Origin of the sequence: Alistipes sp. Marseille-P5061 (assembly GCF_900290115.1) — a bacterium.
GTDB lineage: Bacteria > Bacteroidota > Bacteroidia > Bacteroidales > Rikenellaceae > Alistipes > Alistipes excrementigallinarum.
In genome coordinates this window covers 252915-310585 of the sequence record NZ_LT985749.1, presented here as the reverse complement: position 1 = coordinate 310585, position 57671 = coordinate 252915, and the positions used below count along the sequence as shown (strand labels likewise).

Sequence of the window (57671 nt, the reverse complement as noted above, 5' to 3'; positions counted from 1 at the left end):
AGGCCTTCGAGGCGGCGGCCGAGCAGGCCGGCGAGAGCCGCTATCCGATTCACATCAAGCTCGACACGGGGATGCACCGTCTGGGCTTTGTCGAGGAGGAGCTCCCGCACCTTGCCGAGCGGCTCCGTGCGACGACGCAGGTGCAGGTGGCCACCATCTTCTCGCACCTCAACTGCGCCGACATGCCCGAGGAGGACGAGTACACGCGGGCCCAGATTGCCCGCTTTGCGCGGATGAGCTCGCAGCTGGCCGAGGCGCTGCCCTACGGCGTCATCCGCCATACGGCCAATTCGGCCGCCATCGAGCGCTTTCCCGAGGCGCAGTTCGACATGTGCCGGCTGGGCATCGGGCTCTACGGCTTCGGCTGGCGCCACAATCCGGCGCTGCGCCCCGTGGCGACGCTCAAGACCCGCATCGTGCAGCTCAAGCACCTCCGCGCAGGCGATACGGTGGGCTACGGCCGTGCCGGGAAGCTCGACCGCGATACGGTGACGGCGACCATCCCCGTGGGCTATGCCGACGGTCTGGACCGCCATTTGAGCTGCGGCCGCTGGTCGATGCGCGTCAAGGGGATGCCGGCCCCCATCGTGGGGCGCATCTGCATGGACAGCTGCATGATTGACGTGACGGACATCCCCGGCGTTGCGGGGGGCGACGAGGCGGTGATTTTCTCGGCCGAGCCGGGCAACGACCCCGAGACGATGGCCCAGGTACTCGGCACCATCTCCTACGAGGTGCTCACCTCCGTGTCGGGCCGCGTCAAGCGCATCTATCTCAAGGAGTAACATCTAAAAAGGACCGACCATGACATCGCAACCCGTGCGGAAGGGCACGCTCTACCTGATTCCCTGTCCCATCTCGGACGAAACGGCACCCTGGGAGGTGCTTCCCGCGGCCAACCGGGCCGTGATGGATGCGCTCGACTACTTCATCGTCGAGAACGTCCGCACGGCGCGGCGCTTCCTCTCGAAGGCAGGCGTCGCCCGCCCCATCGCCGAGCTGGAGTTCCGCGAACTGAACGAACATACGGCTGCCGGCCGCGAGGTCGAGGAGCTGGTGCGGCCGCTCGAGCAGGGGCGCTCGGCCGGCGTGATTTCCGAGGCTGGTGTGCCGGGCGTGGCCGACCCCGGAGCGCTGGTGGTCGAGGCGTGCCACCGCCGCGGCATCCGCGTGGTGCCGCTCGTGGGCCCCTCGTCGATTATCCTTGCGGTGATGGCCTCGGGTCTCAACGGACAGTCGTTCGCCTTCAACGGCTATCTGCCCGTCAAGGCGCCCGAACGGCAGCGCGCCATCCGCGCGCTCGAGCGGCGGGCCCGCACGGAGCATCAGTCGCAGCTCTTCATCGAGGCGCCCTACCGCAACGTGAAGCTGCTGGAGGAGCTGCTCACGGTCTGCGCCCCGGAGACGCGCCTGACGGTGGCGGCCGACCTCACGGCGCCGGGCGAGCTGGTCGAGACCCGTACGGTGGGGGAGTGGCGCGCGCATCCGCGTCCCGAGCTGAACCGGCGGCCTGCCATTTTCATCCTTGGATAACGCATTCGGCCGCTTGGTATGCATTTTGTGCCATAGATGTCGGAAAATATGAAAAAACACAGATATATGGAACAGGAAAAAGTTTATAACGAGGAGGTTAAGGACCGCGAGGGCTCCAAGGGAGCGAGCGGTGAACCTGCCGGCGAAGAGTCCGCACGTGCCAATATGGCAGACGGCGGTGAGGCCGCGCATGACACGATGTCAGAGGCGGATGCAGCCGACAAGAAGGCTTCCGACAAGGAGTCGGCCGAGGCCGCGAAGGAGGAGCAGAAGCCCGACCTCGAGGCCGAAATCGCCGAGTGGCGCGACAAGTACCTGCGTCTGCAGGCCGAATTCGACAACTACCGCAAGCGTACGCTGCGCGAGAAGATGGAGCTGGTGCAGACCGGCGGTCGCGACGTGCTGCTGGCGCTGCTGCCGGTGCGCGACGACGTGCAGCGCGCCGTCGAGGCGATGGAGAAGAGCGACGACATTGCGGCGCTGCGGGCGGGCGTCAACCTCATTGCCCAGAAGTTTACCGAGGCGCTGCGTCAGCGCGGCGTGACGGAGATTGAGGCCAAGGGCAACGAATTCGACGCCGATTTGCACGAGGCCGTGGCCAAGTTCGCGGCCGGCGAAGAGAACAAGGGTCGCGTCATCGATGTGGTCCAGACGGGTTACATGCTGGGCGACAAGGTGCTGCGATTCGCTAAAGTTGTTGTAGGAGAGTAGAACCATGGCAGAGAAAAGGGATTATTACGAGGTCCTGGGCGTTGCCAGGAACGCTAACGCAGACGAAATAAAGAAGGCCTACCGCAAGGCGGCCATCAAGTACCACCCGGACAAGAACCCCGGCGACAAGGAGGCCGAGGAGAAGTTCAAGGAGGCGGCCGAGGCATACGACGTGCTCTCGAATCCCGACAAGCGTGCGCGCTACGACCAGTACGGCCATGCCGGCATGAGCGGCGCGGCGGGCGGCGGAGCCGGCGGTTTCGGCGGCTTCAGCGGCGGCGGCTTCTCGATGGAGGATATCTTCTCGCAGTTCGGCGACATCTTCGGCGGCCACTTCGGCGGCGGAGGGTTCCGCTCGTCGTCGACGGGCGGCGGCCGGCGCGTGAATCGCGGTTCGGACATCCGTATCAAGGTCAAGCTGACGCTCGAGGAGATTGCCAACGGCGTGACCAAGAAGCTCAAAATCAACAAGACCGTAGCGTGCGACAAGTGCGGCGGCACGGGTGCCAAGGATGCCAACTCCTATGCAACCTGCTCGAAGTGCGGCGGTACGGGCTATGTGACGCGCGTCGAGAACACCTTCTTCGGCCGCATGCAGACGCAGGGTGTCTGCCCCACGTGCGGCGGTACGGGCAAGGTCATCACGGCCGCGTGCGACCAGTGCAAGGGCGAAGGGACGCTGCGCGGTCAGGAGGTGGTCGAAATCAAGATTCCGGCCGGCGTGGGCGAGGGCATGGTCCTCACCGTCTCGGGCAAGGGCAATGCGGCACGCCAGGGCGGCGTGAACGGCGATTTGCAGGTGCTCATCGAGGAGGAGCCGGACCCCGAACTGACGCGTGACGGCAACGACCTGATTCACAACCTGAACATCACGGTGACGACGGCCCTGCTGGGCGGTACGGTCGAAGTGCCGACCGTGGGCGGCCGCGCCAAAATCAAGATTGCGCCGGGAACCCATGCGGGCAAGGTGCTGCGTCTGGCGGGCAAGGGTCTGCCCGACGTGAACGGCTACGGCCGCGGCGACGAGCTGGTGGTGGTCGACATCACCATCCCCTCGAAGCTCACCTCCGAGGAGAAGCGCCTGGTCGAGCAGCTGGCCCAGCAGCCTTCGTTCCAGAAGGCCGAATCGGTCAAAAATCAGAATATCTTCGAGCGGATGAAGAGTTTCTTCCGTTAGCGGATAATAAATGGCGGGAAAAATTCGTACCTTTACCGGGTAAAGGGGCGGATTTTTCCCTTTTTTGTGCAACCACCAAACACTTGAAGCTATGTCCGGTTTCGGTCCCTACAAGAAGCATCCGAACAAATTCAACTACATACCGCGCTACTACGACCCCGAAAAGGAGGCCCGCGAGCAGCGCCGTGCCGAACTGCTCGGCAAACGGTCGGAGGACGAGGAGCGCGAGTACCGCCCCGGCCAGCTGATTCGCACGCAGCGCGAGGCACGTGCCGCACGCCGTTCCGAGGAGGAGCGGTCGGGCCGCCGCCAGATTTGGAAGATGATGCTCGGCGTGGTCGTCATGCTGCTCATCATCGTGCTGCTCTTCCCGCGTCTGGCCCGCCTCTTCTTGTGGGTGCAGGGCTCGGCCCGCGAGCGTCAGGAGCAGGTTGTCGAGCAGCGCCGGCCGGCCAATGAGCTGGACCAGCGCGGTGTGAGCGACGTGGAGTGGCAGGCGCAGCCCATCACGGTGGTGCCGAACGATTATCAGGGGGAGGAGTAGACGGATGGCAGACAAAATCAGACTTCTGCCCGAGGTTGTCGCCAACCAGATTGCGGCCGGCGAGGTGGTCAACCGCCCCGCTTCGGTGGTGAAGGAGATGATGGAGAATGCCATCGATGCCGGAGCCACGGAGGTGAAGGTCAACTTCCGCGACGGCGGCCGCGACCTGATTCAGATTGTCGACAACGGCTGCGGCATGTCGCCCGTCGATGCCCGCATGGCCTTCGACCGCCATGCGACGAGTAAAATCCGTTCGGTCGAGGATATCTATGCGCTGCACACCTTCGGATTTCGCGGCGAGGCGCTCGCCTCGATTGCGGCCGTCTCGCAGGTCGAGCTGCGCACGCGCCAGGAGGGCGACGAGGTGGGTACGCGCACCGAAATCAACGGCGGCGTCTTCGTCTCGCAGGAGCCCGTGGCCTGCCCCGTGGGGTCGCAGTTCTTCGTGCGTAACCTCTTCTACAACGTGCCGGCGCGGCGCCGCTTCCTGGAGAAGAGCACCACGTCGTCGAACCAAATCAAGGCCGAATTCCAGCGCGTGGCGCTCTGCAATCCGCAGGTCGCCTTCGAGCTCTACTCCAACGACGCCCCGCTCTACCGGTTGAGGGCGGCGACGCTCGCCACGCGCATTGTCGACGTCATCGGGCGCCACATCAAGCAGAATCTGCTGGAGGTCTCGGCCGACACCTCAATCGCCTCGGTCGAGGGCTTCATCGGCCAGCCGGCTGCCGCCAAGAAGCGCAATACGGAGCAGTTCCTCTTCGTCAACGGCCGCTACTTCAAGAGCAGCTACCTCTACAGCGCCATCATGAAGGCCTACGAGAAGCTCATCCCCGGCAACTGCGCGCCCTCCTATTTCCTCTACCTGACGGTTGACCCGGCGCGCATCGACGTGAACGTCCATCCGCAGAAGACCGAGGTGAAGTTCGCCGACGAGGAGGCCGTATGGCAGATTATCAACGCTGCCGTGCGCGAGACGCTCGCCAAGACGGGCGCCGTGCCGATGATGGACTTCGACAGCGACCGTACGGTCGAGATTCCGGTGCTGCGCCGCGGCGCGCTCTACAGCGAACCCCCCGCGCAGTCGAACCTCGACTACAACCCCTTCCGCGAATCCTACATCGACCCGACGGCTCCCGACCCCAACGAGGAGTTCACGGGCTTCGATGTCCCCTATACGGTGCCCGACGCCTCGACGGAGGTGGCCGACAGCGCCGCCTCCTTCGCGCCGCGCGCCGGAGCCCGGCAGCCGGGCGGTGCCGGCATTCCGGCATTCCGTCCTTCCGATGCCGGCCCGGCTGGGGAGCCGGACGAGGCCGATGCGGCCCCCTGGCGGAGCCTTTCGCCGGGTGCCACCGCTTTTGACGCATTCGACGGCGGAGCCTCGGCCGAGGAGTTCGACGACATCGTCTCGCCGAGTGAGCAGGGCACCGCAGGGGAGGAGGAGAGCGAGCTGGAGTTCGTCTCCTCGTCGGTGGGCGAGCAGCAGCAGCTTCAGCTCGACGGCGGGGCGCCCGCCTTTGCCGGGGCCATTCCGCTGGCGGGCGGATACGCCGCCGCCTCGTACGGCGGACGGCTGGTGGCAGTCGACCTGCGGCGTGCCCGCGAGCGGGTGCTCTACGAATACTATCTGGCGACGCTGAGCTCGGGTGCGGCGCCCAGCCAGCAGCTGCTCTTCCCCGAGCATCTGCTCCTCTCGGAGGAGGAGTATGCGCTGCTCGAGGAGCATTCGGTCGAGGTGGCGGCGCTGGGCTTCGACCTTGACTTCGGGGTCGGCGGCTCCATCGACGTCAAGGGGCTCCCGGCCGAGATTTCGGCCGAAGGGGTCGACATGCTGCTCTACGAGCTGCTGCAGCAGTTCGACACGCCGGTGGGGGCGGCTGACGCCCGGCGCGAAAAGGTGGCCGCCGTCATGGCCCGCAGCGCAACGCGCGGGGCGAAGGCCTCCTTTGCCCGGGAGGAGGTGCAGGCGCTGCTCGACCGCCTTGCGGCGTGCGGCAACCCCAGCTTTACCCCCTCGGGCAAGCGCATCATGGCCGAGTTCACGGCCGAAGATATTCGCGCGCGGCTCGGGTGACTTCGCCGATAATTTGTTACCTTTGCATGCCGGCCCGGCACGGCGTTGATGCGCTTCCCGAGGCTGGACAACGTTAGAGAAGTAAAAGAGATTTTCCGTTATGAACCGCACTTTCCAGACACCCCCCGTGGTGCTCAATCTGATAATCATCAACGTGCTGGTCTACATGGCCACGGCGCTGCTGCCGCTGGGGAAGTGGATTTTCGGCTTCGGCTCGCTCTTCTGGGTGGGCAACCCGCTCTTCCACACCTACCAGTTCGTCACCTACATGTTCCTGCATGCCAACTTCGAGCATGTCTTCTTCAACATGTTTGCGCTGTGGATGTTCGGCCGCACACTCGAGTACGAGCTCGGCTCGCGCCGCTTCCTGGTCTACTACATGGCCTGCGGCATCGGCGCGGCGCTCATCCAGATGCTCGCCGCATGGGCCTCGGGCGAATACTACATCCAGCTGGTCGGCGCCTCGGGTGCCGTCATGGGGCTGCTGCTCGCCTTCGGCGTGATGCATCCCAACGCGATGATTGTGCTGCTCATCCCGCCCATCCCGATGAAGGCCAAGTGGTTCGTCATCATCTACGGCGTCATCGAGCTCTTCCTGGGCTGGACCGGCTACGGCGGCAACGTGGCCCATTTCGCCCACGTGGGAGGCATGTTGTGGGGATTCCTGCTGCTCCACTACTGGAAGCGGCGCGGAAACATCTACTTCTGATTTCTGATGTTCAACCCTGCGTAGTATGTCCGAATATTACGATGAATACCGGAGCGGCAACGGCCGCAAGCGGAGCCGCCGCGGTGCGGTGATGCTGCTGCTCGATGTCGTGATGACGGTGCTGGCCTATCTGGCCGTCGTGGCGATGGTGCTGACGCTGTGCGCGCCCTACGTCCACCCGGCGGGCTCGCGGTTTTTCCCGATTCTGGGGCTGGGTGCGCCGCTGACCTACGTCGCCACCGTGCTGCTGGCCCTCTACTGGGTCATCCGCTGGCGGTGGGGACGCGCCGGAATGTTGCTCGTCTGCGTCGTGGCGGGGCTCTTCCGGCTGGGGCTCTACTACAAGCCCGAGTTCCGCCGCGCCTACGAGACCGAGGAGTACGGCCGCGATGCCTTCAAGGTGCTCTCCTACAACATCCGGGGCTTCTACTATCCCAAAGTGGGGTGGCAGGAGGGGCCTATCGCCGGCCTTCTGGGCGAGCAGGAGCCCGACATCATCTGCCTGCAGGAGTTCGACCACCGGAAGGCGGCCGAGAGCGAGGCCTTCTCGCAGCTGGCCGGCCGCTACCGCATGACGCTCGGCAACCGCACCGAGGAGCAGAACCGCGCGGAGCGGGGCAGCCAGCAGGCCATCCTGAGCCGCTACCGGATTCTGCGCTCGGGGACCATCATCCCCCGCACCTCCATCTGGGCCGACCTGCTGGTGGGCGAGGATACCGTCCGGGTCTTCAACAACCACCTCCATTCGACCGAAATCACGGTGTACGACGCCAAATACCTCACCACGCACCGCTACGTTTCGGATACGGCGCGCGAGGAGAAAATCCGCAGCATCCTCTCCCGCCTGTGCCGCAACAGCGTGCTGCGGGCCGAGCAGGTCGATACGATTCGCAGCGTGATGGCGGCGACGCCCTACCGGATGATTGTCTGCGGCGACTTCAACGACACCCCCATGTCGTACGTCTACCGCCGCATGGCGCGCGGGCTGACCGACGCCTTCCGCAGCTGCGGCCGCGGCTACTCCTATACCTTCCAGGGCTTCTTCAACACGCTGCGCATCGACTACGTGCTCACGTCCGACGGACTTGAGCCCCTCTCCTACGAGGTGCCCCAGGTCGATTATTCGGACCACCTGCCGGTGGTCGTGCGCCTCAGGCGAAACTATGAAAACGACTAAAACCAAACCGATATGATTCTCGACACACTGCAGAACAGCGCCCTCTACAACGCGCTTTCGCCCCGCATGGCCCGGGCCTTCGAACACATTGCCCGCATCGACTGGACGACCATCGAACCGGGTACCCACGAACTCGACGGCCGCGATATCTACGTCAACGTGATGGACGTCGAGCTGAAGCGTCCCGCGGATGCCAAGCTCGAGGTGCACAACGCCTACATCGACATCCAGGTGCTCATCCGCGGCGAGCGTGAGGCCTTCGGCTGGAGCCCCCGCGCCGACGTGCGCAAACCGCTGGGCGAGTTCGACACCGAGAAGGACATCCGCTTCTACGACGACGAGCCGCAGTGCTACTATACGCTGCGTCCGGGGCAGTTCACGATTCTGCTGCCCGAGGATGCCCACGCTCCGATGGTGGGCGAGGGGTCGATTCGCAAGATTATCGTCAAGGTCCGCAAGTAGCGCCCTCGGTGGCCGTTGACCCTCCACGTCCGCGATGAACGCGATGAAGATTTTGTCCGGAATCCTGCTTGCCGCCCTCGTGCTGGGGTGCGGCGGCTGTGCCGGGGCTCCCGAAGAGCCCGTGAGCACGCTCCTCTTCGCCCCCGGTGACGGAGGCTCGAAGTATTACCGCATTCCGGCGCTGGTGACGGCCGACGACGGCTCGCTGGTGGCCGTGGCCGACCGCCGGCTCGAGTCGATGGGCGACCTGCCCAACAAAATCGACCTCGTGGCGCGGCGCAGCACCGACGGGGGCCGTACCTGGTCCTCCGTCATTCCGATTGCCGAACACCGCGGCGACTGCGGCTACGGCGATGCGGCGCTGGTGAGCGATGCCCGCTCGGGCGAGCTGCTCTGCATCTTCGCCTCGGGGCGCGGGCTGTGGGAGTCGACGCCCGAGGCGCCGATTGACATCAACGTCTGCCGGAGCGGCGATTTTGGGCAGACGTGGTCCGCGCCCGAATGCATCACGCCCCAACTGTGGGGCGCGGCCTGCGCAAATCCCCTCTCGCGGGGGTGGTACGGCGCCTTTGCCGCCTCGGGGCGTGCGCTGCAGCTGCGCGACGGGACGCTGCTCTTCGTCGTGGCGGCCCGTACGGGACGCGAGGCCCCGCCGCTGGTCAACTATGTCTGCATGTCGGAGGATGGCGGCCGCAGCTGGCGCCTGCTGCCCACGCCGGTCGATATGAACGGCGACGAGGCGAAGCTCGTCGAGCGGGCCGACGGCAGCTGGCTGATGAGCATCCGCAATCCGGCCAAGGGGCGGCGCAAGTATGCCCTTTCTGCGGACCGCGGCGCGACGTGGAGCGAGCCGCAGCGGTGGGAGGATATGCCTTCGCCCGCCTGCAACGGCGATATCGTGCGCTATACGCTGCGCGTCGAGGGTGCCCGGCGCAATCGGATGCTGCACTCGATTCCGCTCGATTCGGTCGAGCGGCGCAACGTCTCGGTGCTGCTCAGCTACGACGAGGGGTGTACGTGGCCCGTGCGGCGGAGCGTCTGGAGCGGTGATGCCGGCTATTCGTCGCTCACGGTGCTGCCCGACGGCGATATCGGCCTTCTGACCGAGGTGGGCAACTGGGAGCGCGGCTTCGAAATCTACTTCACGCGTCTGACCCCCGAGTGGCTCACCCGCGGGGAGGATGACGGGCGGTAGCACGCAAGGCTCCGGGAGCCGTCTATCCGTAATATGCAAAAAAAGAGCGTGGGCAAGACCAACAGGTCTTGCCCACGCTCTTTATGTGTTCCGGGTCTCTTCCGGCTTCGGTCCGGCAGTTTCCGGTCCGGCAGCCCTTCCGCTTCCTGCCTCCTGCCTTCCGCCCGGCACCATGTTCGCGCCGGGTCGCCGGCACGGGGCCGGCTATTTGCCGATTGCGTAGTAGCGGAACCCCTCGGCGATGACCTCCTGCTTGTCGAAGATGTTGCGCCCGTCGACCAGGATGTTGTCGCGCATCGCCTCGTGCAGCCGCGACCAGGTCGGCATGCGGAACTGCTTCCATTCGGTCATCAGCGCCACGGCGTCGGCCCCTTCGGCCGCCTCGTATATCGAGCGGGTGTAGATGACCTGCTCGCCGATGCGGCGTCGGCACTCGTCCATCGCCACCGGGTCGTAGACCCGCACGGTTGCTCCCGCCTTGAGCAGACGGTCGATAACCACCAGCGCCGGAGCCTCGCGCATATCGTCCGTCTCGGGCTTGAAGGCGAGTCCCCACAGCGCCACGGTACGCCCCTTCAGCTCGCCGCCCAGCGCCTTGCAGAGCTTCTCGTAGACAATCGACTTCTGCCGTTCGTTGACCCGCTCGACCGCCTCGATGACCTCCATCGTGTAGCCGTATTCGCGCCCCGTGTGGGCAAGCGCCTTGACATCCTTCGGGAAGCAGGAGCCTCCGTAGCCGCAGCCCGGATAGAGGAACTTGGTGCCGATGCGTGCGTCGGCGCCGATGCCCTTGCGGACCATCTCCACGTCGGCGCCCACGTGGTCGCAGAGGTTGGCGATGTCGTTCATGAACGAGATGCGCGTGGCCAGCATGGCGTTGGCGGCATATTTGGTCATCTCGGCCGAGGAGATGTCCATGAACAGCACGCGGTAGTTGTTAATCAGGAAGGGACGGTAGAGCTTCGACATGAGCGTGCGCGCCCGCTCGCTCTCGACGCCCACCACCACGCGGTCGGGCGACATGAAGTCCTTGATGGCGGCACCCTCCTTGAGAAATTCGGGGTTCGAGGCGACGTCGAACTCCACGTCGCAGCCGCGGCGGCCGAGCTCCTCGCGGATGACGGCCTTGATTTTGCGGGCCGTGCCGACGGGCACCGTGCTCTTGGTCACCAGCAGCGTGTATTTGCGGATGTTGCGGCCGAAGGTGCGGGCCACCTCGAGCACGTACTTGAGGTCGGCCGAACCGTCCTCGTCGGGCGGGGTGCCGACCGCCGAGAAGACCACCTCTACCTGGTCGAGGCACGAGCAGAGGTCGGTGGTGAAGTGCAGCCGGCCTGCGCCGACATTGCGTGCGACGAGCTCGTCGAGCCCCGGCTCGTAAATCGGAATGACGCCCTGCAGCAGGCTGTCGATTTTTTCACGGTTGGTGTCCACGCAGGTGACGTCGAGTCCCATCTCGGCGAAGCATGCGCCCGAGACCAGTCCCACGTATCCGGTTCCTACGATTGCGATTTTCATTGGGTTGCGGTTTCTGCCCGAAAACGGGGCATCCGCTTTACCGCCAGGCGGAAAGAATGCGGCGGCCGTTTCTGCCCGTGAGCAGACTCTTCGGGACGGGTTCCGGCCGGCAGACGCACTGCGGACGTATCGTTTTCGTTCGGTTGAACAATTGGGTTCGGATGGCTCCGCGCAGGTGCGGAGGCGTATCGGAGGGGGTTATCCGTCGGGGGGGGGCGGACGGTCGGCCGATACCCGGCAAAAGTAGCTCATATTCCCGAGAAATGCAAATAAATTGCCCTGAGAGCCGGACCTTTGCATCTTCCAAAGAAGCCCCGGTGTCCCGACAGCCCGACGCCCGACGCTTCGACGCTTCGACGCTCCGGCAGCCCGATGCTTGATGTCTCGGAGTTCCGGCACCGTCTTCCGGCTGCACACCTTGTCGCGACCCATCGGCCTCCGCTTGCCCGCGGGGAATGCACAATGCGCCGACGGCCGCCCTGTCCGGGCAGCTGTCGGCGCGGTATGGTATGCACTCGGAGCTTCGGCGTGCCGGCGGTCCGGACCGCCGAAGCAGGGGACCGTCGTGTGGCGGGTGCTCCGCAGCGGTTAGTGCGGGTAGAGCGGATTGCCCGTCTCGTCGACATCGACCCAGTCGGTGACGCCGACTGAGGGGAAGGTGACCGTGTTGGCGTCGATGACGGCCAGATACTGGTAGGAATTTCCGGCCTGGAGCTCCCCGTCGGGTACGGGAACCTGGACGGTGTAGACGTGGGGCGTGGGGTCGTAGTTCATGTTGAGCGTCAGCGTGAGCGTCATCGGCGAGGTGGTCTGCAGCGGCAGCATCGTATATTGGAGCTTCATGCCGTTGATGCCCATCGCGGCGGGCTGCGTGGCGTATTCCGTGGCGGGGGTGATGATGCCGGTGGTCAGGTCCATGCTGGCGCCCGGCTGCGGCACGGTGATGGTTGCCGAAGCGATGGATTGCAGCACGACCCCCGTGCCGGCCTGGATTTCGAAGCATACCTGCGTGGCCGAGTGGTTCAGCACAATCGGCACGGTCACCTGCGAACCGTCGATTTCATAGTTGGCGCACCCCCACCAGAGGTAGTCCACGCCGTTGGAGAGCGCCACCGAGGTGCCCATCTGGAAGGTCGGCGGCACCAGGTCGTTGTTCGTCGAGACGGCGTAGAAGTCGAAGGTGCCGTTGCTCAGGTACATCTTGTAGCCGCTCTGCCCCGTCAGCATGCCGGCCTGCTGGGCCGTATAGGTGCCGCGGGCCATCGGCGAGGTGGAGTGGGTCTCGTCCGTGCCGCCGTGATAGGCGAATATCCGCACGACGGTCCCCTCGGCAATGGGGGACATCGAGCGGGTCATGTTGATGCTTTCGACCGTGGCGTGGAACCCCACGAGGTTGTCGGCCGCAGCGGTACCGTCGTCCGACGAGCCGGAGGAGCCTTGCGAGGAGGTGTTGCCCCCTTCGTCGATGGTGATGGTTGTCTTGGAGCATCCGCCGAGCAGCAGCGCCGCTGCCGCAAGCAGGGAGAGCATTCCCGTAAATCGAGTTGTTTTCATGGTGTGTGAATCGGATATAAGGTGTTTGCCCGATTCACGCAACATCTGTGCCGCAGCGCAACGGAAGCAGTGGAGCTGGTCCCAGCCGTCTTCGTGAAAGACGTGGGGCCCGCCCGGGGGCTCCCCCTTTACGCCATCCACGCATGCTGGGGCGGAAAAGCGGGGTTGAGGGTATGCGGGCGAAAGCCGCTCTGTTCGGGGCAGCCTACCGGAGCAGCTGTTCGATGAGGGCGGTCAGCTCGGCAAACGTCTCGGGCGAGTAGCCCGCACGGCTGGCTACCACCGTGCCGTCGGGGTCGATGAGGATGTTGCGCGGCACATAGCGCGTGGCATAGAGGCCGTAGATGCTTCCGTCGGGGTCGACGCCGATGGGGAAGTCATAGCCTTGCGTGGAGGCAAAGGCCCCGACCGTCTCTGTGCTCTCCTCGCGGGCAACGGGCAGAAAGAGGAACTTCCTCCCGCCGAAGCGTTGGGCGAGCTCCTGCGGAACCTCCGCCATCTCGCGCCCGCACTCGGGACACCACGTGTTCCAGAAGGTGAGCAGCACAACCTCGCCCCGCAGCGACGAGAGGGTCGTCGACGTGCCGTCAAGCATCTCGACGGTGAAGTCCGGGGCGGGCTCACCGTCGCCGACGAGCGTCGTCGCGGCGATGTCGTCGTCGTTGTCACGGATGCATCCCGAATTCGTTGCAGCCAGCAGCAGTACGGCTGCCAGGCAGAGTTTCGCAAGTGGAAAGATACGAGGAGTCATGATTCGGCCGGTTTTGGAGCGCCCCGCCCGCCGTTTCGGGACGGGTGACGCCCTTTTCAACTTTCCAAGATAACAATTTTTTTTGAGAAAATGGATGGCAATAATGATAAATGTATACGATTCCGGCCATGTTCATTTTGGGGCGAAATTTGGTACGTGAAGTCGGCGCGTTTTTGCTCTTGTCACGACGATTATTTTTTAATACATTGAAAATCAATGTATTAAAAAATTGAGGGGGGGGGGGATTTTTTGATTTTTAACAGACCAAAACTTGTTTTTTTGAATAGTTCGTCTTATATTCGTAAGACGGAATCGTTTGAAGGGATGAACTGTCCGATGCGGGAGATGAGCGTGGAGCGGTAAAAATCGGACGAAATGGAACTTTTTCGTGGCTATGTTCGCAAAGGGCTGAATTCAACTTGCAAATGCAACAGAATTCTGATTAATAATTTGTTTAAATTTTTCGTTTGGCGTGAGGTATCCAAGTCTTTTACGAGGTCGATTATTGAGTTTATTTTCAATCCACTTAATCTGTTTGTTGGTTACTTCACTAAAGTCCTTACCCTTTGGGATATACTGCCTGATAAGCCCGTTGGTGTTTTCATTGGCACCACGTTCCCATGAGTGGTATGGTTTGCAAAAATAGAATTTTATTTCCAATTTTTGCGCAATTTCCTCGTGCTTTGCAAACTCCTTTCCATTGTCAGCCGTAATTGTGTGTATTAAGTTTTTCACTTTCCGCAGTGCCCATACTGCAATCTTAGCTACCGGGATGGCTTCTTTTCCCGACAACTTGCGTATCCAGACCCTGCTTGTTGCTCTGTCGTTAATGGTAAGAATGGCACCTTTGTGGTTCTTACCAATAATTGTATCTATCTCTAAATCACCAAATCTCTCCTTCAGTTCCACTATCTCGGGACGCTCATCAATATCCACCCTGCCTGGGATAAATCCTCGCCCTGCATTTTTAGAACCACGTTTGGCATACCTGCGACCTTGTCTGCGAAGATATTTGTGCAGTTTGCCACCCCGCCGCTTATCCTCCCAAATCCAGCGATATATCGTTTCGTGAGATACCATCGCAATTCCCTCCAAGCGGCTCCTGCCGACAATCTGCTCCGGGCTGAATCCTTTCTTCAACAGCTTTATTATCCGTTTTCTCATTGCCGGTGTAAGCACTTCCTTGCGATGTTTTTGCTGCTTGCGCCTGTCTGCTTTTCGCTGGGCAAGCTCCATGCTATAGCTACCACTTCGGGCGTCGCAATTGCGCTTTATCTCCCTGTAAACAGTGCTTTTATCTACTCCGATAGCTTCCGCTATTGCTTTTTTGCTCATCGGTATTTGCAACATCATAGAAATTGCATACCTTTGTTCCTCGGTTATATGTTTGCTCATCTGCAACTTTTTTTTCTTTGGACGGACAATTAAAGCAAAGATAGCAAACTTTATCCATTCAGAGTGAGAGAAAGGGGGACATTGTCTCTCTTTCCTCTCTGAAAAATAAATGTTTTTATTGCTTATTATCCGCACCCAAAAAGTTGCATTTATAAGTTGAACTCAAGAGGTATTTTACTCCATAGCTCATTTTGTCTTTATTCTGCATCTGCTTTTTGCCTGCGTGTTGTGGCTTCGCGCCCGCGGGAATGTGAAGATGCAGGCGCTTGCGCTGCTCATGGCGCTTCTGGCGGTCTTCTTTCTGCTCAAGCTGTGGGCTTTCGGCCTTGTGCTGCATCCGCTCGATTTGCGTCCGGCGCTCATGAGCGGATATGTCACCATGGTGCTCTGCATGGTGCCCCGAATCTGGTTTACCTCGCCCCGGACCGTGTTCCGGAATTCGGTGAGCGTCCTTCTGCCAGGGCTCTTCCCGCTGTTTCTCTATCTGATAGCCCGTCTGTCGGGGGTGCAGTTTCATGAATTGGAGTTCGACGTTTCGCTGTGGAGCGTGCTTTCGCGCCCCGACGTCTGGCTGCGTCTGTTGATGTTTCTGCCGATTCCCTGGTATGCCATCCGCTCGTTCCGGATTCTGTGTCGTGTAGCCGTCGAGAAGCACTCGGCCTGTGCACGGGTCTATGCGGTGGGGTGCCTTGGGTTCATTCCCGCATACCTCTTTGTCTTTCTCGACGGTTCGATGCCTTCGCAGCTCGGCGTGCAGCTCTACTTCCTGCTTTTCGACGGTGTGCTGGTCTATCTGGTGCTTTTCGGCGTGCACGAATGCTTCGGGGCGGAAAAATTCCCCCCCCCGGGCGTAAATACCTCTTTTGAGTCTGTAACGGATTCTTTGTCAGCTGATTGTGCGGACGGATGCGGGCCGCTTCCAGCCTCTGAATCCGCCTCTGAAACGGGAGCTGACACCCCCGTGCAGCCCGGAGCCGTTCCGGAGCCCAAATCGATAAGTCCGCTCTATGCGCGTCTGGAGAGTTACATGCAGCACGACGAACCGTGGCGGAATCCCGAACTCACGCTGGCCGATGTCGTTTCAATGCTCTATACCAACCGCACTTCGCTGGCCCAGGCAATCCGTGAGGCCGGGTATGCCGGCTTCAAGGAGTATGTCGGCTACTACCGCATCCGGGAGTTCAAACGTCTGGTCGGATTGGGCAGGGTTGAGTCTCTCGAGCAGGGCTTTCGAGCCGTAGGTTTCCGGTCCAAAACCACGGCTTTCCGCAATTTCTCCCGCTTCGAAGAGATGACCCCCATGGAGTATGTCCGCCGCCATTCTCCGGTCGCTGTCAGAGAGTAGTTTTTTGTCTTTTTGGAATCACCTTGTTTTTACGGTACCGTTTTGGCCTTTTTACTGCTAAAATGGAACCAAATCATTGTCGTTTTTCCTCTGAATTGAGTAAACGGATTTATAATTTTGTCCTCACGAAAGTACCTCCGATAGAACGTTGTTCCATCGGGGGCAGCTAACTTTTCGAAAAGGGTATATGAAAAAAATTCTGTCCATTTTCCTTTTTGCGGTGTTGTGCGGCGGGCTTCACGCGGTGAAGGCCCAGCAGACGGAGCGCTCTACGCGCGTGGAGAAGGTGGCCGTTAAAACCAATTTGCTCTATTGGGCGACGACGACTCCCAATGCCGGATTTGAGTTCGGGCTCGGAAAGAAAACGACGCTCGACATTTCGGGTGGATACAACCCCTGGACGCTCAACAGCGACAAAAACCGCAAGGTGAAGCACTTCCTGGTCAAGCCGGAGTTCCGCTACTGGCTCTGCGAACGCTTTCAGGGACACTTCTTCGGCGTACATGCCGGTTACGGCGAATATAATATAAGTGCGGTGCACATTCCGCTCATCAATACCTCGGGCGACAACCGCTATCAGGGCTGGGGCGCCGGCGTGGGTATCTCCTACGGCTATTCCTGGATTCTGGGCCGCCGCTGGAACCTCGAGGCGACCATCGGCGTGGGGTATGTCTATTTCGACTACAAGCGTTACGACTGCGTGACCTGCGGACCGTTCCGCGAGGCGGGCACCAAGCACTATTTCGGACCGACGAAGCTCGGCATTTCGTTAATTTACATGATTAAGTGATGAAGACGCTCAAGTATGCCATCGGTGCGGCATGGGTGCTCCTTCCCCTGCTTGCCTGGAGCCAGAACCGGGTTGAGCTCTCCGAGCAGCGGATTGAGCGCAACCGCCAGCAGATTACCGTACGTTTCACGGTGGAGTCCGACAAGCGGACCCCCGCCCGCAACTTCAAGACGGTGCTTTCGCCCTATCTGTTCGACGGCGACGATACGCTCCGTCTGCCCGAAGCCGAGGTGGTCGGCCATCGCCGGCTGCTCCGCGACCGTCAGGAGCGGCTGCTCCGCGGCGAGCGCGGCGAGGCGCCCGATGCCAACCGCGTCGAGGCGGGCGAGGAGCTGGTCTACAGCTGCACGGTCCCCTACGAGCGGTGGATGAAGGATTTGTCGCTCGGTGTAGGCCAGCGCTGCGAGGGGTGCGGTGAAAGCACGCCGCTGGGTCGTCAGGTCGAACTGGCCGACGTGAAGGTCTACGAGGAGCCCGACCCCGCCATGCCGTTCGAGGCGCGTCGTGCCCCGCAGTTGAAGGAGGCCAACCGCCGCTGGCTCTTTTCGAAGCGCGACATGGTCATCCACTACGAGGTGGCCAGCACCTCTATCGACGTCGACGCCTTCGACAATGCCGCAACGCTCGAGGAGATTATGGCGGCGCTGAATACGGTGCTCGACGACCCCGACCGTCGGCTGAACCGAATCGAGCTGTCGGGATACGCCTCGCCCGAGGGTCGTCTGCAGCTTAACATCGAGTTGAGCCAGGGACGTGCCGAAGCGCTGCGCGACTACCTGATGCAGCAGCTTCCGGAGCTGAAGCGCGAGAATTTCGAGCTCATCAACGGCGCCATCAACTGGGAGGGGCTGCGCCGCAAGGTCGAGGCCTCCGACATGCAGTACCGCGACGAGGTGCTCGACATCATCGACAACGTGCCGGCCGAGAAGGGGCGCAACCACCAGCTGATGGGGTTGCGTGCGGGCAATCCCTACCGCTACATGATGAAGCACTTCTTCCCCGAGCTGCGCAACGCCTGCTACATTTCGGTCTACTACGACGTGCTGGAGGATACGGCTGCCGACACCATCAACCGTGCCATGGCGCTCATCCGCGAGGGCCGCTATGCCGAGGCGCGCGAGATGCTGCGTGAGGTGGAGTCCGACCCGCGGGCCTTCAACGCCATCGGCGTGAGCCTGATGATGCAGCAGCAGGAAGAGAAGGCGCGCGAGTGGTTCTCCCGTGCCCTTGCCGAGGGCGACCCCGCCGAGGCGGAGCTGGTGCGTGAGAATCTGAAGCAAATCGAAAACTATTGACAAGACCTGAGCTTCCCCGGCCGAAAGGTGTGGAACACATGCCGGCTATCGGCCGCGAAGGGGGATGCAAGCCTGCAGTAAACCAAACAAACAATAATTTACAACAACCTTTAATTTATCAAGTTATGAAGAAAATTTTATTCGGAATCATGGCTGTTGCCATGATGGCTTCCTGCTCCAGCGAGGAGAGCGTCGGTGGCGAGCCGGGAACGGGTGAAGTGAAGAAGGTCTCGATTGTCGTGAAGAACGCGGCTCTGACGCGTGCCTTCGCCGACGCTGAGGATACGCCGGTTGCCAACAACCTGAAGTTCATCTTCACTACGTCGAGCGGCGTGATTACTGAGGACTTTGACGAGGCTTCGACCAAGGCTTCTTATGGCCCCTATGAGGTTTCGACCAGCGCTCAGAAGCTCTACGTCGTAGCCAACGCCCAGGGCGTAGCCGAGATTACGGCCACCAAGGGTGCGAACATCAGCGCCGTTGAGGGAACGCTCTTCTCGCTCGAGAACCAGACCATCGCAGGCGCCATCCTCTATGGCTCGAACACGACGGCCTTTGAGCTTGACCCCGACGCCGGTGCCAACCACTACAAGACCTCGGTTCAGATTGCTCCGAGCGTAGCCCGCATCCAGATTGCCAAGGTTTCGTCGAAGCCTGCTCAGGGCGACGCCATCGTTGCCGGTGACGTGAAGGGCTTCACGCTCAAGGGCATCTATGTAGACCACTACTACCAGAACGCCACCATCGCAGGCGCTGGCAACACGATGATTGACCTCGACTGGTCGACCACGCCGTCGTTCACGGATTACATGTGCACCGAGTTCGAGCCCGCAACGGCCGGTACGCCCAGCGGCAACTTTGTAGAGGTTGTTCCCGAGGGCCACACCTATTGGGACTATGCCGTAGCAGCCGGTGAGGCTTCGCACATCGTGCTCCACCTCGAGACGGTTACCCGTCGCAACGTGCTCGATACCGACGACATCACGGAGAACAACCAGTATGTCGAGGTGCTGACCTTCAACAAGTCGGGTGACCCTGTGACCAACTTCGAGCCGGGTACGATTTACCGCATCAGCAACATCCAGTTCTCGACCGACAACCTGACCCCGCAGCCGGGTATCAAGGCCAAGTACGTTACGGCTACCGTTGAGGTGCTGAAGTGGAACGTCGAGGAGATTACTCCCGAGTTGTAGTCCATCCTTTCTGCCTGTGTCATACGGGGTGCGGAGCGGCGAGCTCCGCTCCGCACCCTTTTTCAAAAAAAGCTTCACATTAAGATTCGCACGAATGTCAATGAGATGTAAAATAACCGGACTCGCCCTGACGCTGCTGCTGTCGGGTGCGGCGGGGTGCATCAGGGAGGACCTTTCGGGCTGCCGCCCCGGGGTCGGCGTGGTGTACGAATATTCGTTGAACAGCGAGCAGGAGAACCTCTTCGGCTCCGAGGTCGACAAGGTGACGACCTACGCCTTCGACGAGAATGGAATATTCGTCGGTTCATACTCCGACGCGGGCGAACATCTGACCAACGACTACCGGATGGTGCTGCCGCTGCCCGACGGCGTCTATACGCTCGTGGTGTGGGCCGGACCTCTGGGTGACTACATCGTGGGGGACAACTCCACGTCCGATTTCTCCGCACCGGAGGCCGGTGTGACCCGAATCGAGAATTTCATGTTGAAATACCGCGTCGACGGTGAGCCTGCCGTGGACTCCGACGTGGATGATTTGTACCATGGCATCATCACAGGGGTGGTCTCCGACTATACGCGGAGCAACACCTATACCGTGTCGCTGACCAAGAATACGAGTGACGTGCGTGTCACGCTGGTCGATACGACACCCGGAAATACGACCGACGGTTCTGCCGCAGGTCGGGCTGACGACCGGTTCGAGGTATACTGCACCTCGGCCAACGGACGCTACAACGCCGACAATACGCTGGGGGATGGAGCCCTCACTCTGACATATACTCCCTACGACCGCACCGATGCGGGGCAGGAGAGCCGGCAGACGATGTCGATGCTTCGACTGATGGCCGACCGCTCGTGCCAGTCCATGCTGGTGGTGCACGACAAGGAGCAGAATACCGATATCTACCGCAAGTCGCTCATCGAAGCCATCATGGAGAATCCCGCGCTTGCGACCCAGGAGGACCTCGACCGTGAGGACCTGTTCGACTTCCGCATCAAGCTGGAGATGAACGTGGTCGCCGAGGTGTGGATTAACGGCTGGAAAATCGTCGATATCACTCCCGACCTTTGACGCGGGAGCGTTGGAACCTGCTAACATGCGTATGTCATGAAACATGCATTGAAAATAGGAATATGGCTGCTTGCGGCTCTCACGGTCTTTTCGTGCCAGAAGGAGCGCGGTGCCGGTGCCGTGGGCGAGCGCGACCTCTTCGTCTCGCTCGACACGCGTGCGGCCGACGAGAACGTGGCGCAGAACGACAACCTGTTCCGGAGCCTGGTCTTCTACTTCTTCACCGACGACGGCACCAACAGCAAGACCGTCTTTAGGAGCTTTACCCCCGGGCGGGATACCTACGAGGAGGTCTTCCGTCTGCCTGTCGAGGCTACGCGCGCGGTGGTCATCGCCAACTACGAGGACAGCGACCTGGAGCGTACGCTCTCGCTGACGATGAACTACGACGAGCTGACGAGCCTCGTGGCGACCAAGTCGCTCGACTTCCAGCCCGACCAGCTGCTCATGCTGGGCGAGGCCGCGGTGCCGCAGAGCGGTGCGATGAGCATCGAGCTGGTGCGTCTGGTGGCGCGCGTCGACGTGCATGTCTTCGGTACTCCGGAGCTGGTTACGGGGCGCTCGGTGAAGGTGCGCAGCGTGCAACTGGCCGGTCAGGTGCTCAATACGACGATGCGCCCCGGTGATGCGGGCATGCCCGCCGCGCCGGTCACGCGTACCCGCACGAAGGACGAACTCGACTATACGGTCGGTGTCCGCCCCTCGGAGGTGACTGCCGCCACGGCCCCCGCCGCGCGCTTCTACTCCTTCCAGTATGTGCCCGGGACGACGGCTGCGGACGATGTTCCCGAACTGACGGTCGTGCTCGATGTCGACGGCATGGAGATGACCCGCACGTGCCGCATTGCCGATGCGGCGCACCCCGACTGCAAGCTGCTGCGCAACACCATCTACCGCGTGCTGGCCGAGGTCAAGTCGTCGGGTATTTCGGTTTCGGTCGACGTACTCGACTGGCAGACCGAGGAGTCCGACATCGAGTGGGGCGACGTCTCGACGGCGACCTTCGAATGCGGTCCGATGACCCCGCCCTCGACCGCTGACGGCGAGCTGACGGTGGTCTACGACCAGATTCCGGGCGACGCCCGCATGCAGTCCTTCGAGTTCTACATCACGGCGCCGGTCGGGGCCCTGTGGAACGCTTCGCTCACCAATTCGACCGATTTCGCCTTCTCGGACATCAACGGCGGCGTGCAGAACGGCGTCGTGGTTGCGGGCGGTCAGCCGGCCTACATCCGCGTCATGGCCACCTCGCCCTACCGTCAGGTCCAGGGGGCCGACGGCTCGATGACCGACCCCTCGACGCGTCTGGTCATCTCGCTCCAGATGGCGGGTTCGTCCGACTTCGAGGCCCTGCTGATTAACCCCGACCTGCTCTACGGCAGCACCGATGCCCACGTATACCAGATTGTCCAGAAGGAACAGTAAAGCATAGGAACGCATTATGATACGAATATACCGATATTCGATGATTCTCGCGGCCGCGGCGCTGGCCCTCACGGCCTGCTCGACGGAGGAGCCCCGGTCGCAGTGGCAGCCGGAGCGCGGACGCATCTACCTGCAGTTCCCGACCGGGGATGAGGCTACGGTCCAGGGCGAGGAGGCCGGCACCGGCTCCGAAAGCCGGGTCGAGACGGCCGACGTCTTCATCTACGACGGCGAGCAGTGCCTCCATTACGAGCGGCTCTCCATCCCCCAGAACGGCGCTCCGGTGCCTCTGAGCCAGGTACTGGCAACCGATTTCGTCGTAGGCCAGCCCTACGAGGTGCATGTGGTGGCCAACTACCGCGACGGCGAGGACGGCAACGCCCCCTTCCCCGAGGAGGAGGCCTCGTGGCCGAGCCGTTCGGAACTTGCCGAGATGGTGGCCGTGACGTCGCAGCTGACGAGTCGGACCGAGTCGACGCTCCAGTCGCTGCTCATGGAGGGCGAGACCTCCGCGCAGCTCAACGACGGCACGGGCAATCTGGTCGAGGTCACGGTGCCGCTGACGCGTGCGGCCGTGAAGGTGTGCGTCGAGGTGACCATCGGCGCCCCCGTGCGGAGCGATGATACGGCGGCGGACAACCCCGGCGGATATGTCGAGACGACGTATGCCTTCTTCGGCGGAACGCTCGGCCGTCTGCACAATGCGGCCGACCGGGTGCGCATGGTCGCCGGACACGAGCTCTCGCTTGCCGAGCTGGAGGGCCATCTGGTGACGAACGAGGCGTGGACCAGCTTCGAGGTCATCGGCGACAGCCGTTCGACGCTCTCCTTCTACTGCTATCCCAACGACTGGAGCGGCGCACATACGATTGACCAGGAGACTTTTGTCAACGTCGACATTCCGATTACGGTCCGCACGCAGCGCTATACGGCGGCGGGCGAGCCGCTGGGCGAGGCCTCCGTTGAGCAGAAGTCGCACAACTACTACAAGGTGCAGCTCAACTACGGGCAGGATGCCGATGCGAACAACAAGCTGCTGCGCAACCACCTCTACCGCGTACGCGCGACGCTGCGCACGCTGGGCTCCTCAACCCCCGAGGTGCCTGTCGAGCTCGACCCGCAGTGCACGTTCGAGATTCTCGACTGGCAGAAAATCACCATCGACGTCAACCCTGACGACCTGCAGTTCCTCGTGCTCAAGCGCAATGCGCTTACGATGGCCAACACCACGCAGGATTCGGTCTACTTCATCTCGACCAGCCCGCTCGACATGGCGACGACCAAAACGCGGGTCATCGAGGCCTACTATTTCGACGATTACGGTCGGAAGCAGCAGGTTGCGGCCGGCGAGTTCTACCCGACGCTGAGTCAGTCGGACGAAGCCGGATATACGGGCTATCTGAAGATTGCAAGCGCGACGCCGACCAACAACGTGCCGAAATACATCCGCATCTCGGTGGAGAACCAGCAGGGCGTGACCGATACGCTCTTTGTGGAGCAGTATCCGCTGGAGTACTTTACTTCGGAGCAGTCGTGGTACTCCTATGTGGATGACGGAACGCTGGGACAGCCCAACAGCAGCTGCTTCAGCTATGAACAGGCCCCTACGCGCAATTCAACCAGTGGCGATAGAATTTACGCCGGTTCGGGCGGCGGTTACGTAATCGGCTTCTGGGACCTGCAGTTCTTCTCGATGGTCGTCTATTCGACCAATGCAACGAATGGAGAGTCGGTAATTTATCAATATTACTACAACAATCCGATAAGTTGGGGGCACGATAACGACTGGAATCTTCAACTGTATACGGACTGGAGTCTGTTTGGCGGAAAACCGGTTACGGTGAACCTGAATAATGCGCGCATCTATCACCTGCATATGACCTCGACCAACGGTCAGCATCGTTTGGGTATTCCCCAGACCGATTCCAATGGTTATACGGTCAATACTCCGGACAACAATCTGCTTGTGTCTCCGTCGCTGATGGTTGCCTCGCAGTTGGGTTGCACTAAAGCATGGGGTAACCGGAGCGAGGTTGAACAGCATTGCAAACAGTATGTAGAGAAGACTGCGGCCGGAGTCGTCTACGATGACTGGCGTCTGCCTACCCGCGCCGAGATGGATGTGTTGACCTACTATCAGCGACCCGGTACGACAGCAGACCCTAACCCGAGTGTCGTGAAGCAGACCTTCCGGGCCTATTGGTACTGGTGCGCCGATGGCCCCTACAAGAATAAGTACGGAATCAGCACCTACGATTTCGGTTCAGAGGGAGGTACTGACTGGGGCGGTTACTCGACTTCTCAGAATGAGCCCGCCGTCCGTTGCGTGCGCGACGTGAAGGCCGACAAATAACGTAAAACATCGAAAAGCGTATGAAACGTCTTTTTGCAGCGATATTCCTTCTGGCCGCAGCCACCTTTGCGGCCTGCAGCGAGGACCCGACCCGGTCGGCGGGCGGACCGACACCGTCGGCCGACGGAACGGTCACCCTCACCGGTACCGTGACGGTGCCCGACATGACGGTCGTCCAGACGCGCAGCGTCGACAACGACGGCTGGGGCATCCAGTCGCTCTATGCCTTCTGCTTCGGCGAGGGAGGCATGTTCATCAGCCGCGTGCGGGCCGACGTCAAGACGGCGCCCCCCGTGCTGGAGGGTGAGTTCACGCTCCAGATTCCGTCGAGCACCCGCATCATCCACTTCGTGGCCAATGCCAACCTCGACAACTTCGACGATGCGCAGAACGTCGGCAGCTACGTCACCTCGGTCATTCCGCTGCTCGAGTCCACCTCGGGCAAGATGGTCTACTGGTCGGAGTACCGCCACGAGGGCGACTTCACCTCGGGCGAGAGCATCCACATCCAGATGGTGCGCAACCAGGCGCGCATCGAGGTGCGGGTCGACGAGAGCCTGGCCGGCGAGTTCGAGACCGACGGCTTCTCCATCTGCAACACCTACGCCAACGGCACCGTAGCGCCGTTCGACCCCGTGTCGCTCACCTTCGGGTGGGATGCGACGGCCGGTGACGGCTCCTATCCCAACCTCTACGTGACGCTGCCCACCAATGCCGTCAAGGCGACCGACGCCGCCGATGTCGACCACGACCAGTACCGCTACATCTTCGAGGACCCCAACCCCGAGGGCGACCAGACCTACCTGATTGTCAAGGGGCGTGCCGTGGGAGCCCCCGAGTGGTCCTACTACAAGGTGCTCTTCCTGCGTGAGGACAAGACCCCGTGGCCCATCTACCGCAACATGTGGTACGAGGTGATTATCCGCAAGTCGCTGGCCAGCTCGCCCGCCTATGCGACCTTCGCCGAGGCGAAGGAGGGTGTCCCCGTCAACGACGTCTATGTGGCCGTCTCGCCCGAGGTGCCGACCATCTCCGACGGTCAGCGCGTGCTCACGGTCGAGCGGACGACCCACCTGCTCGACGGCAGCGAGGGACGCTATACGATTGCCTATCGGTATTGCAACCTCGACGGCTCGACCACCGGGCTCACGGCCCCCTCGGTAAGCTGGCTTTCGAACGACCGTGTGGCCCAGACCGACATGGTGGTCAACAACTACGATACCCGGACGGGTGAGGGTACGGTCGAAATAGTCCCCTTTGCCGCCGGTGCCACGGCGCGTCATGCCGAGTTGAGCATCCGTGCCGGAGCGCTCTCGCGTACGGTCTCGCTGATGCTGGTCCGCCCCTTCGTCTTCACCCCCGTCTGGATTAGCTCGGGCATCAACGGCAGCGTGAGCGACCAGGATGTGACGCTGGTCTTCCAGATTCCGGAGGATTATCCCCAGGAGCTGCTTCCGCTCGAGTGCCGCATCTCGGCCAACGAGATTACGGGTACCTCCGAGACGCCGCTGCGGTTGATTTTCCAGAAGGACTACCCCGATGAGGAGTGGGGCGAGCAGACGCAGTGGCCCTACAAATACGTCTACGAGGCCCAGACGACGGGCACGCACCGGATTTACTTCCGCACGACCCGGGCCCTGAACGACAACAACAGCACCGTGCTCCTCGAGGCGGAGCATTTTGAGCCCGTGACCAAACGCCTGCGTGTGACCAACGACAGCCGGATGCTCGAGTTCGTCGGCCTGCGCGACTATACGGCGCGCATCCAGTACGCCCTCGTGCCGAAGATTGCCGGTTCGGAGCTGACGCTCCAGTTCCGCTTCGTCTCCGAGACGGGCGGCGCCGTGACCGGCGACCCCGGAACCACGGTGCGCATCTATACCAACAACCTCGACCCGGCCGAAGGTCAGACCGGCATGGAGGAGATGGCGAGCGACCCCGAGATGGAGGCCAACGGCCGCTACCTGCGCTATACGCCCCAGGCTTCGGACCGCAATGGCGAGGGTGTCTATACGCTTCGCTTCCGGACCCGTGTGGCCGTAAGCGACGAGCCGATTCGCATTGCCGACGAGCAGACGCAGTATGCCTCGGCGACGATGGAGCTTGCGACCTACGGCTACTTCCCCTTCCACTTCGACGTGCGGGGCGAGGATGGCACGCAGATGATTCCCTATGGCCCGGGCGTGCCCGTGACCGTCAGCTTCGATACGAGCGGTTTCACCTCCGAAACCACCGAGTTCATCTCGCCGGGCAATGCGCAGTACACCTGCTTCATCGCTACCCGAAACCTCGAGCCCGACCCGGCCTATGGCGACCAAGGGCTCACGGCCGTGAACGAGACGGGGCGTGTCGGCTACGAATATCTGGTTACGGCATCGACGCAGCATATGTTCCACTTCGTGACGAAGGAGATTGTGAGCGGCGAGACGGTGAGCATCTCCTCCGATGAGACCATTTCGTTCACCTCCGAGAGCGTGACGCTGACCAACCGGCCCATCGAGGGCGTCATGAGCTACGGCGAGACCTCGAATCCCGGCGATGCGACCGTGCAGCCGGTTGAGGAGGATGCCTTCGTCACCATCGAACGTACGGACGGTACGCGCATCGGTTACTTTACGGTGGGTGCTAACGGACGCTATACGCTGACGCTGCGCGGCGAGTATGATTTCGAGTGGAAGACGGCCAACCTGACGATTCTCTATTCGCCGCTCAACAGCTCGGAGCGCTACGGCGCCGTCACCTCGCTCGAGGCGCTCTTCGCCTCGCCCGACCTCGTGCTGAGCAAGAACTGGACGATTCAATAGAGGTTCCGGAAGGCGGCTGCGGCGGTCCGGTGTGGCCGGATGCGCGTGCGGTGCCCCGGAGCATCAACTGCCGATAAGAGCGGAGAGCCATCCCGAAAGGGGTGGCTCTCCTTTTGTCGTTTTGTGGGGCAGGGGCCGAGCGTGTCGGCCGCCGGTGTGGCTGCGCCGCGCGGGGTCAGAAGACCCGGACGAGCAGATGGCCCAGGTGGGCGGCCAGCATGCCCAGGGCGAAGCTCAGCAGGGCGTAGCCTGCGAAGTGGAGGAACTGCTGCCCGCCCAGCAGGGCGTAGTTCTCGTGGATGAAGGTCGAGAAGGTGGTGAATCCGCCGCAGAAGCCCACCGTGAGGAAGAGCCTCAGCTCGGCGTTGAGCAGGTTCCCCCGTTCGAAGAGACCGTAGAGCAGCCCGATGGCCAGGCAGCCGGCGACGTTGACCGCCAGCGTCCCCCACGGAAAGCCCGAGGCGGCGTGGCTCTGGATGAGCCGCGAAAGAAGGTAGCGTGCAATACCGCCGGCAAAACTTCCGGCACCGATGAAAAAGAGGGTCTTTACCATAGCGTGAAGTGTCTGAAGGGCTCCGTGCGGCGGGTTTTGCCGCACGTCCGGGCCGACCAATCTGTTGTGAATTTATGAACCGCCATAACGACTGCCTGGGTGGAGCGTGTGCTCCACGTTTATGCAGGTATCATCAGCACATCCCGAACGGGCGGCGGTTTGAGGCAGATACCATTGCCTTTGCGGCTGCAAAGATACCGCTTCGGCGTGAAAAAACGAATTTTTCCCGGCTAAATCTGCTGTCTTGCGTGCCGAGGGAGACAGTTCGGCCGGGAGGAGTCGGTCGAAACCGCCGGGAGAGGTATTTTCCAGAGCAGCCGAGCGGTGGGGTGGCGGAGCGGGGAGTTCGGGGTGTTAGAAAGGCGGAGCCGTGGACCGGAGAGCGGTTATAAGGCAGGGGGCATAGGGATGGCAGATGGAGCGGCGGGCGGACGGGTGACGGAGTGGCTGTGAAGTCAGGAGGCCGGGCGGCGGGCAGGGCGACAGACCGGGTCGTACCGCAGGGCTGGAACGGCGGGCGGCCGGGTGGGCGGCGAGGAGAGAACGGGCGGGGGGAGAAAAGACCGGGCGACAGACGGGGCGGCGTGGCAAGGCAGGATAGCGTGGTTGTGTGGCCGCGCGTCAAGGCAGGGTAGGAAGAACATGAAGAAGGGGGCAGCCGGAGGGGGCGAAAAGGCCGGTCGGAGGTTACGCCTTTCCGGCACGGCCGCGGATGCGGCGGAAGGGGAGGCCGAGCACGCCGAAGAGTGCCTCGCCGAAGATGCCGCTGCTCATCTTCGAAGAGCCGCGACGCCGCTCGGTGAAGATAATCGGCACCTCGCAGAGCCGCATGCCCAGCTTCCAGGCCGTATACTTCATCTCAATCTGGAACCCGTAGCCCTTCATGCGGATGGCGTGCAGGTCGATGGCCTCCAGCGCCCGGCGCGAGTAGCAGACGAAGCCCGCCGTGGCGTCGTGGAGCGGAAGCCCGGTGACCAGGCGCACGTATTTCGAGGCGAAGTAGGACATCAGCAACCGCGACATCGGCCAGTTGACGACGTTGACCCCCTCGACGTAGCGCGAGCCCACCACCACGTCGCCCCCTTGCTCGGCTGCCCGGCAGAGGCGCACCAAATCGTCGGGATTGTGCGAAAAGTCGCAGTCCATCTCGCAGATGAGGTCGAAGCCGCGGCTCAGCCCCCACTCGAAACCGGTCAGGTAGGCCGTGCCGAGCCCCTGCTTGCCGCTCCGCTCGATGAGGTGCAGCCGCTCGGGGAACTCCTCCTGACGGCGCCGCACGATGGCGGCCGTGCCGTCGGGCGAGCCGTCGTCGATGACCAGCAGCTCGAAGGGCTCGCTCAGCGAGAAGACCTTGTCAATCATTGCGGAGATGTTCTCCTGCTCGTTGTAGGTCGGTATGATAACCAGTTTGCGCATGGGCTGTGCGGCGTTTTCCGTGTGATGCGGCCGCGACGTTTCGACCGCGATTTTACAAAGATAGCATTTTTTTGCAGAAGTGGAGCACCTCGGCCCGTTTTCTCCACACTCGCGCCGGATTCGGCGCCGGGATGGGGCCTCTGCGCCCTGTGACCCGGGCGGGCTTTTCTGCGCTTCTGTTGCTCGACCCGGTCTGGCCCCTCCGCCCGGCGGACGCTACGGGCGGTGCAGCGTCCCGAGCCGCCGGATTTCGGCCCGCTGCTCCGGTGTGGTGCGACGCGACTCGAGGATTTTGCGTAGGCTCATCCGAAAGCTCCATGCGGGCAGCCCCGGCTCCCCGGCCAGCCAGGCCCCGGTCCGCTCCGGGTCGGCGGCGTAGCAGACCGAGACGGCCCAGGCGACCGCCATGCGGGCGTAGTAGCCCTCGTGGCGGACGCTGCCCAGATGACGGAGCAGCGCGTCGAGGTGCTCCCCGTCGGTGAAGTTGTTGAGCCCCGTCACGGCGGCGAAGCGGACCTCGTACTCGCCGTCGGCGAGGAACAGCGGCTCGATGAAGTGCCACATGGGTTCGCGCTCGGCAGGGCGGAGCCGCCGGCAGAAGCTGTCGCAGAGGCTCCAGTTGTCGATTTTGGGCAGATGTGCCGCCGTGAGGCTCAGAAACTCGCCGACCGGACAGGGCGCATAGCCGATGACCATCCCCTGCAGCATCCGCTCCTCGAAGTAGTACTCCTCCGCACTGCGGAGGTATGCGCGCCAGTCGCCCCGCACGATTTCGCGGGCCAGCCGCCGCAGCGCGGGGAGCCGTACGCCGATGATGTGTTCGACGCCGGGCAGCAGCGAGGCGCTGAAGTCGCGGTAGGCGGGTTCGCCCAGCGCAAGGAGCCGTTCGCGGATGTTCATTGTTTTTTGCCGAATTTGGGGGTGATGCCGATGAAGAAGGAGTAGTTGAGCCGCGGCATGGGGCGCCCCATCACCGTCTCGTACTCCTCGTTGAAGAGGTTGTTGATGCACCCCTTGAGCGTGAAGTCGGCCCAGCGGCACGAGAGCAGCCTCTCGAGCGCCACGTCGCTCATGAAGTAGGGGGGCACGTAGCCCAGATGGTCGCGGTCGTTGCTCGACATGGTGTAGCGGGTGCTGTACCAGCACCATTTGTAGCTCAGCACCCAACGGCGCCACTGAAGCTGGGCCGTGAAGGCGGCCGAGTGCTCGGGGATGTAGACCAGCTGCTTGCCCACCGACTCGTCGGCCGGGCTGAAGGGGTCGCCCCGGTTGATGGAGCGTGTCCAGGCGTAGTTGCCGTCGAAGCGCAGGCTCCAGCGGCGCCCCAGCTCGGCGCGGGCGTCCACCTTCAGCTCGAGGCCGTAGCTGTGGACCCGCTTGACGTTGACCGGGGTGTAGATGCCCGACTTGGCGCCGTCGCTCAGCCAGAGTATCCAGTCGTCGATTTCCGAGTCGAAGAAGGTGAGCGACCCCTTGAGCGAGCGGCTCGGGCCGCCGAGCGAGAACTCGCCCCCCGCATCGAAGGTCCACCCCTGCTCGGGGCGCAGGTCGGGATTGCCGCCCGGCTGGAAGTAGAGGTCGTTGAGCGTCGGGTAGCGGTAGTTGCGCGCCGCCGAGGCCTTCAGCACGACGTTGCCCCGCTTCGAGGCGAGCCAGTCGACGAAGAGCGCCGGTATGAGCGGCGTCGTGCGGTCGCCGTAGAGCTCTTCGCGCAGGTTGAGCGCCACGCCCAGCCGCGGTACGGGGCGCCACTTCACGGCGGCGAATCCCGACAGCTCGAAGCGCGAGCGGTCGTCGAGCTGTCGGACATACTCGCCCGTCGTGTTGTCGATGAGCGAGAAGTCGCCGCTGTTGACCATGTGCTGCGAGGCCGTGACGTCGAGCGTGAAGAGCCACTTCTCCCGCAGGGCGTATTCGGCTCCGGCGCGGGCGAAGAGCGAATGGACGTAGCTGCGCGAGTCGGTCATCGTGAGGAAGTTGCCCTGCCCCTCGGGGTCCTGCAGCCGCTCATAGCGCAGGTCGGTGTAGGTGTAGCCCGCCCGCAGGTCGAGCTTCAGGCCGTTTGCGAGCCGCTCCCAGCCTGCCGTGGCGCGCAGCGTCCGCTCGTCCTGCAGGTCCTTCTTCGACTTCTCGTCGTTGCGGTCCGAGCTGAGCAGCGGCAGGCCCCGGTGCGAATCGAGGTACCAGGCGGCAATCGAGAGGCGGCTGCCGTCGCCGAAGGTGTGGTAGAGCTCCTGCAGCAGGTGGATGTCGCGGAAGCCGCCGTTGCGGTTGCGGCGGAGCGGGTAGCTCGTGCCGACGATGTTGCCGTCGGCGTCGGTCTCGAACTCCTTGGTGTGGTAGTTCCGGTAGAGGAAGTCGTTCTCGGAGGTGCTGCACAGCAGGCGCGTCGAGGCGCTCCACCGCGCTCCCGTGTAGCTCAGGTGGAGAAACTCGTCGAAGGTGGTGAAGGAGCCGATGCCCTGGATGTAGCGCATGTGGAATCCCTCCTCGTCGCCGGGGCGTGTGGCCAGCGTGATGGCGCCGCCCAGCCCGCCTCCGGTGATGCCCACCGAGCTGGCGCCGTGGTAGAGCGTGGCGTTGTCGATGAAGTAGGCGGGGATGAGCGAGAAGTCGACCTGGCCGAAGAGCGGCGAGTTGATTTTCATGCCGTTCCACGTCACCTGCGTGTGCGAGGGCGAGGTGCCCCGGAACGAGGCGGTGGCCAGCGTCGCGCGGCCGTACGACTTGATGAAGATTGTCGAGCCGGAGGTCAGTGCGTCGGCCAGCGACGAGGAGATGTTGTCGCGCAGGACGATGCTGTCGAGCTTCGTGCGCTGGACGCCAATCTCCTTCATCGGGCGCGTGCCGGTGATTTCGACCCGTTCGATGTCGCGCACGTAGAGCGAGTCCTCCGGCGCGGCGGCCCGTGCCGCGGGTCGGAGGGCAGCCAGAAGCGCAATCGAGAGAAGCAGGCGGCGGAGCATCGTAGGCGGGGCGTTGCGGATGGGTTATTCGGTGACTTCGCGGTAGCAGGCCACGCCGCAGACCTCGGTCGAGACTTCGCCGATGAGCGGCGCCGAGGCGTTGATGCCGCTCTGGACCTTCACGAAGTCAATCTGCGGCAGGTTGGCGGGCGCACCGTCGGCCGTCACGGCGTCGGAGATGTTGAGCGTGTTGTAGCCGCCGATGAGGTCCTGCGACGAGTAGTTGTCGGCATAGCCCCATGCGAAGGGGGCCGTGGTCCTCGACTCGGTCCCCTCGACCTCCTTGCGGACGATGTTGTCGGGCAGCCGCACGCCGGTGAAGCTCACTTCGTCGGCCTCAATCCATGCGGGGTAGTAGCTCTCCTGCGTGTGTTCGCCGATGCGGGCGATTTCGCCCTTGCCGCCCTTGTTGTCGCGCCAGGCGACGGGCTGGTTCGCCCCCGCGGGGCGGGTGTAGGTGATGGAGTAGCCGTGGGTGCTGCGGTCGTACTCGCTGCCGCGCAGCTCGTACCACGTGTCGTCGGGAAGTCCGTTGCCGTTCTCGTCGCGCATGACGTAGACCACGCCCGGCTCCGAGGAGTTGACGAAGGAGTTGCCGCGTACGAGCAGCTCGCCGCCGCCGTTCTGCGGCACGGGCTCGGCGAAGCCCACCACCAGATAGCCGCCCCAGCCGCCGAGAGAGACGTAGAGCCGGGAGGCGAAGCGCTGCATGGCGTAGGCGCAGGCCTTTTCGGGGGTGGTGACGTCGGTGTAGCCGCTCAGCGGCTCGTTGATGAACTGCCCCGGGGCGGGCGTATACTCGAAGACGGTGGCCGCCTGCTCGATGACGCGTTTGGTGGTGGTCGATTCGCCCGAGTTGCAGCCGGCGAGCAGCGCTGCGGCGCCGAGAAGGGTGATGATGCGGGTATGTTTCATGTCGTTATTGATTTTGCTCAGGTTGCCAGAAACAGAAACTGCCGGGGGTGATGCCCACGCGGAGCGTGTCGAGCGCGCGGCCCCGGGCCGTGAAGCGGTAGACGACGCCGTGCTGCACGTAGTCGATGGCGTCGGCCACGTAGACCTCCGAATTGCGCGGGTCGACCCCCAGACCGTAGTAGGTGGTCCCGGCGTAGGGGAGGAAGGGGGTCGCGGGGAGCGACTCATCCTTTACGGACATGCGCCAGACGTCGCGGTCGAGGTAGTAGAGCGTGTCGCGCCGGCCGTTGAGCACCAGCTCCGAGGGGTGGTCGCCGGAGGGGAAGAGGAAGCTCCGCTCGATGACGCGCGTGGCGGCGTCGATGCGGTAGAGCACGGCGGGAATCCCCTCGGTGCGTCCCTCGGTGACGGTCCAGATTTTGCCGTAGCGGTCGCAGACGAGCGACGTGGGCTGCGGCCCCACCTCGATGGAGTCGACCAGCCGTTCCGTGCGCAGGTCGACCACCAGCAGCTTGTTGTCGTACGACCAGCAGTTGACGAAGAGCTCGTCGCCCCACTGGGCCATCTGCTCGGTCGACTTGTGGCCGTTCATGGCGATGCGTCCGCGGATGCGGTTCGAGCGCGTGTCCACGACCGTAATGCGCGGGTCGTAGAGGTCGGTGATGTAGGCCGTCGTGTCGTTGGGAAAGTGGATGTAGCGGGGCGAGACGACCCCCTCGATGAGCCCCGTGACGGTGCAGCTTGCCGGGTCAATGACGTAGACCACGCCCGAGTTGTTGACCACCACGTAGCCGCGCCCCCGGTGGAGGGCCATCGACTGCGCCACGTCGCCCAGCCGCATGCCGTTGGCGCGCGAGAAGACCTCGTTTTCGACCTCCTCCGCATCGGTGCGGTAGAACGAGAGCGAGGCGTTGTCGCTGCCGAAGTTGCCCTCGCAGGTGATGAACACACCCCCCTGCGAGAAGCCGAAGGGCTCTTCGTCGAGCGGACCGAAATCCATGCAGGCGGCCAGCGTGGCGGCGCATGCGGCCGGAAGCATGCGCCAGAGTGCGTGCAGCAGTCGTTTCATCCTCGTTCGTTTCGGCGGAGCGGGACGGCAGGCGCGGACGGGCGGAAATGCGCGGACGACGTCGGGCCCCATTCTCCGCGGGGCGCTTATCGATGGAGTGCACCGGCAGGTCTTCTGACTTGCCGCCGCTCCGATGCCTTCCCGCCCCGGTGCGGGGCAGTGGCTGAGGAGTATCGGAGCGTTTGCTGCGGCTTACAGCAGCGGGAACTGTTGCCGAATCGCACGGCATTCCCTTTTCATCCGCGCGCACCGAAGGTGCGCCCTGCGGAACCGATGCGCGACAAAAGTACGCTTTTTTTGGCAGATTGTCGTCCGAAAATCCTCCAAAAAAGTTATCTTTGTAAAAAATAGTGTCCATGGCTCTCGAAATTCGACGGATGACGACCCTCGACGCCGGGTTGGAGGAGGCGCTTGCGCGGCTGCTTCCGCAGCTCTCCGGCGGGCTTCGTGCGCCCTCGCGCGAGGTGCTCGGGCGGCTGCTTGCCCAGCCCTGCGCGGCGCTGCTGGCCGCCCTCGACGGGGAGCGTATCGTGGGGGTGCTGACCCTGGTGTGGTACGACGTCCCCTCGGGCCGCAAGGGATGGGTCGAGGATGTGGTGGTCGATGCCGGCGAGCGGGGCCGTGGTGTCGGACGCCTACTGGTCGAAAAGGCCCTGGAGCTGGCCCGGAGCGAAGGGGTGCAGCACCTCATGCTCACCTCCAACCCCGCGCGCCGTGCGGCCCATGCACTCTATCGCACATGTGGATTCGAAGAGGTGGGGAGCACCCTGTTCCGCTTCGACATGAATAAGAAGGTTGACCTATGAAAAAGTTTCTGAAAATTGCGGTGACGGTCATTGCCGTCCTGCTGGTGGTCGTGCTGACGGCCCCCATCTTCCTGCGCGGCAAGATTGCCGAACTGGTCCGTACCGAGGCCAACGCGATGCTCGTCCCGCGGCTCGACTTCGAGCGGCTGGGCATCAGCCTGCTGCGCCACTTCCCCAACGCCTCGCTCGAGCTGAAGGGGGTGACGCTCGTGGGTGTGGCCCCCTTCGAGGGGGATACCATCGCCTCCGTAGGGCGCCTCTCGGTGGTGGTCGACCCCTGGTCGCTGCTCGGTGACGGGGGGCTGGAGGTGCGCAAGCTGCTCATCGCGAAGCCCGACCTGAGGGCCCGCAAGCTCGCCGACGGCAGCGTGAACTGGCTGCTGATGAAACCCTCGGAGGAGGAGCCCGAGGCGGAGGCTGCCGCGGAGGAGGAGAGCACCGACACGGGCTCTGCCTTCAGCCTTTCGGTGCGCGACTTCCGCATCACCGACGCGGCACTCTCCTACGTCGACGACTCGACGCACACCTCGTTCCGCACGCTGCTCCCGCTGCTGCGCCTGCGCGGCGACTTCTCGGCGGCGCAGAGCACGCTCGATTTGCGGATGCGCACCGAGGAGACGACCTTCTCGTCGGGTGTGGTGACGCTGCTGAGCAATGCCGAAATCGAGCTGAATGCCGATGTGGCGGCCGACCTTGAGAAGAACCGCTTCGAGCTGAAGGAGAACAAGCTGCGGCTCAACGCCATCGAGGCGACGCTCGACGGCTGGGCCGAATTGGGCGACGATGCCGTGGCGATGGACCTCAGTCTGGGCTGCGAGCGCGTCGAGTTCAAGGATGTGCTGTCGCTCATCCCGGCCTTCTATACGCGCAACTACCGAGGCCTCTCGGCTTCGGGCGAGCTGACGCTCTCGCTCTGGGCCAAAGGCGAGCTGCGCGGCGCCGAGCTGCCGGCCTTCGGCCTCGAGCTGGGCGTGCGCAACGGCGGTTTCCAGTATGCATCGCTTCCCAAGGCGGTCTCCGACATCAACATCCAGGCGAGCGTGACCAACCCCGGCGGGGTGATGGACCGCACGGTGGTCGACATCCCGACGTTCGGCCTGCGGATGGGGGACAACTCGCTCGCAGCCACCTTCCACGGCACGACGCTCGTCAGCGACCCCGACCTGCGTGCCTCGCTCGAGGGCAAGCTCGACCTTGCGGACATCGGCGAGGTCTACCCGCTCGAGGACGGCATGTCGCTCAAGGGCTTCATCCAAGCCGACCTGAGCGCCGCCGGACGGATGTCCGACGTCGAGAACCGCCGCTACGACCGGGTTTCGGCCTCGGGCAACTTCGTGGTCGAGAACGTCGACGCACAGCTGCCCGGTCTTCCCGCCATCGGCCTGCGCCGCGCCGCTGCCGGCATCTCGCCCCAGGCCATGACGCTCGGCGAGCTGAGCCTGACCATCGGCGGCAGCGACCTTGCGGCCAACGGCCAGCTGACCGACTACATCGACTATCTGCTGCGCGGTGCGACGCTTTCGGGACGGCTCTACGTCAATTCGAAGCTGCTCGACCTCAATGAAATCCTCGCCTCGCTCTCCTCGACGGAAACGGCCGAGGGCGACGCGGCCGAAGAGTCCGCCGCGGAAGAGGCTCCGGCCGGGGGCGATGCGGCCGCTCAGGCGGTCGAGATTCCGCGCAACCTCAACCTCTCGCTGCGTACCGAGGTGGGCAAGCTCCTCTACGAAAAGATGGTTATCGAGCAGCTTTCGGGCGAGGTGCGCGTGGCCAATGGCACCCTTTCGCTCGACGGACTGCGCATGAAGGCCTTCGACGGCTCGCTGACCGCATCGGGCAGCTACTCGACGGGCGACGCCGCCCATCCGGCGCTCGCCTTCAACCTCGGCTTCACCGACGCCTCCTACGCCCGGACCTTCGAGCAGCTGGAGATGGTGCAGCGCATCGTGCCGCTCTTCGAGAAGGCCGGCGGTGTCTACTCCATGTCGCTCGACATGAAGATGAACCTCGACCAGGCGATGGAGCCCGACCTCATGTCGCTCGATGCCCAGGGCGAGCTGCGCTCGGCCGACATCCACATCGAGCAGCTCAAGGCCTTCGAGGTGCTGGCCAAGACGCTCGGCAACGACGCGCTGAGCTCTATCCGCGCCAAGGATGTCGTCATTCCCTTCTCGATTCGCCAGGGGCGGCTCACCACCAAGCCCTTCGACCTGAAGATGGGTGACGTCTCGCTCAACCTCTCGGGCTCGACGGGGCTCGACCAGAGCATCGACTATACGGCCCAGGTGGCCCTGCCCGCTTCGGCTACGGGCGGCGTCCTCTCGAAGGTCAACGTCGGCATCGGCGGAACCTTCACCGACCCGAAGATTACCATCGGGGTGAAGGAGGCGGTCGAGGAGGCGGCCCGCAACCTCATCGACGAGCAGGTGCAGAAGCTCACCGGCAACGAATCGCTCTCGGAGGCTGTCCAGGAGCAGGCAGCCAAGCTGCGCGAGGAGGCGCGCAAGGCGGGTGAGAAGCTCATTGCGGCCGCCGAGGAGCAGCGCACGAAGCTGGTCGACGCGGCGAAGAACCCCATTGCGAAGCTGGCGGCCGAGAAGGCCGGCGACAAGCTGGTCGACGAGGCGCGCAAGCAGGCCGACAAGCTGACGGCCGAGGCCGAGGCGCAGATTGAGAAACTCGCCTCGAAGGCCCAGTAGCCGTTCCTGCCGGTTGAAATGTAAAGAGACCGCCGCGGAGTCCGAAACTCTGCGGCGGCCTTTTTTTGTGCTCGTTTGCTGCCTCGGGCCGGCGTTGTGCCGCTACGGTTCGGCAACTTTGCGTTCCGACTGCGGCGGGCGGCTGCCGGCTGCCGGCTCCCGACTCCTCTTCGAAAAAAACAGCCTCCCGTAGCGGCGGGAGGCGGGTTGTGGCGGAGCGTTGCAGCGAAAGCGGAGCGCCCGGCCCGGTTGCGCGGGCCTTTCGGCTGTGCGGATGCTTGGGCGCCTATCGGGGGCGGATGTAGCTCTGGAGCGCCTCGACGTACTGCGCGAAGGCATCGCGGCCGGCGTCGGTGATGCGGCAGAGGGTGCGGGGCTTGCGGCCCTGGAAGCCCTTCTCGATTTCGATGTATCCGGCCCTGGCCAGCTTGTCGAGCTGCACGGAGAGGTTGCCGGCCGTCGCCCCCGTCTCGTTGCGCAGGAAGACGAAGTCGGCACTCTCGACACCGATGAGTATCGACATCACGGCGAGCCGCAACTCGGAGTGCAGCAGGGGATTCAGCTCCTTGAACATGGTTTGCGTGCGATATGTCGGAGGATGAAGCCGGGCAGCATGACGAGCAGCGTGCACCAGAGGGCCAGCTGCAGCAGCCAGTTGCCCGATGCAAGGTCGAACGGCGAGCTGAAGGTGAAGGTGAATGCCGCGATGAAACCGGCCGTACCCAGGCCGACCAATGCGGCGAACGAGCCCGAGTGGTTGCTCCCCTTGCCGCGGAAAAACTCGGCGGTGACCAGCAGTGCTCCCGAGAAGAGCAGCTGTGCGATTCCTGCCGGATTGAGCGTATTTTCGGGATTGATGATGGCGTATGCTGCCGAGGCGAGGGCCGTCATCGCCGGGAAGCCCCAGATGAGCAGCAGCAGGTCGTCGAATCCCGTGCGGACGATGCCCTTGCGGCGGCTTTGCCCTATCGTGAAGAGGTAGCAGGCAGTGAAGGGAATGAGGGCGCTCCAGAGCACTTGCGGGCTGCCGGTCCAGCGGAGCAGTGCGTATTCGGCCAGGGCGGTCAGTGCCGCGAGTGCTCCCCAGACGATGAAGAGCTCGCCGCGGACGAAGTTCATGCGGCGCATGTTGCGGTCGAAGACGCGGGCGATGAGTTCGAGCGCCTCCTGTTCGGAAAGAGTATTGGTCTCCGGTTTTTCGGATTTCATGGTGCGTTCCGTTTCTGCAAAGGTACGAAATAGTTTTTATTTTGACGTGCCGGGCTGCGGCTGAGGCGGTTGGCGCGGCAGGTCCGGCTGCGGCTTGTTGCGGCACGTTCGTCTGCGGCGGTGCGCGGCTGCGGCTATTTTTCTTCGGCCGCCTCGCGTCGGTTCCGGCAGCCGATGATGTGGCCCGGGATGACCATCATCACCACGAAGATGGCTGCGAAAATCAGAATCTCGTTGTGGAGCATCGTGCTGTCCATCTCCTGCGAGCCGGCGAGCCTTGCGAGCATGAAGTCCCAGAGGGCGAGTACGGCGGTTCCCGCCATGCCGAGCAGGCCGGCCGTCGTGTAGACCTTTGAGCGGACGATGAAGCCCGTTGCGGTGGTCCCAATCGACATGACCAGCGCGATGAGCGCATAGATGCTCGGGCGGTATTGCAGGCCGTGGCACAGTGCGAGGATGAAAATCGGAATGAGCGAGAGTGAGCAGGCGAGCCACAGGGCGTTGACGATGCGGTCGATTTCCGTGCGGGGCTCCGTGCTCCTCCGTGCGGGGAAGAGACGCATGAGCAGTACGCCCAGCGGGGGAATCAGAAACCAAGTGAGGCTCCAGTTCGGGTCGGCCCCGGTGATGCGGAGCGCGTAGTTGAGCAGCGAGATGGCGACGGTCGTATAGCCCCAGACCAGGAACGGGCGTTCGGAGTTGCGTTCGAGGCGCCGGCGCGTGTTGCGAATCATGCGGGTGATGAGTTCGAGGCTCTCCCGGGCATCCAGTTGTTTCTCTTCCATGGTTCAGACTTTTTTATGATTGGTGTTTGGAATGAAGGGTCGGTCTATTTTGTGGCGGGCTCCCCGGCGGGCACCTGCTCCGGAGTCTCCTTGGGGTTTTTCCGGCCGAATTCGTAGCGGAGCTCCACGCGGACGCTGTCGCCGAGCTCCTCCCGGCGGATGGTGCGGGTGCAGCACCCCTCGGCCGGCATCCCGTCTGCGTTCCGGTCGAGCGTGTAGTTGCCGTTCTCGTCCAGGAAGGCGTAGAGCGTGGCTGAGTCGGCGCTGATGGCCTCCGGAACAATGGTTGCCTTGCCAGCGGCGGGCTGTTCGATGCCCATCTGGCTCTTTCCGTTCGCCTCGCGGAGCATCCAGAGAACCTTTCCTCGGTCGGTGCGGAGGTTCGCGATTGTGATTCCGGGGTTTGCACCCAGAACGGTCGCCGTGCAGAGCAGCGCGGCCATGCAGGTTACACTCTTTTTCATCGTTTGCAATTTTAGGCGGTTGGTGTTTTTTCGGGTCCCGGTCGCGTTTGGCTGCCTTTTCCCGGCAGGTCGGCGGCCCGGTTCTCCCCGTTTTCTGATGTAAATATAAATTAGTTTATAATATAAACCAAATTTTCGACGCAAAATTTTTCGTTTGGCGAAAATCTCCGACTGTGTCACGGGGGCGAAGAAGCGGCCTGCGGCCGGGGTGCGGAAAGCGTCGGGGACGGTTTGCTGGCAAACCCGTATGGTCGCCCGAAGCCGCAGCCGGGCCGCAGGCAGCCGCCCGCGTGACAGGCCGGAGCGGCTTTTGCTGCTTTTCGGCGGCGAAAAGCAGAAGAAAATGGGTGGTGGAAGGTTGCCGTCCTTTCCATAGAGCCCTCTGCGGATGAAAAGGTGCGGATATGAGCCGCAGGGTTTGGTCTCTTGTTTAAGACGGGGGATTTTCTCCGACTATGTCACGAGGGCGAAGAAGAGGCCTGCGGCCGGGGTGCGGAAAGCGTCGGGGAAGGTTTGCTGGCAAACCCGTATGGTCGCCCGACGCCGCCCACAGGGCCGCAGGCAGCCGCCCGCGTGACGGGTCGGAGCGGCTTTTGCTACTTTTCGGCGGCGAAAAGCTGAAGAAAACAGATGAAATAGCCGCTGCTTCCGGCAAGCTGAACCGTTGCGCCGGAAAAAGGTGCCGCTGCCGCCGACTTACCCCGCATGACGGGCGAATGGACGTCGCGTTACGACCGCCCGGCCACCAGTTGGCGCCACTCGGGGTGGCGCTCGATGTAGCGGGCAATGTAGCTGCACTCGGGAGCTATCCGCAGCCCCTGCGCGCGAATCTCCGTGAGCACAGCCTCCGTCAGCTCTGCGGCAATGCCCTGCCCCTCGAAGCGGGATGGCACCCCCGTGTGCAGCAGGTGCAGCGTGTCACCCCTGCGCAGGTAGTCGATGACGGCCTGCTCCCCGTCGCCCAGGTCGAACGAGTAGCGTTGCCGTGCCGGGTCGTGTCGAAGCGTATATCGTTTCATGGTGTGGTGTTTGTTGGTTCGTGAATCTTGCCTCCCCCAAAAATAGTTCCGAAAAGTGGAAAAATCCCTATCTTTATCCGCCGAATGAAGCCTTTTCCCGAAGTGAACGCCTTTTCCGATATCCTCTGTGCGTGGTATGCCCGTTTCGGACGCGACCTGCCGTGGCGCCATACGCGCGACCCCTACCGCATCTGGCTCTCGGAGGTGATTCTCCAGCAGACCCGCGTCGAGCAGGGGCGGGAGTACTACCTGCGCTTCGTCGGGCGCTTCCCCGACGTGAGAGCTCTGGCTGCCGCTTCGGAGGAGGAGGTGCTGAAACTCTGGCAGGGGCTGGGCTACTACAGCCGTGCCCGCAACCTCCACCGCGCCGCCCGGCTGATTGCCGAACAATATGGCGGCCGCTTCCCTGAACGCTACGACGAGGTCCGCGCGCTGCCCGGCGTTGGGGAGTATACGGCGGCGGCCATCTGCTCGTTTGCCTCGGATGCACCCCTTGCCGTGCTCGACGGCAATGTCTTCCGCGTCCTGGCGCGCCTCTTCGACCTCGACCTTCCGATTGACACCACGCAGGGGCGCCGCCGCTTTGCCGAGCTTGCTGCCTCACTGCTGCCGCCCGGGCGTGCAGCGCTTCACAATCAGGCGATTATGGACTTCGGAGCGCTCCAGTGCACCCCTCAGCAGCCCCGCTGCGGGGAGTGTCCCCTGGCGGAACACTGCCTGGCGCTGGCGGCCGGTACGGTTGCCGTGCGGCCCGTCAAGCAGGGGCGCACGAAGGTGCGCGACCGCTGGTTTGCCTACGTGGTGGTGCTCTGCGGCGACGAGCTGCTCCTGCACCGCCGCGACGGGCGGGATATCTGGCGCGGCCTGTACGAGTTTCCCCTCGTGGAGCGCGACCGTCCGCTCGATGCGGCGGAGCTGCCCGCGCAGGAGGAGTTCGCGCAGCTGACGGGCGGCGCCGCCTGCATGTGGCTCTCCTCGGTGGCGATGCCTCCCCACCGCCTCTCGCACCAGCTGCTCCACGCCACGTTCCACCGGCTGCGCGTGGAGCACCTTCCCGAGCGGCTACCCGACGGGGTGGTGCGCGTGCGTGCGGAGCGGTTCGACGACTACGCCGTGCCGCGCCTCATCGAGCGCTACCTGACGAGGTATCCGATATAGAGTGCGTAAATCACCAGGAAGATGGCGCCCTCCCAGCGGTCGACGGCCTTGCGGCGGAAGGTGAAGGCCGTGACGAAGAGCAGCACCGAGCTCAGCAGCACGGTCAGCAGGTCGATGCGCGTGATGCCGCCCAGCGTCAGCGGGTGAATCGTCGCGCTGAGGCCCAGAATCAGCAGGATGTTGGCAATGTTCGAGCCGATGACGTTGCCCAGTGCCATTTCGGACTTCCCCTTGAGCAGCGAGACCACCGACGAGGCCAGCTCGGGCAGCGACGTGCCACCCGCCACGAGCGTGATGGCTATCACCGACTCGCTGACGCCCAGCGCGCGTGCTATGGCCGTGGCGCTGTCGAGAAAGAGCTCGCCGCCGAAGATCAGTCCGGCAAGACCTCCCGCAATCATCACCACGATGAGCCACAGCGACCTGCTCCGCTGTGGCTTTTCCGTCTGCGTCGTCTGCGTCGTCTGCGTTGCCTGAGCGGCCGTGCGGCGCTCGGCGCGGATGGTGTAGCGGATGAGGGCGATGTAGAGCAGCAGCATGACGATGCCGTCGATGCGGCCGATGGCATCCACCTCGCCCAGCCCCAGCAGACGGTCCGAGGTGAGCAGCAACAGCAGCACCGAGACGGCGGTCAGGAAGGGCAGGTCGCGGCGGATGTTGCCCCCCGTGAGGGGCAGCGGCGCGATGAGGGCGCAGACGCCCAGAATGAGGAAGACGTTGAAGATGTTCGACCCGACGATATTGCCGATGGCCACGTCGCTGTTGCCCGCGGCGGCCGAGAGCACCGAGACCACCAGCTCGGGGGTCGAGGTGCCCACCGCTACGATGGTCAGTCCGACGATGAACTCCGGGACGCGGAAGCGCTGGGCGAGGGCGGCCGAGCCGTCGGTCAGGAAGTTGGCGCCGCCCAGGATGAGCGCCAGTCCGAGAATGAGCAGAAAGATATCCATGTTGAGAAAAGGGATTTTTCAGGGGTTGTGCGCCGCGCCGGCTCAGCCCAGCAAGAGCAGGCTGACGGCCATCACCGCCATGCCGGTCACCACGCCGTAGATGGAGATGTGCGCCTCGCCGTATTCGCGGGCTGCCGGCAGCAGCTCGTCAATCGAGATGAAGACCATGATGCCGGCCACGCCCGCGAGGATGCACCCCATGAGCGTTGTCGACATGAAGGGCATGAGCACCAGCCAGGCCAGCAGCGCTCCGACGGGCTCGGCCACGCCCGAGAGGAGCGACAGGCGGAAGGCCTTCACGCGGTCGCCCGTGGCGTAGTAGACGGGAATCGAGACGGCGATGCCCTCCGGGATGTTGTGGATGGCGATGGCCACGGCGATGGCCGCGCCGAGCGTCGCATTGTCGACGGCCGTGGTGAAGGTGGCGATGCCCTCGGGGAAGTTGTGGATGGCGATGGCGAGGGCCGTCATCACCCCCATGCGCATGAGCTTCGGGTTGCGGGGCTGCTCCTCCATCTCCTCGACGCGGTGCGCCTCGTGGGGGTTCTCCACCGAGGGGACCAGGCGGTCGATGATGCCGATGAGCAGGATGCCGGCGAAGAAGCAGAGGACGGTCATCGCAGTTCCGGGCCGCTGGCCCCACTCCGCCGTCAGCGCGAGCTGCGACTGCTGGAAGAGCTCGACGAAGGAGACGTAAATCATCACGCCGCCCGAGAGTCCGAGCGAGAAGGAGAGCAGCCGCTTGTTGGTCCGGCGCGTAAAGAAGGCGATGGCGCTGCCGATGCCGGTCGCCAGACCGGCGCCGAGGGTCATCAGCAGCGGGTAGAGTATGTTGGAATCCATGGTTGTGTCGTGTTTTTCTTCAAAGGGCAAAGATAGTGCATTTTTGCTCCCCGAACGAATCGCAGCGCCGCGCAAGAGTTCGGTATTATCTATGGTGTGATAGGTCGGGCCTATGATAGACGCTGCCCGGGTGTTGAGGCTGGGAACCGGAGCCGGGCGCGGGTGCTGGCGGCAGAGGCTCCGCAATGGATAAAACGAACGGTCCGCACCGCAGTGCGGACCGTAGTCGTTTTTCCAGGGGTGATGCCGGCAGAGCTACGAGCGGTGCGCCTCGCGCAGCAGGCGGCCCAGCGTTCCGATGTTGTCGGCCGTCAGGTGGGGCTGCGGGTCGGCATGGTCGGCCACCTCGAGCGTCGTCTCGCCCGAGAGCACCAGTACGCCCATCGCTCCGGCGTTGTGGGCCATCTGCACGTCGGTGTAGATGCGGTCGCCGACCATCGCTATCTGGTCGGGCTGCAGTCCGTGGCGGGCGAGGATGCCCGAGAGCATGTTGGGGTCGGGCTTGCCCAGCGTGATGTCGGGACGGCGTCCGGTGGCGTGCTCCAGGCAGGCGCAAATCGAGCCGCAGTCGACCAGTACGGTCCGCTGGTCGGTCGGGCAGACGCGGTCGGGGTTGGTGGCGATGTAGGGGAGCCCCTGCGTAATCCACCACGCCGCACGGCAGAGCCGCTCGTAGCGGAGCGTCATGTCGAAGGCGACGACGACGGCGTCGGGCCGGTCGTCGGGCGAGTCGGCCGTCGGGATGAACCCCGCGGCCTCGAACTCGGCGACCATCGAGGGTGTGCCCAGCAGAAAGAGACGGCGGGCGGCGGGGTGGTGTTCGTGCAGGTAGTCGATGGTGGCCAGCGTGGTGGTGTACATCTCCTCGCGCGTGGCGTGGATGCCGAGCGACTCCAACTTGCGCAGGTAGTCGTCAATCGACTTCGAGGGATTGTTGGTCAGGAACGAGTAGCCGATGCCCAGCTCGCGGAGTTCGGCCAGGAAGGGCTGCGTCCAGTCGAAGAGCGACATGCCCATGTAGATGGTTCCGTCCATGTCGAGCGCCACGTGACGGATGCGGCGCAGACGCTCCATCAACTCGTCGTGGGTGTAGACGGAGCGGTATTCGTGAAATTCCTTCATCGTTGTTGAGGTGTGTTTGTTCGTTGTTGCGAGGCCTTGCCGCCGTCGGGCGGTGCGGCGCTCCGGTGTTAGCTGCGCAGCTCCGGCGGGGCGGGGCGTCGGAGCCCGGCTCTCCGGTCCTGCGGCCTGCGGGGAAGTCGTCCGGTTTCGAAATGTTTCATTTCCGCATACCGTGCCGAAGGCCCGTACTCCCGGGAGGAGGAGCCCGGACGACCTCGGGCCGCACCATGGCCGCACTCCGCAGCCCGCCGCCTCATTGCGCTGCATGCGGTCGGGGCGGGAGGGGCAAAAGCTCCCCCAAAGATAGGTGATAATTTGCCTTTTTGCAACTTTTTCGGAAGATTTGCCCCGCATCGGACCACTCTGCCGGCGGGACAACGGGGGTGCGGCTGTGGGCCGTGCGGCCGATTTTCGGGGCATCCGGAGATATTTTTGAAGGGTTTGCTTCGCGATTCGAAGCGAAATTCTTATCTTTGTTCACCGAAATCAAAAAACTTTCATTCCGAAATGACACCCGAACAGAAAAAGCGCTTCAAGTACTGGCAGACGCGCACCATCATCGCCACGATGGTGGGCTACGCGCTCTTCTACTTCGTGCGCAAGAACTTCTCGCTTGCGATGCCCGGTCTGGAGGCCGACCTCGGCATCTCCAAGACGAGTCTGGGCATCTTCCTGACGCTCAACGGAGTGGTCTATGGCCTCTCGCGCTTCGTCAACGGCGTGCTGGCCGACCGCATGAACGCCCGCTGGTACATGTCCATCGGTCTGGCGCTCTGCGCCCTCTCGAACTTCGCCTTCGGATTCGGCGAAGATGTCTCCTACTGGCTTACGGGCGAACACGACGGCACGCAGTTCACCAACACGATGATACTCTTCATGGGCATCATGTGGGTGGTCAACGGCATGCTGCAGGGGACGGGCTTCCCGCCCTGCGCGCGGCTGCTGACCCACTGGGTGCCCCCCACCGAGCTGGCCACGAAGATGTCGTGGTGGAACACCTCGCACTCGATTGGCGCCGGACTGGTGGTGATTCTCTGCGGCTACATCATGGGCAACATGGGCGTCGGAGCCTCCCATACGGGGGCCTGGCGCTGGTGCTTCTGGCTTCCGGCCGGCATCTCTTTCGCGGGAGCCATCGCGCTGGCCATCTTCCTGCGCGACACCCCCTCGTCGGTGGGCCTTCCCGAGCTGGAGGGGACCGAGACGAAGGACAAGAAGGATGCCGCAGCCACCAAGGGGCCCGAATACCGCGCCTTCCTGCGCAAGCATGTCTTCGGCAACCCGCTGATTTGGATTCTGGGCATCGCCAACTTCTTCGTCTACGTCGTCCGCTTCTCGGTGCTCGACTGGGGCCCCTCGCTGCTGAGCCAGTCGAAGGGGGTCAGCATGGAGCATGCCGGATGGCTGGTGGCGATGTTCGAGATTGCCGGCATCGCCGGCATGGTCTTCGCGGGGTGGGCCACCGACCGCTGGCTCAAGGGGCGCGCCCACCGCACGTGCGTCTTCTGCATGGCGGGTGCGGCGCTCTTCGTTTTCCTCTTCTGGAGGCTCCCCGCCGACGCCCCCGTATGGCTGCTCTTCGCCACGCTGTGCGCCGCCGGCTTCTGCATCTACGGCCCGCAGGCGCTCATTGGCATTGCGGCGGCCAACCAGGCCACCAAGCATGCCGCTGCCACGGCCAACGGCCTGACGGGGCTGTTCGGCTACGCCAGCACGCTCGTCTCGGGTGTCGGCCTGGGCTACCTGGCCCAGCACTACGGCTGGGATTTGGCCTACGTGGGGATTCTGGCCATGGCGCTCGTCGGCATGGCGGTATTCCTGCTGATGTGGCGCGCGCGCGCCGACGGCTACGACGAGCCGCAGGCCGGGCAGTCGAACTGATGCGCCCGAAGACCGCACTTTGCATATAGCATATAAGGCGTCCCGATGGAGTGCCGGAGTGCCCGAATCTGTGCAGATTCGGGCATTTTTTTGATTATTTCGATTAATTTGTTATATTTGTTTATAAAAATAAACGAATCAGACCGGCATTTATGTTAAGTATTGCGGAACGACACAAGTACATTCTCGACAATTTGAACAAATACGGATTTGTCCGCATTACCGACGTGGCCAATCAGCTGGGAGTGACGAAGGTGACGATTCGTAAGGATGTCAAGATTCTCGAGAGCAAGGGGCTGCTCTACAAGGTACACGGCAGCGCCCGTCCGACCAATCCCCACGTGGCCGACACCGACGTGCACCTCAAGGATACGATGAACCCCGAGGCCAAGCGCCGCATCGCCGCGCGTGCTGTCGAGCTGGTCGAGCCCGTCGACTCGATTATCCTCTCGTCGGGGTCGACCGTCTTCGCGCTGGGCGAGGAGATTCGCCGCCGCACGTGGCAGAACCTCAACATCGTGACCCCCTTCCTGCGGCTGGGCGTGCTGCTCAACGATTCGGAGCAGGTCCATGTGGTCCAGCTGGGGGGCAGCATCCACAAAACATCGCTCTCGGTGTTGGGCGAGGAGGCGTCGCGCGGACTCGACGACTGCATCTGCTCGAAGCTCTTCTTCGGGGCCGACGGCATCGACCTCGAATACGGCATCACCACCTCGACCATCGACGAGGCGAAGCTCGTGCGCAAGATGATGAAGTCCTGCTCGCGGAGCATCCTGGTGGTCGACTCGTCGAAATTCGGGCAGCGGGGCTTCGGCCGCATCTGCTCGCTGGAGGATGTCGACGTGATTGTGACCGACGCCCGGCTTCCGGAGCAGACCGTCGCGCTCATCGAGGAGGCGGGCATCGACCTGATTGTCGTCGACGGGGAGTAGCCCCGCTTTCGACAAAAAAATGACGAAAACTTTTGCACTCCCCGCGAAAAGCCCTATCTTTGCAGTTGATTTGTAACAACCCGTAACGCATGAACTGGACTCCGAACATATTCGCGGCACACGCTGTCTGGCTGCAAAAGGAGCATTCGGGGTTCCATTCTCTTCCGTTTTCGGGCGTTTTGTTTTATTTAGGGTAACTGTTTCGGTTGCCCTATTTTTTTACACTCCGATGAGAACTCTGTACCGCAATGCCTCGATTTTCGACGGCGAACGCTTCGTGACGGGCAACCTGGTCGTCGACGGGGAGCGCATCGCCGGCATCGGCCCCGACTGCGACCCGGCGGGCTGCGACGCCGTGGTCGACCTCGGCGGACGGCACCTGCTGCCCGGACTGGTCGACGTGCATGTCCACCTGCGCGAGCCCGGATTCCCGCAGAAGGAGACCATGGCCACCGGTACGGCGGCTGCGGCCCACGGCGGCTATACGACCGTCTGCGCCATGCCCAACCTCAATCCGGCGCCCGACTCGCCCGAAACGCTCGGCGTCGAGCTCGACATCATCCGCCGCGATGCGCGGGTGAAGGTGCTGCCCTACGGCTGCATCACGATGGGGCAGCGCGGAGCCGGCGAGCTGGTCGACTTCGCGGCGCTGGCCCCCTACGTCGTCGGCTTTTCGGACGACGGCCGCGGCGTGCAGTCGGAGGCGCTCATGGAGGAGGCGATGCGTCGTGCGGCGGCGGTTCACAAGCCGATTGTCGCCCACTGCGAGGTGGACGAGCTGCTGCGCGGCGGATACATCCACGACGGCGACTACTGCCATGAGCATGGCCATCGGGGCATCTCGTCCGAGAGCGAGTGGCGGCAGGTCGAGCGCGACATCGCGCTGGCCGAGCGTACGGGGTGCCAGTACCACGTCTGTCATGTCTCGACGCGCGAGAGCGTCGAGCTGGTACGCCGCGCACGGGCCCGCGGCCTTGCCGTGAGCTGCGAGACGGCGCCCCACTACCTGCTGCTCTGCGACGAGGATTTGCACGAGGAGGGACGCTTCAAGATGAATCCGCCCCTGCGCAGCCGCGCCGACCGCGATGCGCTGCGCGAAGGGGTGCTCGACGGCACCATCGAGGTCATCGCGACGGACCATGCCCCCCATACGGCCGAGGAGAAGGCGCGCGGGCTGGCCGGCAGCGCGATGGGCGTCGTCGGACTCGAATGCGCCTTCCCGCTGCTCTATACCTATCTGGTCAAGCCGGGTGTGCTGACGCTCGAGCGTCTGGTGGCGCTCATGTCGCTCAACCCGCGGCGGATTTTCCGCCTCGGCGGCGGCCTTCAGGCGGGAGCTCCGGCCGACTTTACGGTCATCGACCTGGGCGCCTCGTACGACATCGACCCCGGGCACTTCCTCTCGAAGGGGCATGCGACCCCCTTCGCCGGCTGGCGGGTCGAGGGGCGTACGATGCTTACGGTGGTCGACGGGCGCGAAGCCTACCGCGACCCCTCCTTCACGAAGTGACCCGCCCGGGGCCGGGGCTGCACGGGGACCACACCGGGGGCCGGCCAAGGCTGTACGGGGGCCGCATCGGGATTACATCTGGGTCGCACTGGAATTACACCTGGGTCGCACGGGGACTACATCGGGGTCGCACCGGGATACTCCGGAGACGACGGCGCGGCAGTGAGACGACGGAGGCGGCAGTGATACGGCTGCGACGGCCGTGCGGCGGCTGCGACGCGGCGGCAAGGTGAAACGGCGAGGCGGTGGAACAGCGAGGCGGCGCGGTGCGATGCGCCGGGAGGCTGCGAATAACGACAAACGACAAAAACAAATATAAAGGCTGCGAGAGGCCAGAACGAAAATTCCTATGAAACCCTTTACCAAGAAAATTGTGCTGGAGAACGGACGCGAGTTCTATGGCTACGGTTTCGGTGCCGACAGGGAGGCCATCAACGAGATTGTCTTCAATACCTCGATGGTGGGCTACCAGGAGATTCTCTCCGACCCGTCCTACACCGACCAGATGGTGGTGATGACCTACCCGCTCATCGGCAACTATGGCACGGCCGAGGAGGACTACGAGACGAAGTTCCCCACCATCGGCGGCATGATTGTCCGCGAGTACAACGACATCCCCTCGAACTTCCGCTACACGAAGACGCTCAACGAGGTCTTCGAGGAGTATGACATCCCCGCCATCTCGGGCATCGACACGCGTACGCTCACCCGCATCATCCGCGACGAGGGCAGCCAGAAGGTCATCATCACCGATGCCTCGACCCCCCGCGAGGAGGCGCTCGAGCGGCTGCGCGCCTACGCCCTGCCGCACGACATGGTGGCCCGCGTGAGCTGCCGCAAGCGCTGGTTCTCGCGTACGCCCAACCACCGCTACGACGTAGTGGCTATCGACTGCGGCATCAAGTACAACATCATCCGCAAGCTCAACGAGAAGGGGTGTAACGTGACGGTGGTGCCCTACGATGCGACGGTCGAGGAGATTCTGGCCTTCCGTCCCGACGGCATCTTCCTCTCGAACGGCCCCGGCGACCCGGCCGACGTGACGCCCGTTATCGAGAAGGTGCGCGCGCTCAAGGGCCGTCTGCCCATCTTCGGCATCTGCATGGGACACCAGATGGTGGCCCTGGCCTACGGCGCCCGGACCTTCAAGATGAAGTTCGGCCACCGCGGCGGCAACCATCCGGTCAAGTGCCTCGCAACGGGCAAAATCGAAATCACGAGCCAGAACCACAGCTACGCCGTGGACATCGACTCGCTGAAGGGTACGCCGCTGCGGCTGACCCACATCAATCTGCTGGACAATACGGCCGAGGGCATCGAGTGCCCCGAAGAGATGGTCTTCTCGGTACAGTACCACCCCGAAAGCGCGCCGGGTCCGCAGGACAGCGCCTATTTGTTCGACAAGTTCATTAAAATGATGGAGGAGCACAAAAATGCCTAAGAGAACGGATATCAAGAAGGTAATGGTGATTGGCTCGGGCCCGATTGTCATCGGTCAGGCCGCGGAGTTCGACTATGCGGGTACGCAGGCGTGCCTCGCGCTCAAGGAAGAGGGCTACGAGGTGGTGCTGGCCAACTCCAACCCCGCCACGATTATGACCGACACGCACATCGCCGACAAGGTCTACATGGAGCCGCTGACGCTCGAGTACGTGGCCAAGATTATCCGCTACGAGCGTCCCGACGCGATTGTCCCGGGTCTGGGCGGTCAGACGGGCCTCAACCTGGCGGTGCAGCTGGCCAAGAAGGGCATCCTCGAGGAGTGCCAGGTCGAGATTCTGGGCACCTCGTTCGAATCCATCGAGCGGGCCGAGGACCGCGAGCTCTTCAAGGAGCTCTGCCAGTCGCTGGGCGAGCCGGTGCTCCCCTCGGAGATTGCCAACACCATCGAGGAAGGCGTCGAGGTGGCTGCCCGCATCGGCTATCCCGTGGTGCTGCGTCCCGCCTTCACGCTCGGCGGTACGGGCGGCGGCTTTGCCGACAACGAGCAGGAGCTGCGCGACATGATGCGCAATGCGCTCTTCCTCTCGCCGGTGCACCAGGTGCTCATCGAGAAGAGCATCAAGGGTTACAAGGAGATTGAGTACGAGGTGATGCGCGACTCGAACGATACGGCCATCGCCGTCTGCAACATGGAGAACATCGACCCGGTGGGCATCCATACGGGCGACTCGATTGTGGTGGCGCCGAGCCAGACGCTCACCAACCGCGAGTACCAGATGCTGCGCGACTCGGCGCTGAAAATCATCCGCGCGCTGAAAATCGAGGGCGGCTGCAACGTGCAGTTCGCACTTGACCCCCTCTCGTTCAAGTACTACCTCATTGAGGTCAACCCCCGCGTGTCGCGTTCGTCGGCCCTCGCCTCGAAGGCTTCGGGCTATCCGATTGCCCGCGTGAGCGCCAAGATTGCCGTGGGTCTGACCCTCGACGAGATTCAGCTGGCCAACACCCCGGCCAGCTTCGAGCCGACGCTCGACTACGTGGTGACCAAAATCGCCCGCTTCCCCTTCGACAAGTTCTCCGACGCCTCGAACAAGCTCGGCACCCAGATGAAGGCCACGGGCGAGGTGATGTCGGTGGGCCGTACGGTCGAGGAGTCGCTGCTCAAGGCGGTCCGCTCGCTCGAGACGGGCGTCTGCCACATCTACCACAAGAAGTTCGACTCGTGGACGAGCGACCGGCTGCTGGAGTACATCAAGGACGGTACGGACGACCGCCTCTACGCCATCGCCCAGCTCATCCGCAACGGCATCGACCTGGTGCTGATTTACAACAATACGAAAATCGACATGTTCTTCCTCGAGAAGTTCAAGAACATCGTCGAGTTCGAGCGCGTCGTGGCGGCCCATCCGAAGGACATCGAGACGCTGCGCGATGCCAAGCGCATGGGCTTCAGCGACAAGTACATCGGCCAGCTGTGGGGCCTCTCGGAGCACGACATGTACCGCCTGCGCGAGCAGCACGGCATCTTCCCCGTCTACAAGATGATTGACACGTGCGCCAGTGAGTTCTCCTCCTACGTGCCCTACTTCTACTCGACCTATGAGGACGAGAACGAGTCGGTAGTGAGCGACCGCGAGAAGATTGTCGTGCTGGGTTCGGGCCCCATCCGCATCGGCCAGGGCGTCGAGTTCGACTACTCGACCGTGCATGCCATCTGGTCGATTCGTGAGGCGGGCTACGAGGCCATCATCATCAACAACAACCCCGAGACCGTCTCGACCGACTATACGACCAGCGACAAGCTCTACTTCGAGCCGCTGACGGTCGAGGATGTGATGAACGTGCTCCATTTGGAGCACCCCAAGGCGATTGTCGTCTCGCTGGGCGGCCAGACGGCCATCAACCTTGCCGAGCCGCTTGCCGAGCTGGGCGTGCCCATCATCGGCACCGACTGCGACGCCATCCGCAACGCCGAGGACCGCGGCTGCTTCGAGAAAATCATGGAGGAGTTGGGCATTCCCCAGCCCGAGGCCGAGGCGGTGACCGACATCGAGGCGGGCGTACGCGCCGCGGCACGCATCGGCTACCCGGTGCTCGTGCGTCCGAGCTACGTGCTGGGCGGCCGCGCCATGCAGATTGTCTCGAACGAGGAGCGTCTGCGCCACTACCTGCAGACGGCCGTCGAGGTGAACGAGGATTCGCCCGTGCTGGTCGACCGCTACATCATGGGCCGCGAGCTGGAGGTCGACGCCATCTGCGACGGCAAGGATGTCTTCATCCCCGGCATCATGGAGCATGTCGAGCGGACGGGTATCCACTCGGGCGACTCCATCAGCGTCTATCCGACCTTCAGCGTCGGGAAGCGGGCCAAGGAGAAGATTATCGACTACACGGTGCGTCTGGGTCTGCGCATCGGCATCGTGGGTCTCTACAACATCCAGTTCATCCTCGACGGCGAGGAGGATGTCTACGTCATCGAGGTCAATCCGCGCTCGTCGCGCACGGTGCCCTTCCTCTCGAAGTCCACGGGCGTGCAGATGGCCCACATCGCCACGCAGGTGATTCTTGGCAAGACGCTGCGCGAGCTGGGCATCACGGAGGTCTACGGCCGTGAGAAGGAGCGCTGGTACGTCAAGGCTCCGGCCTTCTCGTTCGCCAAAATCCGCGGCATGGACTCCTATCTCTCGCCCGAGATGAAGTCGACGGGCGAGGCCATCGGCTACGACGACAAGCTCACGCGGGCGCTCTACAAGGCGCTGCAGGCTACGGGCATGAACGTCTGCAACTACGGGACGATTTTCGTCACCATCGCCGACGCCGACAAGGAGAAGGCGCTGCCGCTCATCCGCCGCTTCTACGACCTGGGCTTCAACATAGAGGCGACGACCGGCACGGCGGCCTACCTGCGCAGCCACGGCATCCGCACGCGGACGCGCCGCAAGCTGAGCGAGGGGAGCACCGAGATTATCGATGCGCTGCGCCAGGGCCATGTAAGCTACGTAATCAACACGATTGACATCAACCAGCACAATACGCGTCTGGACGGCTACGAGATTCGCCGCACGGCCGTCGAGAACAACGTCACGGTCTTCACGGCGCTCGAAACGGTCAAGGTGCTGCTCGACGTGCTCGAGGAGATAACCTTCGGCGTCTCGACCATCGACGCGAAGTAGTCCGCGGCGGTGACTCCGGGGGCGGGCCTGCTCCCGGGGCGCATGCCGCACGGCGCGGAGCCAAGACAACAGAGAGAAGATGTACAAGAAAGGCATATACGAGATTCTGCGGAACGAACCGCTCACCGACGCCGTATGGCGGATGGTGCTCGGGGGCGATACGGAGTGGATTACGCGCCCGGGGCAGTTCGTCAACATCGCCCTCGAGGGGCACTACCTGCGGCGTCCGATTTCGGTCTGCGACTGGGACGGGCGTACGCTGACGCTGATTTACAAGGTGGTGGGCGACGGTACGGCCCAGATGAGCCGCATGCAGCCGGGTCAGAGGCTCGACCTGCTGACGGGACTCGGCAACGGCTTCTCGACGCGCAACGAGGCGAGCCGTCCGCTGCTCGTGGGCGGCGGCGTGGGGGTTCCCCCGCTCTATGCGCTGGCGCGCGAGCTGCGCGGCCGCGGGCTTCCGGTCGAGGTGGTGCTGGGCTTCAACACTGCGCGGGAGCTCTTCTATGCCGATGAGTTCCGGGCGCTGGGCTGCAACGTCCACATCGCTACGGCGGACGGCTCGCTGGGGGTGAAGGGCTTCGTCACGACGGCCATCGCGGCCGAGGTGCCCGCCTTCGACTACTTCTACGCCTGCGGCCCGCTGCCCATGCTGCGGGCGCTCTGCGAGGCTACCCCCGGCGTCTCGGGCCAGCTTTCGTTTGAGGAGCGGATGGGCTGCGGCTTCGGCGGATGCATGGGGTGCAGCTGCAAGACCCTCACGGGCAACAAGCGCATCTGCAAGGAGGGCCCCGTGCTGCTCAAGGAGGAGATTCTCTGGTAGCGCCTCCCTCCGGATACATAGAATGAATACCACGAAGCGGCGGATGCGTCGGCATTCCGGGCTTCGAAACAAATGCACGATTGATGAAAGACACCTCGGTTGTACTCTGCGGGCTCCGGCTCGACAATCCGGTCGTTCCGGCCAGCGGAACCTTCGGCTACGGCAACGAGTTCCGCGAATTCTACGACATCAACATCCTCGGCTCGTTCTCCTTCAAGGGGACGACGCGCGAGCCGCGCTTCGGCAACCCCACGCCCCGCATCGCGGAGTGCACGGCGGGCATGCTCAATGCCGTCGGGCTGCAGAATCCCGGCATCGACGCCGTGATTTCGGAGGAGCTGCCCCGGCTGCGCACCTTCTTCCACAAGCCGGTCATCGCCAACATCTCGGGCTTCTCGGTCGAGGAGTACGCCTACTGCTGCGAGCGTATCGACGGCGAGGAGCAGGTGGGCATCATTGAGGTCAACGTCTCGTGCCCCAACGTGCGCCACGGCGGCATGTCGTTCGGCACCTCGCCCGAGGCTGCGGCCGAGGTGACGTGTGCCGTGAAGGCCGTCACGACCAAGCCGGTCTTCATCAAGCTGAGCCCCAACGTCACCGACATCGTCTCGATTGCCCGGGCGTGCGAGGAGGCGGGCGCCGACGGCATCTGCCTCATCAACACGATGCTGGGCATGCGCATCGACACGCGCCGCCGCCGGGCCGTCCTTGCCAACACGACGGGCGGCTTCTCGGGACCGGCCATCTTCCCCGTGGCCCTGCGCATGGTCTACCAGGTGGCCCGCGCATGCCGGATTCCGGTGATGGGGTGCGGCGGCGTGCAGTCGGCCCGCGACGTGATTGAGATGATGATGGCCGGAGCCACGGCCGTGCAGGTCGGGGCGGCCAATCTGGTGAACCCCTACGCCTCGAAGGAGATTGTCGAGGCGCTGCCCGTCGAGATGGAGCGGCTCGGCATCGAGCGCCTGAGCGACATCATCGGCTGCGCCGAGTAATCCCCGGAAGGGGAGCCGCCGTGCCGACCGATTCCGGACCGGCGCCTCGGAACGCCGCCGAAGGGTGGCGGAACGGAACAGGGTGCGACAGAGAGGTGGCGGACCTGAGCCGGGATGCGACGGAAGGGTAGCGGAACGCGGCGGGATGCGGCGGGATGCGGCTTGGGGGCAGCGAAACGGAGGCTGACCGAAGACGGACCGGAGGCGCGAGGGTTGCGCAAACGGCGGATTTTGCGTAATATTGCAGTGCGGTACCGCGCCGTGCGGTCCCTGCGGCTGAAGGCGGCGGCCTGCCGCGCAAAGAGCGAAAACGAAACAAAACGACAAAAAGCATAACAACCAATACCATGCAACACGACGTCATCATTGCCTGCGACTTCAAGTCGGCGGAGGATACCTTCCGGTTCCTCGACCTGTTCCGCGACGAAGCGCGCAAACCTTTTCTGAAAATCGGCATGGAGCTCTTCTACGCCGAGGGTCCCTCCATCGTGCGCGAAATCAAGCGCCGGGGCCACCGGATTTTCCTCGACCTGAAGCTCCACGACATCCCCAATACGGTGCGCAAGGCGATGGCCGTCCTGTCGCGGCTCGACGTCGACATGTGCAACGTCCATGCGGCGGGCACCGTCGAGATGATGCGTGCCGCCCGCGAGGGGCTCACGCGCGAGGACGGCACGCGGCCCCTGCTGATTGCCGTCACGCAGCTCACCTCGACGAGCGAGGAGCGCATGCAGCGCGAGCTGCTCATCGGAGCCTCGATGAACGAGACCATCGTGCAGTATGCCCGCAATACGAAGGAGGCGGGGCTCGACGGCGTGGTCTGCTCGCCGCTCGAGGCGGGCATGGTCCACGAGGCGTGCGGCCGTGACTTCCTGACCGTAACGCCGGGCGTGCGCTTCGCCGACGGCGACGTGGCCGACCAGGTGCGCGTGACCACTCCGGCCCGTGCCCGCGAAATCGGCTCCGACTTCATCGTGGTGGGACGCCCCATCACGGCCGCACCGGACCCCGTGGCAGCCTACCGCCGCTGCGTGGCCGAGTTCCTGGGCGAATAGCCGGGGCGGGGGAGTGACGGAGGACCGGGCCCTTCGGCGCACATTTTGCGGTGCTGTCCGAGAGGCGGCGGCTCCGAGGAGACGCCCCGCAGACAACTGTTGAAGAGAGACGTATGAAACCCGTAAAACTGTTCTACCTGCGCAACTGCCCCTTCTGCAAGCGGGCGCTGCGCTACATCGACGAGGCGAAGGCGGCCCACCCCGAACTGGCGGCCGTCGAAATCGAGCTCATCGAGGAGTCGGAGGAGCCCGAAGTGGCCGACCGTTACGACTATTACTACGTGCCGACCTTCTATGTGGGAGGCGAGAAGCTCCACGAAGGGGGGATTTACCCCGACGAGGTGGAGGCGGTGCTGCGCAAGGCGCTCGAGGCGTAGCACGCGGGCGGGGCGGTGACGGACCGCGGTGCGGTGCGGGTGCCCCGCTGCAGGAGCGCAGCTGACAAGAACCGGAACAAGAGAAATATCAAGATGGAGAAGATGGAGAAATCAATTGCCAAGGATTTGCTCTCAATCGGCGCGGTCTTCCTGCGCCCCGAGCAGCCGTTTACGTGGGCGAGCGGCATCAAGAGCCCGATTTATTGCGACAACCGGCTGACCCTCACGGCCCCCGTCGTGCGCGGCCATGTGGAGGAGGGCCTCGCGCAGATTGTCCGCACGAAGTTCCCCGAGGCCGAGGTGCTGATGGGTACCTCGACGGCCGGAATCGCCCATGCCGCCATCACGGCGACGATTCTCAACCTGCCGATGGGCTACGTCCGCAGCGGTTCGAAGGACCACGGACGCGGCAACCAGATTGAGGGCCG

General features: G+C 63.4%; 49 protein-coding genes and 2 riboswitches (2 of these 51 cut by a window edge). Of the genes, 31 read left to right on the top strand and 18 right to left on the bottom strand.

The features are described 5' to 3' along the window. From alr to C8267_RS05135, 10 genes are all read left to right on the top strand, one after another. On the top strand, positions 1 to 785 hold the 3' end of the coding sequence (gene alr, locus C8267_RS05180) for an alanine racemase (protein ID WP_106633920.1). It extends 1591 nt beyond the left edge of the window; only the last 785 of its 2376 coding nucleotides appear in the window; its start codon lies beyond the left edge, outside the window; its stop codon occupies positions 783 to 785. Positions 786 to 804: 19 nt separating this feature from the next. After that, positions 805 to 1533, top strand: coding sequence for an SAM-dependent methyltransferase (locus C8267_RS05175; RefSeq protein WP_087361571.1), 729 nt, complete (start codon positions 805 to 807; stop codon positions 1531 to 1533). A 66-nt stretch (positions 1534 to 1599) separates the two neighbouring features. After that, on the top strand, positions 1600 to 2244 hold the full coding sequence (locus tag C8267_RS05170; protein ID WP_087361569.1) for a nucleotide exchange factor GrpE: 645 nt from the start codon (positions 1600 to 1602) through the stop codon (positions 2242 to 2244). A gap of 4 nt (positions 2245 to 2248) precedes the next feature. Next, positions 2249 to 3421: a molecular chaperone DnaJ gene (gene dnaJ, locus C8267_RS05165; RefSeq protein ID WP_087361567.1), complete on the top strand. Its 1173-nt coding sequence runs from the start codon at positions 2249 to 2251 to the stop codon at positions 3419 to 3421. A gap of 91 nt (positions 3422 to 3512) precedes the next feature. Next, positions 3513 to 3965: a hypothetical protein gene (locus tag C8267_RS05160; RefSeq protein ID WP_106633919.1), complete on the top strand. Its 453-nt coding sequence runs from the start codon at positions 3513 to 3515 to the stop codon at positions 3963 to 3965. Positions 3966 to 3969: 4 nt separating this feature from the next. Further along, positions 3970 to 6042, top strand: a complete 2073-nt coding sequence (gene mutL / locus C8267_RS05155; RefSeq protein WP_106633918.1) for a DNA mismatch repair endonuclease MutL — start codon at positions 3970 to 3972, stop codon at positions 6040 to 6042. A 100-nt stretch (positions 6043 to 6142) separates the two neighbouring features. Then, positions 6143 to 6751 carry a rhomboid family intramembrane serine protease gene (locus C8267_RS05150; RefSeq protein WP_106633917.1) on the top strand — a complete coding sequence of 203 codons (609 nt, stop codon included), beginning with the start codon at positions 6143 to 6145 and terminating at the stop codon, positions 6749 to 6751. Positions 6752 to 6776: 25 nt separating this feature from the next. Then, complete coding sequence (locus tag C8267_RS05145) at positions 6777 to 7928, top strand: endonuclease/exonuclease/phosphatase family protein (RefSeq protein ID WP_106633916.1); 1152 nt, start codon at positions 6777 to 6779, stop codon at positions 7926 to 7928. A gap of 12 nt (positions 7929 to 7940) precedes the next feature. Further along, complete coding sequence (locus C8267_RS05140) at positions 7941 to 8390, top strand: YhcH/YjgK/YiaL family protein (RefSeq protein WP_106633915.1); 450 nt, start codon at positions 7941 to 7943, stop codon at positions 8388 to 8390. Positions 8391 to 8433: 43 nt separating this feature from the next. Next, positions 8434 to 9585, top strand: coding sequence for a sialidase family protein (locus C8267_RS05135; protein ID WP_158699722.1), 1152 nt, complete (start codon positions 8434 to 8436; stop codon positions 9583 to 9585). Positions 9586 to 9789: 204 nt separating this feature from the next. Here C8267_RS05135 and C8267_RS05130 read toward each other — a convergent pair whose 3' ends face one another. From C8267_RS05130 to C8267_RS05115, 4 genes are all read right to left on the bottom strand, one after another. Next, on the bottom strand, positions 9790 to 11103 hold the full coding sequence (locus C8267_RS05130; protein ID WP_087361553.1) for a UDP-glucose dehydrogenase family protein: 1314 nt from the start codon (positions 11101 to 11103) through the stop codon (positions 9790 to 9792). 588 nt (positions 11104 to 11691) lie between these two features. After that, positions 11692 to 12633, bottom strand: a complete 942-nt coding sequence (locus C8267_RS05125) for a fimbrillin family protein (protein ID WP_158699721.1) — start codon at positions 12631 to 12633, stop codon at positions 11692 to 11694. 229 nt (positions 12634 to 12862) lie between these two features. Further along, entirely contained in the window at positions 12863 to 13408 is a 546-nt protein-coding gene (locus C8267_RS05120) for a TlpA family protein disulfide reductase (RefSeq protein ID WP_106633912.1), read from the bottom strand. 414 nt (positions 13409 to 13822) lie between these two features. After that, a complete protein-coding gene (locus C8267_RS05115) occupies positions 13823 to 14803 on the bottom strand; it encodes an IS30-like element IS4351 family transposase (RefSeq protein ID WP_005794072.1) in 981 nt (326 codons plus the stop codon). A gap of 256 nt (positions 14804 to 15059) precedes the next feature. Between C8267_RS05115 and C8267_RS05110 the strand changes: the two genes are divergently transcribed. From C8267_RS05110 to C8267_RS05075, 8 genes are all read left to right on the top strand, one after another. Next, positions 15060 to 16148: a hypothetical protein gene (locus C8267_RS05110; protein WP_158699720.1), complete on the top strand. Its 1089-nt coding sequence runs from the start codon at positions 15060 to 15062 to the stop codon at positions 16146 to 16148. Positions 16149 to 16335: 187 nt separating this feature from the next. Further along, complete coding sequence (locus C8267_RS05105) at positions 16336 to 16938, top strand: DUF3575 domain-containing protein (protein ID WP_087361543.1); 603 nt, start codon at positions 16336 to 16338, stop codon at positions 16936 to 16938. Further along, on the top strand, positions 16938 to 18233 hold the full coding sequence (locus C8267_RS05100) for an OmpA family protein (protein WP_106633910.1): 1296 nt from the start codon (positions 16938 to 16940) through the stop codon (positions 18231 to 18233). Before C8267_RS05105 ends, C8267_RS05100 begins: the two co-directional genes overlap by 1 nt. Before the next feature lie 125 nt (positions 18234 to 18358). Then, complete coding sequence (locus tag C8267_RS05095) at positions 18359 to 19426, top strand: hypothetical protein (protein ID WP_106633909.1); 1068 nt, start codon at positions 18359 to 18361, stop codon at positions 19424 to 19426. Positions 19427 to 19526: 100 nt separating this feature from the next. Beyond that, positions 19527 to 20498 (top strand): FimB/Mfa2 family fimbrial subunit, encoded by a 972-nt coding sequence (locus tag C8267_RS05090; RefSeq protein WP_158699719.1) that lies wholly within the window; start codon positions 19527 to 19529, stop codon positions 20496 to 20498. Between the two features lie 36 nt (positions 20499 to 20534). Next, a complete protein-coding gene (locus C8267_RS05085; RefSeq protein ID WP_158699718.1) occupies positions 20535 to 21923 on the top strand; it encodes a hypothetical protein in 1389 nt (462 codons plus the stop codon). A 16-nt stretch (positions 21924 to 21939) separates the two neighbouring features. Then, the gene (locus C8267_RS05080) at positions 21940 to 24276 is read left to right on the top strand and encodes a fimbrial tip adhesin FimD (RefSeq protein ID WP_158699717.1); all 2337 of its coding nucleotides are present in this window, start codon (positions 21940 to 21942) and stop codon (positions 24274 to 24276) included. Positions 24277 to 24296: 20 nt separating this feature from the next. Continuing rightward, entirely contained in the window at positions 24297 to 27080 is a 2784-nt protein-coding gene (locus C8267_RS05075; RefSeq protein WP_106633906.1) for a hypothetical protein, read from the top strand. Positions 27081 to 27255: 175 nt separating this feature from the next. Here the strand turns inward: C8267_RS05075 and crcB are convergent, their stop codons facing one another. The 6 genes from crcB to C8267_RS05045 all read right to left on the bottom strand — a co-directional run bounded on the left by crcB (position 27256) and on the right by C8267_RS05045 (position 33999). Next, positions 27256 to 27633, bottom strand: a complete 378-nt coding sequence (gene crcB / locus C8267_RS05070; RefSeq protein WP_087361528.1) for a fluoride efflux transporter CrcB — start codon at positions 27631 to 27633, stop codon at positions 27256 to 27258. A gap of 117 nt (positions 27634 to 27750) precedes the next feature. Next, a riboswitch (Fluoride riboswitch) is annotated at positions 27751 to 27821 on the bottom strand. Between the two features lie 499 nt (positions 27822 to 28320). Continuing rightward, positions 28321 to 29049: a polyprenol monophosphomannose synthase gene (locus tag C8267_RS05065; RefSeq protein ID WP_106633905.1), complete on the bottom strand. Its 729-nt coding sequence runs from the start codon at positions 29047 to 29049 to the stop codon at positions 28321 to 28323. A 216-nt stretch (positions 29050 to 29265) separates the two neighbouring features. Next, on the bottom strand, positions 29266 to 29949 hold the full coding sequence (locus tag C8267_RS05060; protein WP_106633904.1) for a DNA alkylation repair protein: 684 nt from the start codon (positions 29947 to 29949) through the stop codon (positions 29266 to 29268). Next, the gene (locus tag C8267_RS05055; protein ID WP_106633903.1) at positions 29946 to 32015 is read right to left on the bottom strand and encodes a TonB-dependent receptor plug domain-containing protein; all 2070 of its coding nucleotides are present in this window, start codon (positions 32013 to 32015) and stop codon (positions 29946 to 29948) included. Before C8267_RS05055 ends, C8267_RS05060 begins: the two co-directional genes overlap by 4 nt. A 24-nt stretch (positions 32016 to 32039) precedes the next feature. Continuing rightward, a complete protein-coding gene (locus C8267_RS05050) occupies positions 32040 to 32930 on the bottom strand; it encodes a hypothetical protein (RefSeq protein WP_106633902.1) in 891 nt (296 codons plus the stop codon). 4 nt (positions 32931 to 32934) lie between these two features. After that, entirely contained in the window at positions 32935 to 33999 is a 1065-nt protein-coding gene (locus C8267_RS05045) for a DUF5074 domain-containing protein (RefSeq protein WP_442778176.1), read from the bottom strand. 87 nt (positions 34000 to 34086) lie between these two features. Further along, positions 34087 to 34289: riboswitch (cobalamin riboswitch) on the bottom strand. A gap of 66 nt (positions 34290 to 34355) precedes the next feature. Here C8267_RS05045 and C8267_RS05040 point away from each other — a divergent pair. Both C8267_RS05040 and C8267_RS05035 read left to right on the top strand, forming a co-directional pair. Further along, positions 34356 to 34805 carry a GNAT family N-acetyltransferase gene (locus C8267_RS05040; RefSeq protein ID WP_106633901.1) on the top strand — a complete coding sequence of 150 codons (450 nt, stop codon included), beginning with the start codon at positions 34356 to 34358 and terminating at the stop codon, positions 34803 to 34805. After that, positions 34802 to 37504 carry an AsmA family protein gene (locus tag C8267_RS05035; RefSeq protein ID WP_106633900.1) on the top strand — a complete coding sequence of 901 codons (2703 nt, stop codon included), beginning with the start codon at positions 34802 to 34804 and terminating at the stop codon, positions 37502 to 37504. Before C8267_RS05040 ends, C8267_RS05035 begins: the two co-directional genes overlap by 4 nt. A gap of 286 nt (positions 37505 to 37790) precedes the next feature. On the opposite strand, the gene C8267_RS05030 is transcribed toward C8267_RS05035, so the two are convergent. The 5 genes from C8267_RS05030 to C8267_RS05010 all read right to left on the bottom strand — a co-directional run bounded on the left by C8267_RS05030 (position 37791) and on the right by C8267_RS05010 (position 40981). Then, positions 37791 to 38078, bottom strand: coding sequence for a winged helix-turn-helix domain-containing protein (locus C8267_RS05030; RefSeq protein ID WP_087361511.1), 288 nt, complete (start codon positions 38076 to 38078; stop codon positions 37791 to 37793). Next, a complete protein-coding gene (locus C8267_RS05025; protein ID WP_106633899.1) occupies positions 38063 to 38713 on the bottom strand; it encodes a hypothetical protein in 651 nt (216 codons plus the stop codon). The genes C8267_RS05030 and C8267_RS05025 overlap by 16 nt, the downstream gene beginning before the upstream one ends. A gap of 134 nt (positions 38714 to 38847) precedes the next feature. Next, positions 38848 to 39498 (bottom strand): hypothetical protein, encoded by a 651-nt coding sequence (locus tag C8267_RS05020; RefSeq protein ID WP_087361507.1) that lies wholly within the window; start codon positions 39496 to 39498, stop codon positions 38848 to 38850. A 44-nt stretch (positions 39499 to 39542) separates the two neighbouring features. Beyond that, positions 39543 to 39962, bottom strand: a complete 420-nt coding sequence (locus C8267_RS05015; RefSeq protein WP_087361505.1) for a DUF2141 domain-containing protein — start codon at positions 39960 to 39962, stop codon at positions 39543 to 39545. A 728-nt stretch (positions 39963 to 40690) separates the two neighbouring features. Next, complete coding sequence (locus C8267_RS05010; RefSeq protein ID WP_106633898.1) at positions 40691 to 40981, bottom strand: GNAT family N-acetyltransferase; 291 nt, start codon at positions 40979 to 40981, stop codon at positions 40691 to 40693. Positions 40982 to 41065: 84 nt separating this feature from the next. Here C8267_RS05010 and mutY point away from each other — a divergent pair, with 84 nt between their 5' ends. Continuing rightward, positions 41066 to 42139: an A/G-specific adenine glycosylase gene (gene mutY / locus C8267_RS05005; RefSeq protein WP_199792078.1), complete on the top strand. Its 1074-nt coding sequence runs from the start codon at positions 41066 to 41068 to the stop codon at positions 42137 to 42139. Here mutY and C8267_RS05000 read toward each other — a convergent pair. The 3 genes from C8267_RS05000 to C8267_RS04990 all read right to left on the bottom strand — a co-directional run bounded on the left by C8267_RS05000 (position 42115) and on the right by C8267_RS04990 (position 45054). Continuing rightward, positions 42115 to 43089 (bottom strand): calcium/sodium antiporter, encoded by a 975-nt coding sequence (locus C8267_RS05000; protein ID WP_106633897.1) that lies wholly within the window; start codon positions 43087 to 43089, stop codon positions 42115 to 42117. The two genes, mutY and C8267_RS05000, sit on opposite strands and share 25 nt — an antisense overlap. Positions 43090 to 43131: 42 nt before the next feature. Further along, positions 43132 to 43932, bottom strand: coding sequence for a zinc transporter ZupT (gene zupT / locus C8267_RS04995; RefSeq protein ID WP_106633896.1), 801 nt, complete (start codon positions 43930 to 43932; stop codon positions 43132 to 43134). Between the two features lie 255 nt (positions 43933 to 44187). Further along, entirely contained in the window at positions 44188 to 45054 is an 867-nt protein-coding gene (locus C8267_RS04990; RefSeq protein WP_106633895.1) for an HAD-IIA family hydrolase, read from the bottom strand. Between the two features lie 507 nt (positions 45055 to 45561). Here C8267_RS04990 and C8267_RS04985 point away from each other — a divergent pair. The 10 genes from C8267_RS04985 to pyrE form a co-directional block, all read left to right on the top strand. Continuing rightward, the gene (locus tag C8267_RS04985; protein WP_087361493.1) at positions 45562 to 46935 is read left to right on the top strand and encodes an MFS transporter; all 1374 of its coding nucleotides are present in this window, start codon (positions 45562 to 45564) and stop codon (positions 46933 to 46935) included. Positions 46936 to 47087: 152 nt separating this feature from the next. Then, positions 47088 to 47867 (top strand): DeoR/GlpR family DNA-binding transcription regulator, encoded by a 780-nt coding sequence (locus tag C8267_RS04980; protein WP_087361491.1) that lies wholly within the window; start codon positions 47088 to 47090, stop codon positions 47865 to 47867. 229 nt (positions 47868 to 48096) lie between these two features. Then, a complete protein-coding gene (locus tag C8267_RS04975; protein ID WP_087361489.1) occupies positions 48097 to 49377 on the top strand; it encodes a dihydroorotase in 1281 nt (426 codons plus the stop codon). Positions 49378 to 49726: 349 nt separating this feature from the next. After that, positions 49727 to 50818: a glutamine-hydrolyzing carbamoyl-phosphate synthase small subunit gene (gene carA / locus C8267_RS04970; RefSeq protein ID WP_087361487.1), complete on the top strand. Its 1092-nt coding sequence runs from the start codon at positions 49727 to 49729 to the stop codon at positions 50816 to 50818. Next, the gene (gene carB, locus C8267_RS04965; RefSeq protein WP_087361485.1) at positions 50811 to 53993 is read left to right on the top strand and encodes a carbamoyl-phosphate synthase large subunit; all 3183 of its coding nucleotides are present in this window, start codon (positions 50811 to 50813) and stop codon (positions 53991 to 53993) included. Before carA ends, carB begins: the two co-directional genes overlap by 8 nt. Before the next feature lie 79 nt (positions 53994 to 54072). Beyond that, positions 54073 to 54816: a dihydroorotate dehydrogenase electron transfer subunit gene (locus C8267_RS04960; protein ID WP_106633894.1), complete on the top strand. Its 744-nt coding sequence runs from the start codon at positions 54073 to 54075 to the stop codon at positions 54814 to 54816. An 83-nt stretch (positions 54817 to 54899) separates the two neighbouring features. Then, on the top strand, positions 54900 to 55811 hold the full coding sequence (locus C8267_RS04955) for a dihydroorotate dehydrogenase (RefSeq protein WP_106633893.1): 912 nt from the start codon (positions 54900 to 54902) through the stop codon (positions 55809 to 55811). Positions 55812 to 56158: 347 nt separating this feature from the next. Continuing rightward, the gene (pyrF, locus tag C8267_RS04950) at positions 56159 to 56866 is read left to right on the top strand and encodes an orotidine-5'-phosphate decarboxylase (protein ID WP_106633892.1); all 708 of its coding nucleotides are present in this window, start codon (positions 56159 to 56161) and stop codon (positions 56864 to 56866) included. A gap of 113 nt (positions 56867 to 56979) precedes the next feature. After that, positions 56980 to 57243, top strand: coding sequence for a glutaredoxin family protein (locus C8267_RS04945; protein ID WP_106633891.1), 264 nt, complete (start codon positions 56980 to 56982; stop codon positions 57241 to 57243). A 102-nt stretch (positions 57244 to 57345) separates the two neighbouring features. Further along, positions 57346 to 57671 carry the 5' portion of an orotate phosphoribosyltransferase gene (gene pyrE / locus C8267_RS04940; RefSeq protein ID WP_106634169.1) on the top strand. Its footprint extends 307 nt past the window's final position, so 326 of the gene's 633 nt are visible here — the first part of the coding sequence; it begins with the start codon at positions 57346 to 57348; its stop codon lies beyond the right edge, outside the window.

Bases quoted from the DNA above. Each gene is read 5' to 3' on its own strand.
- C8267_RS05175 (WP_087361571.1), top strand. From the start codon at position 805: ATGACATCGCAACCCGTGCGGAAGGGCACGCTCTACCTGATTCCCTGT.
- C8267_RS05170 (WP_087361569.1), top strand. From the start codon at position 1,600: ATGGAACAGGAAAAAGTTTATAACGAGGAGGTTAAGGACCGCGAGGGC.
- dnaJ (WP_087361567.1), top strand. From the start codon at position 2,249: ATGGCAGAGAAAAGGGATTATTACGAGGTCCTGGGCGTTGCCAGGAAC.
- C8267_RS05160 (WP_106633919.1), top strand. From the start codon at position 3,513: ATGTCCGGTTTCGGTCCCTACAAGAAGCATCCGAACAAATTCAACTAC.
- mutL (WP_106633918.1), top strand. From the start codon at position 3,970: ATGGCAGACAAAATCAGACTTCTGCCCGAGGTTGTCGCCAACCAGATT.
- C8267_RS05150 (WP_106633917.1), top strand. From the start codon at position 6,143: ATGAACCGCACTTTCCAGACACCCCCCGTGGTGCTCAATCTGATAATC.
- C8267_RS05145 (WP_106633916.1), top strand. From the start codon at position 6,777: ATGTCCGAATATTACGATGAATACCGGAGCGGCAACGGCCGCAAGCGG.
- C8267_RS05140 (WP_106633915.1), top strand. From the start codon at position 7,941: ATGATTCTCGACACACTGCAGAACAGCGCCCTCTACAACGCGCTTTCG.
- C8267_RS05135 (WP_158699722.1), top strand. From the start codon at position 8,434: ATGAAGATTTTGTCCGGAATCCTGCTTGCCGCCCTCGTGCTGGGGTGC.
- C8267_RS05130 (WP_087361553.1), bottom strand. From the start codon at position 11,103: ATGAAAATCGCAATCGTAGGAACCGGATACGTGGGACTGGTCTCGGGC.
- C8267_RS05125 (WP_158699721.1), bottom strand. From the start codon at position 12,633: ATGCTCTCCCTGCTTGCGGCAGCGGCGCTGCTGCTCGGCGGATGCTCC.
- C8267_RS05120 (WP_106633912.1), bottom strand. From the start codon at position 13,408: ATGACTCCTCGTATCTTTCCACTTGCGAAACTCTGCCTGGCAGCCGTA.
- C8267_RS05115 (WP_005794072.1), bottom strand. From the start codon at position 14,803: ATGAGCAAACATATAACCGAGGAACAAAGGTATGCAATTTCTATGATG.
- C8267_RS05110 (WP_158699720.1), top strand. From the start codon at position 15,060: ATGCAGGCGCTTGCGCTGCTCATGGCGCTTCTGGCGGTCTTCTTTCTG.
- C8267_RS05105 (WP_087361543.1), top strand. From the start codon at position 16,336: ATGAAAAAAATTCTGTCCATTTTCCTTTTTGCGGTGTTGTGCGGCGGG.
- C8267_RS05100 (WP_106633910.1), top strand. From the start codon at position 16,938: ATGAAGACGCTCAAGTATGCCATCGGTGCGGCATGGGTGCTCCTTCCC.
- C8267_RS05095 (WP_106633909.1), top strand. From the start codon at position 18,359: ATGAAGAAAATTTTATTCGGAATCATGGCTGTTGCCATGATGGCTTCC.
- C8267_RS05090 (WP_158699719.1), top strand. From the start codon at position 19,527: ATGAGATGTAAAATAACCGGACTCGCCCTGACGCTGCTGCTGTCGGGT.
- C8267_RS05085 (WP_158699718.1), top strand. From the start codon at position 20,535: ATGAAACATGCATTGAAAATAGGAATATGGCTGCTTGCGGCTCTCACG.
- C8267_RS05080 (WP_158699717.1), top strand. From the start codon at position 21,940: ATGATACGAATATACCGATATTCGATGATTCTCGCGGCCGCGGCGCTG.
- C8267_RS05075 (WP_106633906.1), top strand. From the start codon at position 24,297: ATGAAACGTCTTTTTGCAGCGATATTCCTTCTGGCCGCAGCCACCTTT.
- crcB (WP_087361528.1), bottom strand. From the start codon at position 27,633: ATGGTAAAGACCCTCTTTTTCATCGGTGCCGGAAGTTTTGCCGGCGGT.
- C8267_RS05065 (WP_106633905.1), bottom strand. From the start codon at position 29,049: ATGCGCAAACTGGTTATCATACCGACCTACAACGAGCAGGAGAACATC.
- C8267_RS05060 (WP_106633904.1), bottom strand. From the start codon at position 29,949: ATGAACATCCGCGAACGGCTCCTTGCGCTGGGCGAACCCGCCTACCGC.
- C8267_RS05055 (WP_106633903.1), bottom strand. From the start codon at position 32,015: ATGCTCCGCCGCCTGCTTCTCTCGATTGCGCTTCTGGCTGCCCTCCGA.
- C8267_RS05050 (WP_106633902.1), bottom strand. From the start codon at position 32,930: ATGAAACATACCCGCATCATCACCCTTCTCGGCGCCGCAGCGCTGCTC.
- C8267_RS05045 (WP_442778176.1), bottom strand. From the start codon at position 33,999: ATGAAACGACTGCTGCACGCACTCTGGCGCATGCTTCCGGCCGCATGC.
- C8267_RS05040 (WP_106633901.1), top strand. From the start codon at position 34,356: ATGGCTCTCGAAATTCGACGGATGACGACCCTCGACGCCGGGTTGGAG.
- C8267_RS05035 (WP_106633900.1), top strand. From the start codon at position 34,802: ATGAAAAAGTTTCTGAAAATTGCGGTGACGGTCATTGCCGTCCTGCTG.
- C8267_RS05030 (WP_087361511.1), bottom strand. From the start codon at position 38,078: ATGTTCAAGGAGCTGAATCCCCTGCTGCACTCCGAGTTGCGGCTCGCC.
- C8267_RS05025 (WP_106633899.1), bottom strand. From the start codon at position 38,713: ATGAAATCCGAAAAACCGGAGACCAATACTCTTTCCGAACAGGAGGCG.
- C8267_RS05020 (WP_087361507.1), bottom strand. From the start codon at position 39,498: ATGGAAGAGAAACAACTGGATGCCCGGGAGAGCCTCGAACTCATCACC.
- C8267_RS05015 (WP_087361505.1), bottom strand. From the start codon at position 39,962: ATGAAAAAGAGTGTAACCTGCATGGCCGCGCTGCTCTGCACGGCGACC.
- C8267_RS05010 (WP_106633898.1), bottom strand. From the start codon at position 40,981: ATGAAACGATATACGCTTCGACACGACCCGGCACGGCAACGCTACTCG.
- mutY (WP_199792078.1), top strand. From the start codon at position 41,066: ATGAAGCCTTTTCCCGAAGTGAACGCCTTTTCCGATATCCTCTGTGCG.
- C8267_RS05000 (WP_106633897.1), bottom strand. From the start codon at position 43,089: ATGGATATCTTTCTGCTCATTCTCGGACTGGCGCTCATCCTGGGCGGC.
- zupT (WP_106633896.1), bottom strand. From the start codon at position 43,932: ATGGATTCCAACATACTCTACCCGCTGCTGATGACCCTCGGCGCCGGT.
- C8267_RS04990 (WP_106633895.1), bottom strand. From the start codon at position 45,054: ATGAAGGAATTTCACGAATACCGCTCCGTCTACACCCACGACGAGTTG.
- C8267_RS04985 (WP_087361493.1), top strand. From the start codon at position 45,562: ATGACACCCGAACAGAAAAAGCGCTTCAAGTACTGGCAGACGCGCACC.
- C8267_RS04980 (WP_087361491.1), top strand. From the start codon at position 47,088: ATGTTAAGTATTGCGGAACGACACAAGTACATTCTCGACAATTTGAAC.
- C8267_RS04975 (WP_087361489.1), top strand. From the start codon at position 48,097: ATGAGAACTCTGTACCGCAATGCCTCGATTTTCGACGGCGAACGCTTC.
- carA (WP_087361487.1), top strand. From the start codon at position 49,727: ATGAAACCCTTTACCAAGAAAATTGTGCTGGAGAACGGACGCGAGTTC.
- carB (WP_087361485.1), top strand. From the start codon at position 50,811: ATGCCTAAGAGAACGGATATCAAGAAGGTAATGGTGATTGGCTCGGGC.
- C8267_RS04960 (WP_106633894.1), top strand. From the start codon at position 54,073: ATGTACAAGAAAGGCATATACGAGATTCTGCGGAACGAACCGCTCACC.
- C8267_RS04955 (WP_106633893.1), top strand. From the start codon at position 54,900: ATGAAAGACACCTCGGTTGTACTCTGCGGGCTCCGGCTCGACAATCCG.
- pyrF (WP_106633892.1), top strand. From the start codon at position 56,159: ATGCAACACGACGTCATCATTGCCTGCGACTTCAAGTCGGCGGAGGAT.
- C8267_RS04945 (WP_106633891.1), top strand. From the start codon at position 56,980: ATGAAACCCGTAAAACTGTTCTACCTGCGCAACTGCCCCTTCTGCAAG.